Source organism: Aerococcus sp. 150760013-2 (genome assembly GCF_053627715.1).
The window spans coordinates 57,672-100,723 of record NZ_JBSEYI010000010.1 but is presented as its reverse complement, the minus strand read 5'-3'; the positions used below and the strand labels follow the sequence as shown (position 1 = coordinate 100,723).

At 39.8% G+C, this 43,052-nt stretch carries 41 protein-coding genes; 5 read left to right on the top strand and 36 right to left on the bottom strand.

The annotated features are described in order from the left end of the window. Positions 1 to 516 precede the first annotated feature (516 nt). From ACUW85_RS06885 to ACUW85_RS06875, 3 genes are all read right to left on the bottom strand, one after another. Positions 517 to 1,260: an O-methyltransferase gene (locus ACUW85_RS06885; RefSeq protein WP_149256643.1), complete on the bottom strand. Its 744-nt coding sequence runs from the start codon at positions 1,258 to 1,260 to the stop codon at positions 517 to 519. 51 nt (positions 1,261 to 1,311) lie between these two features. Next, complete coding sequence (locus tag ACUW85_RS06880; RefSeq protein WP_149256644.1) at positions 1,312 to 2,658, bottom strand: hemolysin family protein; 1,347 nt, start codon at positions 2,656 to 2,658, stop codon at positions 1,312 to 1,314. Positions 2,659 to 2,958: 300 nt separating this feature from the next. After that, a complete protein-coding gene (locus ACUW85_RS06875) occupies positions 2,959 to 3,171 on the bottom strand; it encodes a hypothetical protein (RefSeq protein ID WP_048728152.1) in 213 nt (70 codons plus the stop codon). 249 nt (positions 3,172 to 3,420) lie between these two features. Here ACUW85_RS06875 and cbpA point away from each other — a divergent pair, with 249 nt between their 5' ends. Next, positions 3,421 to 4,068, top strand: coding sequence for a cyclic di-AMP binding protein CbpA (cbpA, locus tag ACUW85_RS06870; protein ID WP_149256645.1), 648 nt, complete (start codon positions 3,421 to 3,423; stop codon positions 4,066 to 4,068). Positions 4,069 to 4,135: 67 nt separating this feature from the next. Here the strand turns inward: cbpA and ACUW85_RS06865 are convergent, their stop codons facing one another. The 12 genes from ACUW85_RS06865 to ACUW85_RS06810 form a co-directional block, all read right to left on the bottom strand. Beyond that, the gene (locus ACUW85_RS06865) at positions 4,136 to 4,741 is read right to left on the bottom strand and encodes an MBL fold metallo-hydrolase (protein ID WP_154837102.1); all 606 of its coding nucleotides are present in this window, start codon (positions 4,739 to 4,741) and stop codon (positions 4,136 to 4,138) included. 84 nt (positions 4,742 to 4,825) lie between these two features. Next, positions 4,826 to 5,320: a QueT transporter family protein gene (locus ACUW85_RS06860; protein WP_149256647.1), complete on the bottom strand. Its 495-nt coding sequence runs from the start codon at positions 5,318 to 5,320 to the stop codon at positions 4,826 to 4,828. A 205-nt stretch (positions 5,321 to 5,525) separates the two neighbouring features. Continuing rightward, positions 5,526 to 6,233, bottom strand: coding sequence for a DUF2179 domain-containing protein (locus ACUW85_RS06855; RefSeq protein WP_048728161.1), 708 nt, complete (start codon positions 6,231 to 6,233; stop codon positions 5,526 to 5,528). Positions 6,234 to 6,260: 27 nt separating this feature from the next. Continuing rightward, positions 6,261 to 6,926: an ABC transporter permease gene (locus tag ACUW85_RS06850; RefSeq protein WP_003142226.1), complete on the bottom strand. Its 666-nt coding sequence runs from the start codon at positions 6,924 to 6,926 to the stop codon at positions 6,261 to 6,263. Next, positions 6,926 to 7,909, bottom strand: a complete 984-nt coding sequence (locus ACUW85_RS06845; protein WP_149256648.1) for an osmoprotectant ABC transporter substrate-binding protein — start codon at positions 7,907 to 7,909, stop codon at positions 6,926 to 6,928. The genes ACUW85_RS06850 and ACUW85_RS06845 overlap by 1 nt, the downstream gene beginning before the upstream one ends. Beyond that, entirely contained in the window at positions 7,893 to 8,543 is a 651-nt protein-coding gene (locus ACUW85_RS06840; protein ID WP_149256649.1) for an ABC transporter permease, read from the bottom strand. Before ACUW85_RS06840 ends, ACUW85_RS06845 begins: the two co-directional genes overlap by 17 nt. Beyond that, positions 8,543 to 9,763 (bottom strand): ABC transporter ATP-binding protein, encoded by a 1,221-nt coding sequence (locus tag ACUW85_RS06835; RefSeq protein WP_149256650.1) that lies wholly within the window; start codon positions 9,761 to 9,763, stop codon positions 8,543 to 8,545. The genes ACUW85_RS06840 and ACUW85_RS06835 overlap by 1 nt, the downstream gene beginning before the upstream one ends. A 303-nt stretch (positions 9,764 to 10,066) precedes the next feature. After that, on the bottom strand, positions 10,067 to 10,423 hold the full coding sequence (gene acpS, locus ACUW85_RS06830) for a holo-ACP synthase (RefSeq protein WP_149358287.1): 357 nt from the start codon (positions 10,421 to 10,423) through the stop codon (positions 10,067 to 10,069). A 324-nt stretch (positions 10,424 to 10,747) separates the two neighbouring features. Beyond that, on the bottom strand, positions 10,748 to 12,289 hold the full coding sequence (locus ACUW85_RS06825; RefSeq protein ID WP_048728173.1) for a DEAD/DEAH box helicase: 1,542 nt from the start codon (positions 12,287 to 12,289) through the stop codon (positions 10,748 to 10,750). 277 nt (positions 12,290 to 12,566) lie between these two features. Continuing rightward, positions 12,567 to 13,961, bottom strand: coding sequence for a UDP-N-acetylmuramoyl-tripeptide--D-alanyl-D-alanine ligase (locus tag ACUW85_RS06820; RefSeq protein ID WP_149358286.1), 1,395 nt, complete (start codon positions 13,959 to 13,961; stop codon positions 12,567 to 12,569). A gap of 126 nt (positions 13,962 to 14,087) precedes the next feature. Then, on the bottom strand, positions 14,088 to 15,140 hold the full coding sequence (locus tag ACUW85_RS06815) for a D-alanine--D-alanine ligase (protein WP_149358285.1): 1,053 nt from the start codon (positions 15,138 to 15,140) through the stop codon (positions 14,088 to 14,090). Positions 15,141 to 15,187: 47 nt separating this feature from the next. Continuing rightward, positions 15,188 to 15,904, bottom strand: a complete 717-nt coding sequence (locus tag ACUW85_RS06810; RefSeq protein ID WP_225968936.1) for a hypothetical protein — start codon at positions 15,902 to 15,904, stop codon at positions 15,188 to 15,190. A gap of 187 nt (positions 15,905 to 16,091) precedes the next feature. Here ACUW85_RS06810 and ACUW85_RS06805 point away from each other — a divergent pair, with 187 nt between their 5' ends. Then, positions 16,092 to 16,796: an SMI1/KNR4 family protein gene (locus ACUW85_RS06805; RefSeq protein ID WP_069286488.1), complete on the top strand. Its 705-nt coding sequence runs from the start codon at positions 16,092 to 16,094 to the stop codon at positions 16,794 to 16,796. Positions 16,797 to 16,865: 69 nt separating this feature from the next. On the opposite strand, the gene ACUW85_RS06800 is transcribed toward ACUW85_RS06805, so the two are convergent. The 3 genes from ACUW85_RS06800 to cysK form a co-directional block, all read right to left on the bottom strand. Further along, complete coding sequence (locus ACUW85_RS06800) at positions 16,866 to 17,570, bottom strand: class A sortase (RefSeq protein ID WP_149358284.1); 705 nt, start codon at positions 17,568 to 17,570, stop codon at positions 16,866 to 16,868. Between the two features lie 451 nt (positions 17,571 to 18,021). After that, on the bottom strand, positions 18,022 to 18,585 hold the full coding sequence (gene epsC / locus ACUW85_RS06795) for a serine O-acetyltransferase EpsC (protein WP_048728194.1): 564 nt from the start codon (positions 18,583 to 18,585) through the stop codon (positions 18,022 to 18,024). Then, complete coding sequence (gene cysK / locus ACUW85_RS06790) at positions 18,575 to 19,495, bottom strand: cysteine synthase A (protein WP_149358283.1); 921 nt, start codon at positions 19,493 to 19,495, stop codon at positions 18,575 to 18,577. Before cysK ends, epsC begins: the two co-directional genes overlap by 11 nt. A gap of 276 nt (positions 19,496 to 19,771) precedes the next feature. Between cysK and ACUW85_RS06785 the strand changes: the two genes are divergently transcribed. Beyond that, positions 19,772 to 20,236, top strand: a complete 465-nt coding sequence (locus tag ACUW85_RS06785; protein WP_149358282.1) for a GNAT family N-acetyltransferase — start codon at positions 19,772 to 19,774, stop codon at positions 20,234 to 20,236. A 182-nt stretch (positions 20,237 to 20,418) separates the two neighbouring features. Here the strand turns inward: ACUW85_RS06785 and ACUW85_RS06780 are convergent, their stop codons facing one another. The 15 genes from ACUW85_RS06780 to ACUW85_RS06710 form a co-directional block, all read right to left on the bottom strand. After that, positions 20,419 to 20,802, bottom strand: coding sequence for a RidA family protein (locus ACUW85_RS06780; protein WP_069286483.1), 384 nt, complete (start codon positions 20,800 to 20,802; stop codon positions 20,419 to 20,421). A gap of 218 nt (positions 20,803 to 21,020) precedes the next feature. Then, positions 21,021 to 21,284, bottom strand: coding sequence for a type B 50S ribosomal protein L31 (locus ACUW85_RS06775; RefSeq protein ID WP_026465852.1), 264 nt, complete (start codon positions 21,282 to 21,284; stop codon positions 21,021 to 21,023). A 380-nt stretch (positions 21,285 to 21,664) separates the two neighbouring features. Next, complete coding sequence (rho, locus tag ACUW85_RS06770) at positions 21,665 to 22,954, bottom strand: transcription termination factor Rho (protein ID WP_149256335.1); 1,290 nt, start codon at positions 22,952 to 22,954, stop codon at positions 21,665 to 21,667. A 216-nt stretch (positions 22,955 to 23,170) separates the two neighbouring features. After that, a complete protein-coding gene (locus ACUW85_RS06765) occupies positions 23,171 to 24,451 on the bottom strand; it encodes a UDP-N-acetylglucosamine 1-carboxyvinyltransferase (RefSeq protein WP_182023476.1) in 1,281 nt (426 codons plus the stop codon). A gap of 444 nt (positions 24,452 to 24,895) precedes the next feature. Then, a complete protein-coding gene (gene fba / locus ACUW85_RS06760) occupies positions 24,896 to 25,750 on the bottom strand; it encodes a class II fructose-1,6-bisphosphate aldolase (RefSeq protein WP_083068176.1) in 855 nt (284 codons plus the stop codon). Positions 25,751 to 25,998: 248 nt separating this feature from the next. After that, entirely contained in the window at positions 25,999 to 27,279 is a 1,281-nt protein-coding gene (locus ACUW85_RS06755) for an NAD(P)H-dependent oxidoreductase (RefSeq protein ID WP_016897841.1), read from the bottom strand. Between the two features lie 19 nt (positions 27,280 to 27,298). Then, complete coding sequence (locus ACUW85_RS06750; protein ID WP_069286641.1) at positions 27,299 to 27,904, bottom strand: NADPH-dependent FMN reductase; 606 nt, start codon at positions 27,902 to 27,904, stop codon at positions 27,299 to 27,301. 36 nt (positions 27,905 to 27,940) lie between these two features. Continuing rightward, positions 27,941 to 28,885, bottom strand: coding sequence for an FAD:protein FMN transferase (locus ACUW85_RS06745; protein ID WP_149358280.1), 945 nt, complete (start codon positions 28,883 to 28,885; stop codon positions 27,941 to 27,943). Positions 28,886 to 28,904: 19 nt separating this feature from the next. After that, the gene (locus tag ACUW85_RS06740; RefSeq protein WP_149314881.1) at positions 28,905 to 29,279 is read right to left on the bottom strand and encodes a YbaN family protein; all 375 of its coding nucleotides are present in this window, start codon (positions 29,277 to 29,279) and stop codon (positions 28,905 to 28,907) included. A gap of 164 nt (positions 29,280 to 29,443) precedes the next feature. Further along, the gene (locus tag ACUW85_RS06735; protein ID WP_182023477.1) at positions 29,444 to 30,754 is read right to left on the bottom strand and encodes an MFS transporter; all 1,311 of its coding nucleotides are present in this window, start codon (positions 30,752 to 30,754) and stop codon (positions 29,444 to 29,446) included. Positions 30,755 to 30,884: 130 nt separating this feature from the next. Then, positions 30,885 to 31,526: an orotate phosphoribosyltransferase gene (gene pyrE, locus ACUW85_RS06730; RefSeq protein ID WP_182023478.1), complete on the bottom strand. Its 642-nt coding sequence runs from the start codon at positions 31,524 to 31,526 to the stop codon at positions 30,885 to 30,887. Between the two features lie 12 nt (positions 31,527 to 31,538). Then, positions 31,539 to 32,246 (bottom strand): orotidine-5'-phosphate decarboxylase, encoded by a 708-nt coding sequence (gene pyrF, locus ACUW85_RS06725; RefSeq protein WP_149256327.1) that lies wholly within the window; start codon positions 32,244 to 32,246, stop codon positions 31,539 to 31,541. Between the two features lie 395 nt (positions 32,247 to 32,641). Beyond that, the gene (locus ACUW85_RS06720; RefSeq protein ID WP_182023479.1) at positions 32,642 to 34,243 is read right to left on the bottom strand and encodes a CTP synthase; all 1,602 of its coding nucleotides are present in this window, start codon (positions 34,241 to 34,243) and stop codon (positions 32,642 to 32,644) included. A 232-nt stretch (positions 34,244 to 34,475) separates the two neighbouring features. Beyond that, a complete protein-coding gene (gene rpoE, locus ACUW85_RS06715; RefSeq protein ID WP_149358277.1) occupies positions 34,476 to 35,054 on the bottom strand; it encodes a DNA-directed RNA polymerase subunit delta in 579 nt (192 codons plus the stop codon). A gap of 71 nt (positions 35,055 to 35,125) precedes the next feature. Beyond that, the gene (locus ACUW85_RS06710) at positions 35,126 to 35,578 is read right to left on the bottom strand and encodes a DUF1934 domain-containing protein (RefSeq protein ID WP_182023480.1); all 453 of its coding nucleotides are present in this window, start codon (positions 35,576 to 35,578) and stop codon (positions 35,126 to 35,128) included. Positions 35,579 to 35,744: 166 nt separating this feature from the next. Between ACUW85_RS06710 and ACUW85_RS06705 the strand changes: the two genes are divergently transcribed. Both ACUW85_RS06705 and ACUW85_RS06700 read left to right on the top strand, forming a co-directional pair. Next, on the top strand, positions 35,745 to 36,620 hold the full coding sequence (locus ACUW85_RS06705) for a lipoate--protein ligase family protein (protein ID WP_259345404.1): 876 nt from the start codon (positions 35,745 to 35,747) through the stop codon (positions 36,618 to 36,620). Positions 36,621 to 36,682: 62 nt separating this feature from the next. Then, a complete protein-coding gene (locus ACUW85_RS06700; RefSeq protein WP_149256323.1) occupies positions 36,683 to 38,071 on the top strand; it encodes an HD domain-containing protein in 1,389 nt (462 codons plus the stop codon). A 587-nt stretch (positions 38,072 to 38,658) separates the two neighbouring features. Here the strand turns inward: ACUW85_RS06700 and ACUW85_RS06695 are convergent. From ACUW85_RS06695 to ACUW85_RS06685, 3 genes are all read right to left on the bottom strand, one after another. Continuing rightward, positions 38,659 to 39,900 carry an MFS transporter gene (locus tag ACUW85_RS06695; RefSeq protein WP_182023482.1) on the bottom strand — a complete coding sequence of 414 codons (1,242 nt, stop codon included), beginning with the start codon at positions 39,898 to 39,900 and terminating at the stop codon, positions 38,659 to 38,661. Positions 39,901 to 40,094: 194 nt separating this feature from the next. After that, complete coding sequence (locus ACUW85_RS06690; RefSeq protein WP_149256321.1) at positions 40,095 to 41,246, bottom strand: pyridoxal phosphate-dependent aminotransferase; 1,152 nt, start codon at positions 41,244 to 41,246, stop codon at positions 40,095 to 40,097. 147 nt (positions 41,247 to 41,393) lie between these two features. Next, positions 41,394 to 42,989: an ABC transporter ATP-binding protein gene (locus tag ACUW85_RS06685; protein WP_182023483.1), complete on the bottom strand. Its 1,596-nt coding sequence runs from the start codon at positions 42,987 to 42,989 to the stop codon at positions 41,394 to 41,396. Positions 42,990 to 43,052: the final 63 nt, after the last annotated feature.

Below are 43,052 nucleotides of genomic sequence, written 5' to 3'. Positions count from 1 at the left end.
TTTATAGTAGTTCTCACTACTTTTAATTGTTGGAATCAAATGATTCCATACACAATTTTTGGTTTGTCTTCTTTGTTCAGTTTTCAAAGGTCTATCTCGTTGCTTTGTTAGCAACTCATATATCATATCATCTTCATACGACGTTTGTCAACAAAATGTTTTAAAAAGTTTTTTGTTGTTTTATACAAACGATGTTGTTTTGACGACTTGAATATCTTATCACTTGGCTTGAGTTGTTGTCAACAAGAATTTAAAATTTCTTTTTATCTCGTTGTCGCCCTCAACAAGCAACTTATGTATATTAACTCAAGTTTAGAACTAAGTCAATAATTATTTCCCAATAGTATTTAACGCACGATGTCGTATCCGCTATTGGATATTTATACTATCACCCTATTCTATCAAAGTCAATGGTTTCGGATTAAAAACATTTGACTGATTTTACCTTCTCAAATTTCAAATTAAGAAAAAAGCCGTGAAGTTCTCTCCACGACTTGTTTTCTATCCATATTTCCCCTAGAAGTTTTTCTCTAACAAGTAGGAGAAATCTGTATCACCAATTTTCTCTACAAGTAAGACTCCATCACCTAGAGGTAGGACAGAGGTTTTTAAGTTTGGATGACCTACCACTTCTTCTAAAAGGAGATTTAATTTTTTATGGATTTTCCGCACACGTTTTGGAATGGTATCCAATTCATTAAAGACTGTACCGCCTTGGAAGATATCGTCAATCATCAAAATGCCGCCTACTTCTAGTCGGTCCATGATTAACGGGAAGAAGTCGAAGTATTTTGCTTTCGCTGAATCTAATAAGGCAAAGTCATATTTAGCTTCTAGAGTGGGCAATATATCTTTGGCGTCACCTTCATGGATAGTCACTTGGTCTGCTACACCTAATTTTTCAAAGTTGACTTTAGCAGCAGCAATCATTTTGTCATAACGATCAATGGTATCTAAGCTTCTTTCAGGGTGGTCATAAACCATTAGTGATCCGGAGAATCCGATGGCCATACCAATTTCTAGAATTTTCTTTGGTTGTTTAATACTTAATAGAAAATCTAAGAAAACTGCTGTTTCATGAGGAATTACTGGTACGCGGTTTTCATGGGCGTAATCTTCTAATTCTTTTAATGGTGCTGGAAAGTCGTTCTGTCCAGTACGCATGAAGTTCAATACGCCTGCTTCTACTACTGGGCGGTCCATCATTTCATTTTGTAATACTTTTTCTTTAGTCTCATTTACTTCGTTTGATTCAGTCATATTTACTCCTTTAGTTGAAAAAAGTCCGGAAAGATTCCGAACTTTTTAATGCTATTTATTTTCTTCTTCTACTTCTTCTTCAGCTAATTCATCGATATCCAACTTCTTAACTTGGATACCACGGATACGCCCGTTTTCAACTGCAGTGGTCATTAGCTTATAATTTTCGATTCGGATCACTTCTTCTGCTCGGTCTTCAGGGAAGTAACCTAGAATTTCAATCATGTAACCTGCAATGGTATCTGACTCATCGGATTCTACGCTTGTTTTAAATAATTGGTTGAACTTATCGATTGGCATGATCCCGTTAATGATGTAAGTAGTTTCATTGATGCGTTTGTAAAGATGTGAAATTTCATCATACTCATCTTCAATGTCACCGACGATTTCTTCGATTAAGTCTTCTAGGGTAACTAAGCCAACTACACCATTATATTCATCTTTGATGATGGCTAGATGTTGGTGGTTTTTCTTAAAGTCGAATAATAAATCATCAATAAAGCTTGTTTCCGGTGCAAAGAAAGCTGGTTTAACAACGTTGGTGATTTCGATGTTTTCAAAACCTACTTTACGCGCTTCACGTAAAATATCTTTTGTATGGATAATCCCAACAATGTCATCTTTATCATCTTTAAAGACTGGCACACGAGAATATTGTGAGCTTAAAATTTCGTTTACGATTTCTTGGCTGTCATCTTCTATATCTACCATAAAGGTATCTGTACGAGGTGTCATTACCTCTCTAGCCAATTTAGTGTCCAAAGATAATACACCTTGCATCATTTGGAACTCGTCACTATCAATTACACCTTCACGACGTGAGGAATTAATAATCCCTTGAATTTCTTCACGAGTAAATTGTTGGCTGTCTTCAGAAAACTCGAGTGGAGTGATTTTCTTCAATATATTTGTTGATGCTGTTAGCAACCATACGAAAGGTTTGAAGAATGTTTTTAACACAGAAATAATACCAGCTGATTGTCGTGCATACGATTCAGGTACTTGTAAGGCTAATTGTTTTGGATATAACTCACCTAATACCAATGTAAAGTATGACAAGATTATGGTTACAGCTGCTGTAGCAATTGTCTCACCTGCTGGAACACCAGATAGATACGGTTCTAAATAAGAAACGAAGGTAGTAGACGCCGCTGCAGACGAGAAGAAACCAGCGAAAGTAATCCCTACTTGAATCGTTGATAAGAAATCATCAGAGTTTTCAAGAAGTTTCAATACTTTTTGGGATTTTACGTCTCCTTCTTCTGCCATGGTTTCTAGTTTTGAATGGTTCACCGATACAAAGGCCATTTCAGCCCCTGCCAGGAAGGCATTCACCAATGTTAAAATAATAATTAGTAATATCTGTCCACCTACGTTTGAGGCCCCAGGATCTCCCATAATGTCGAATTCTCTCCTTTGTTATATGTATGTACAATAATCTGATTTTAGTATACAACCCCTAGGTTTAAAAGGCAAGATTCAACTTATAAGTATGGGTAAAGATTGCCGACCTCATCCTGTTTTTAAGCTTTTGAACTAACTCTTTTGCAAAAAGACCGAACCCAACAAACTAAAGAAGTTGTATAGAAAGCAAACATCCCTCACTTTTACAAATTCTAATTCTGTTCAATCAAAAAAGGCCCCTCACGCATGCAAGCCCTTAAACATTTTAAAGATTTATATGATTATTATTTAGTTTTAGACCGGGTTGATACGGTTAGCGTATACGTCAGCAGAAGAGTAACAAGTATCTTCAAAGTCAGTGAATGAATCAACTAGGTCACCACCAGCTCCAGTGTTCGCTGCAATTAATACTGGATATTTGGAGTGGCCTTGCAATACTTTGTTTTGTTCGTAAACAACATCTGCGTCTAAATTATAGGGCTGTTTAGTTAAATCTACTTTAGCCATGTGTGATATTCCCCTTTAAAAATAAGCAAACGCTTACTTGATGCTTATAAACGTCTACAGATGTTTATTAATAAAATTATCATAACAATAATTTCAATAAATATAACTCCTCTAAAGGATTTTTCCTACTTTATTTCATTTTTTAAACATTTTTTGCAATGTTCTAACCTTACTATAATCTTTAGCATGATTTTGCCATTTTTATGATATAATGAGTTATGAATACAATGAAAGAGCGAGGTCATACATATGAACATCCGCGAGTTAAGTATTAAGAGAGAGGACGTTAAATATGTCACTGAGGCTAATACTTTACAAGAAGCCTTAGACATTATGAAAGAAAATAATTTCCGGTCCTTACCCATCTTAAGTCAGTCCGGAACGATGTATCGCGGAAACATTTATCGACAGCACATTTATAAGCGACTATTAAATGGTGAGTCTTTAGATGTATCTGTTACCCATCACTTAAAAAATGCGACAAAATACATCTATACCAATTCAACCCTTTTCCAAATAATTTTTGCTATTCGAGATCTACCCTATATTAGCGTTTTGAATGAAGACCATACCTTCTATGGAATCCTAACCCACCGTGCGTTTGAACGTGGTTTATTCAAGGCATGGTCGCTAGATGAAGATGGTTTTGTTTTAACTATTCAGGCAAACCAGGAAGATCAAGGTGCACTAGCAGTAATATCGCGAATTATCGGTCGTTTTGCATCTATCAACACGGTTGTCACAACCGTTGATCCTAAAACCGATTTATCCAATATCATCATTTCATTAAAAGGTGACTGTTCACATCAGTCGCTTGAGAAAATTATTACAAGGATTGAACGAAAGAATTATAAGATCCTTTCAGTGGGCAATACTAAATCAATTGCCTTAAGCTAAATACGATTCTACAAAAAAACCTAGCCCTTTGCCTGTTTTTAAGCAGTCATTGGACTAGGTTTTTATTTTATTTATGTGTTTGTAAGAATGGGTTAGTCGCTTTTTCCTGACCAATCGTTGTAATGCCACCATGCCCTGGTAAAACTTGGGTTTCATCCGGCAGGGTCAATAAATGACGCTTGATACCAGTAATTAATGTATCTTGGTCCCCGTGGTCTAAGTCGGTTCGGCCAATGGTTCCTTTGAATAAGGTATCGCCCGCAACGACAAAGCCGTCTTCCTCAAAAATATATACAACGGATCCTGGGGAATGCCCTGGTACGTGTGCGGTTTTAAAAGTGAAGCCAGCCACGGAGTGTTGCCCCATTTTATCCCAATAATGGGTACGAGTTTTAGGAACTCTGGTTTGCTTGTCTTTCAGCCAGTCGGCTTCAATAATGTGCTGCCAAACGTCGATGTTGTAGCGCTCACGGATGTCTTCTACTGCACCGATGTGGTCGAAATGGGCGTGGGTCAAGAGAATCGCTACTGGATTTAACTGGTTTTCTGCGATTAGTTGTTCGATTGTTTCTACTTGGTCACCAGGATCAATAATCAGTGTGTCCTTGTTGTCTTTGACGATAAAGTAAGGATGTTCTTGGACAGGTCCTACTGTTAATTGATATACATGCATGCGTTATCCCTCCACCTTTACTAGACGGTTATAATGTGTCTTTTCTCACATATTTTAGCAATCAACCATCTAAAGGACAAGCAATTAACCTTCCATCAATTTGCGGAAGTTTAGGCGCTTGTCTAAGTAGTAGAATAGTGGTGCGGTGATTCCCATGATGATGAGTTCACTTAAGAATATAGTAAAGTAAGTCAACCAGAATGGGAGTTGGATGACCCAGAATAATTCTAGCGCGATGATGAATATCATGACTGAGAATACCAGACTGATGATAATCATGCGTTGTTTGATGTCTTTAGCGAATCTGAATAGGTACTCGGCCACTAAGAATGATAGCAATGTATGTAGTGTCCCAAATACGATATCGTAAATACCTAGAGATGCTGAGAACATCAGGTTAGATAGGAATACCCCCAGTACCACGCCCCATTTGTAGTCTTTGTGGAAAACGGCTAAGTGGTTCAAGCCCTCTGATACGCGGAATTGTATGGCGCCGAATCCTACAGGTTGGACGAAATACATTAAAACGATGTAAATCGCGGTGATCATAGCTGAGTTCACCAATTTTCTTGTTTTCATAAAAATGCCTCCTAGTTTTTTTCTGTTGGATGGTTGCGAACAACAGTTATAAAAATACAGTAACTTTGACAATAATACAAGATAAGATAGCAGGCATTTACGCCTATCGTTACAGATTTATCACACCTTACTGAAAACATTAGTTTAGGTATCAAAAAAAGCAGTGACTGATTTTTGGTCAGTCGCTGCTTTTTTGATATGCTACTTATTCTTTATCTGAGTTTTTATCTGATTCTTGATTTAACTCTTGTTCAAATGAAGTGTCTTGTGTTTCTTGGTTGACCTCTTCTTCGAATAAATAACCTGTTTCTTCCACGTACTCTTCTCTTGATTCTACTTCTTCAACCACAATATTATCAGTTTGTTGGTCTTTGGCTTTCGACCGTTTGATCAAACGCGGGTTTACCCGTTTAGACCAGAAACCGCCATGGATATATTTGGCATCATAGGATAGGTAGAACGCTTTGGGGTCAATTTCATCAATAGTCCGGTGTAGATAGATTTCATTTGACCGCGGTGTCAGGATAGTTAAGATCAACCGGTCACCGTCACGGCCGTAACCTACTTGAATAGTGACACCATATCCACGTTCACGCAAAGCATTAGCTAGGGTATGGTCGTCATTTTGCACATAAACTTCGACAACTGAATAACCCAATGCGAGTTTGTTTTCAATCATCATTCCACAATAAATCCCAACACCGAAACCTAAGGCATAGGCAATTAGGTAAATCGGATTAGATAAATATTGCATTACCATAGATAATCCTAAAGTGTAAATTGTCACCTCTACAACAGCTATTACCGGCGCAATTTTTTGGTAACCACGTATGGCTAATAGAGTGCGTATGGTATTCAACATGATATATATCAGGTTGATGAGAAAGATTTGCAGTAATAAGCTCCAATCCATAGTCTCATCCTTTCATTTGTTGCTAGATTATTTGGTTGATGAAGGATCTAGTCGTTTTTCAATTAGTCCTAACAACCAGTCAGCTAGGATTGACATAAGTGAGATTGGAATCACAGCTGCGATGATGATAGAAGTACCATCTGACGCATTTACACCGCGTTGCAACACGTCACCAAGTCCACCGGCACCAACGAATGTACCGATTGTGGAAATCCCGATACCTGTAATGAAGGCATTACGGATACCACCCATAATAACTGAAAGCGCTAGTGGTAATTCAACTTTATAAATCACTTGCCAAGGGGTCATCCCCATCCCTTTACCAACATCTACCATTGTATCATCTACACTGATAACACCGGTATAAGTATTTCGTAGAATTGGTAAGATTGAGTATAGGAAGATAGTAAATACTACCAAGTTAGGTCCTAGACCCATCACTAACATAACTACTGAAAGTAAGGCTAAGTTCGGCACAGTTTGAATAATGTTGGCTAAACCTAAGATAAAGCTAGATGTTTTACGCTTGTGGGCAATAAAGAAACCTAAGGGTACGGCCACAATAATCGCAAAGACTACCCCGTAAGAGGTCATCAATAGTTGGCGGAAGAATTGTGATAATAGATACATCCCATTTTGCTGGAAGTAATACACGATTTGCTCAAATAAGTCTAATTGTGTAACGTCAACCATTATTCTTCACCTCCTAAATTATCTTGCGACACTGGTTCAATAAAGGGTTCTGCATCTTCGAAATAGTTATTTTCCTCTAAAAAGCGTTCTGCAACGACTTGTGGTTCCAGTAAGTATTGGTCACTTTGGAAGTTCAACTCTTGCATTGTTTCATCCGACATTTTATTAGCTAATTTAGCAAAAACACCATCCAATTCAGGATATTCTGCTCTAACTTCATTAGTTACAACTGCTGCCCCATCATAAGGAGGGAAAAGTCGCTTATCATCTTCAAGTACAACCAAGTCCTCAGAAATGATCCGTCCATCTGTTGAATAACCTAGTACAACATCTACTTCACCAGATGATACGGCTGAATAAACCAAACCGATCGTCATTGGGTATAATTCAGGGAATTCAAAATCGTAAATTTCTTTGAAGGCATTGTAACCATCACCTTCACGATTTAACCAAGTATTATCTACACCAACTGAAAATTCGTCAGCGTATTCTTCTAAGTCAGATACTGTTTCTAAACCATATTCTTCTGCATCTTCACGGCGAACCATGAAGGCATAGGAATTTGCAAAGCCATAACCCGGTGTGTACCAATGCATATCATATTGCGAATCAAATTCTGAAATAACTGTTTCTAAGGCCACTTCTGGATTTGTTTCAGCTTCCATACCCAACTCACCTGTTAGTGAAGTCCCGGTATAGTTTACTGCTGATACGTTGGCATCCCCTGTTTCTAAGGCTTGGTGGTTCATGGTTGATGAACCCAAGTTTGGAATAATGTTGGTTGGGGCATCCGTATAGTGGTTGACCATACCTTCAACAATATGTCCTAAGATTAGTCGTTCAGTTGTGGATCCGGAAACAATTGAAATACCATTTTCAGATGAACCCCCTAACCCAGGCAGTGAACAAGCTGTTAAAATAATCGTCGATAAGACAGCAACAACCGATGTCTTAAGATATTTCATCTTACGCAAGTGATTCATCTCCTTTCTTAGAAGAGGTTGTTGGTGTAACCCAATCCTCTACACGCGCCATCACCAAGTCAACAATGACCGCAAGGATGGTGACAGGAATCGTACCACCTAAAATTAAGTCTGGTCTAAATAGGTTCAATCCGTTAAAGATCATATCCCCTAGGCCACCACCACCGATATATGAGGCAAGTGTTGTCCAGGCGATAACATAGACTGTTGAAAGACGAATACCCGCCATAATAACTGGTACTGCAAGTGGTAGTTGTACTTGGCGAATAATTTGCATCCGTTTCAACCCCATCCCCTTAGCAGCATCAAGTAAATCTGGGTTTACGTTTGACATCCCTAAGTAAGTATTACGGAGAATCGGTAATAGCGAGTAGATAAATAAGGCGAAAATTGCTGGCACCTTCCCAACACCTAGGAAGGGAATCATTAAAGCTAATAGCGCTAGCGTTGGAATTGTTTGCAAAACTGACACAATAGAAATCACTACATTGGCTACTTTTGGTACTTGTGAAAGGAAGATACCTAAAGGTACAGCCACAATAACACCTAAACCTAAGGAAATCAGTGACATATAAATATGCTCCCAAAGTAGGCGAATGACTTCACTACCTTGGCTGGCAATAAACTCTTGCATTATTTATCAGCTCCTTCAGTAGTCGCATCAATTGGGTGAACTGCTGTCGTTTCTGCATTTTCAAATATGGGTTCATCAGTTAACTTATCGATTTCTTCCTCGTCACCCCAAATTGAGTTGTAAACAAGGTTTACTAATGCTGAACGGGTAACCAGACCAGTTAAACGACCTTCCCGGTCAACAACGGGCATGTTAGGAATACGCCCTTTTAAGATTTGAGTAGTTGTATCTTGCACTAAAGCATCCTCAAACACTGGGCGAATTCTTGTGTGCATGACGTCTGCAACAGATAAACTTGAGTTCGCTGTACGTGAAGCCAAATCATTTAAGGTCAATAGACCTTTTAGATGATGGTCATCATCGATTACAAATAGTGAATCGACGTGATTGTCACGCATGATTGTAATCGCCTTAGCTAAAGACATCCCTAAAGTAGCAGTTAATGGTGTAGTTAACATGATTTCTTTTACTGTAATGAAATCAGTTTGCGCTTGCATTAAGCGTTCTTCACCTAAGAAACCACGTACATGTTCGTTAGCTGGATTACGTAAGATTTCATCTGGCGTATCATATTGGATTAAGTCACCCTCATGCCATACTGCAATACGGTCAGCCAAGTTTAAAGCTTCATCCATATCGTGCGTTACAAACACAAATGTTGAACCAAATTCAACTTGTAGTTCTTTTACTAATTCTTGTAAAGCATCACGGGTAATTGGGTCTAAGGCACCAAAAGGCTCATCCATTAAAACGATTTTTGGATTGGCTGCTAAAGCACGGATAACCCCGATACGTTGTTGTTGTCCACCTGATAACTCGCTTGGATAGCGGTCTAAGTATTCTACAGGTAATTCAACCCGGTTCATTAAACGTTCTGCGATATCTCTGTTTTTCTTCTCATCCCATTTTAGTAAGCGAGGTACTGTTACGATGTTGTCGTATACAGTCATATGTGGCATTAATCCTGTTTGTTGGATTACATAACCAATTCCGCGGCGTAATTCTACTGGATCTTTTGAAGTTGTTGCTTCGCCGTCGATCAGAATTTCCCCACCAGATGGATCGTGCATACGGTTAATCATCCGTAGCGCTGTTGTTTTACCAGAACCTGAAGTCCCAATGAAACATACAAACTCACCATCATCAATTGTCAAAGAGGCGTCTTTAACAGCGGTTGTGCCCCCTGGATATACCTTTTCGACATTCTTGAACTCTATCATTACTTAATCCTCCTAATTTTTGCCTTTTATAGAAAAAGTCTCTTATAACTCTATCAAAATTTGAAAAAATGACCAAATTTATAACGGTTCATTTAGCTAAAAAGGCGACAAATCCGATTTTTAAAGAAATTAACTTAGCAATTAACATTGTATAAGTTATAAGGAGTTGGTCGCCTTTTTTTATGGCTAAAATTTGAATTTTTGAAGATACAATAATTGTACAATTTAAATGTAAAACTGTGAAAACTGATAGCTACAAGATTTATATTATCAAAACTAGACTAGTTACTCTTAATTAAACTACTAGTCCTCAATAATAACCGTTGCAGTAGCATAATGGTCAGTGTGACTGATGGTAATATGTATCGGCGTATCTACTTTGTCACAAATAACGAGGGGTTTACGCTGGTCATTATTCACAATTTCAATATCTTGAAAATGCAGCTGGCTCGAAATACCAGTACCATATGCCTTGGCGAACGCTTCTTTTGCCGCCCACCGACCTGCTACAAATTCCACTTGCCGTTTTTCGTTATCAATACTAGTGTATGTATTCAACTCATTTTTCGTGAGTAATTTACCAACAAATCGCGAATTGTTGGCAATCGCCTCCTTAATACGCACTGTTTCCACTAAATCTGTTCCTAAACCAATAATCATGGGGCCTCTTCCTATCATCAATTACGATATTATTTATATATATTTTAACGTATTTACTTCAAAACTGCACCTTTATGATAAGCAAAAAAACAGGCAAATGAAGTTATTAAACCTCACTTACCTGTTTGATTGGGTCGAAAGTCTATTAGGGTTTGGATGCTAGTCTTTAAAACTTTGCACTATAAACTCTTAAACTTTGCACTATAATAGGGCTTTAAAAGTCAGACTTGGCCGACACTTCCCGAAATACTTTCAACACTTAGAGTGTTTATTCGGCTTTTGTTCCAGCGCGATACAAGTCTAAACGACTTTTGTCACACCTTACTAACGAATTTTAAATTCTGCTGATTTACCATTAGATTGTTTGTTACCACCGTTTGATTTTTTACGGTCGTAGTTGTTACGGTTTTTGTCTTTAGCATTACCTTTGTAACCACCTTTGCGGTCACTACCACTACGGTCGCCACGGTTGTTGTTACGGTCACGGTTACCACCGCGATTACGGTTACCATTACGGTTGAAGTTACGTTTGTTACCGCCACCGCCACGGTTTGGTAATGGACGTTCTGGTGTGATATCTACTTTTACAGTAGAAGGATCTTTAACCAATGAACGGACTAAAGCTAGCGCAATTTCTTCTTCAGTATATGTTTCTGATAAGAATTTCACAGCATCTTGGTACATTTCTGTATCATCGATTTCAGTCAATTCTTTTACAACTTTTGCGATATTCGCAACTTGTCCATTAAACGCTTCTTGTGATGTAGGTGGACGAAGTGCTGTCATAGGTTTCTTGGTTAGGTTTTCAATCGTGTGTAGGTAAGACATTTCATTTCCTGTTACGAAAGTTACTGCCATACCTTCTTTACCAGCACGACCTGTACGACCAACACGGTGAACGTATGATTCAGGATCTTGTGGAATATCGAAGTTGTAAACATGTGTTACACCAGAGATATCTAATCCACGCGCCGCAACGTCTGTCGCAACTAAAATATCCAATTTGTTGTTCTTGAAGTTACGTAAAACGCCTAAACGTTTATCTTGACTCAAGTCACCATGGATACCCTCAGCAGAATAACCACGTTCAACTAAACCACGTGCCACTTCATCTACACGACGTTTTGTACGGGCGAAAACGATTGACAATTCAGGATTTTGTACGTCGATAAAACGTGTTAGTAAATCGAATTTTTCGTAATCTTTACAACGTGTATAGTATTGATCAATCAATTCAGCAGTCATTGCTTTCGCTTTGACATGTACTGTTGTAGGATTTTTCATGAAGTTATCTGCAATACGTTTAATCTCTTTAGGTACTGTCGCAGAGAATAATAACGTTTGACGCTCAGTCGGTAATTCACGAATGATTGATTCGATATCTTCAACGAAGCCCATTTTTAACATTTCATCAGCTTCATCTAACACTAATGTTTCAACGTCTTTTAATTTTAATACGCCACGTTTAATTAAATCTAAAATACGTCCTGGTGTACCGATAACAACTGGTGGGTTCTTTTTCAATAATTTGATTTGGTGTCCGATAGATGCTCCACCGTAAACAGTTGTTGTGTGGATGCCTTTCATTTTACCTAGTCGGTATAATTCTTCACCTGTTTGTACAGCTAACTCACGTGTTGGCTCTATAATTAAGGCTTGTACACGACTGTTGTCATGGATTTTTTCTAACAATGGTAAACCAAAGGCTGCTGTTTTACCAGTACCTGTTTGGGCTTGTCCAAAGATATCTTGTCCCTCAAGTGCCATCGGAATGGTTTCGGCTTGGATTGGTGTTGCTTCCTCAAAACCCATTTCTTCGACAGCGCGAAGCAGTGGCTTTGATAGATTCATTTCATTAAATTTCATCTAGTCTCTCCTTTTTCTACTTGAGTGAACTATTTATCCATGTGAAAAATCTTTCTCACATAACAAAAATAGCCGAGTATGCCAAATGCATCAGGCTCGACTACTTCCAACTGATATTGATTACTTTGGTAGCAGACAAATCTACTACTCCTCTAAACATACTCAAGCTAGAATAATATAGCACATCTAAAGACTTGATACAAATAAAACATGCATCTCTCACGAGAATTTAATTATAGCATCAGCCGTTTCGTTCGAAAAAAAGTGGCTATGAATCCTAGCTCGCTGACACTCTTAACGCTTCCACTACCTCAATTAATCCCATCCCATTACTTGCCTTCACTAAGACCTTGTCCTCTGGTTGCAAAATGGCTTTAACTTCTTCAATCAAGGCTTCTTTGTCTGACTCAATATAGGTAATTAAATCTGGATGCATCCCCTTTTCAACCAAAGCATCTTCTAGTGGTTGGATGCGCGGTCCATATAAAAAGACATGCTTGAAGGTATTCAAACCAATAACAGTAGCAATCTCTCTGTGCAATTCATCAGAGAAAGCACCCAACTCTAACATGTCTCCTAAGACTAAAATCTTTTGAGACATACCTTTTGAAGCAATGGCTGAGAAGTTTCGGATGACAGCTTTCATGGCTGAAGGGCTGGCATTGTACGTATCATTCAAGATTTGCGTATCTAAAATTCCACGTTCCCATGAACCACGATCAGCCGTAATTGAAAATTCAGCTAAATTAGGACGGACTTGCTCCATTGATAAACCAAATGAGTAGGCAACCCCTAAGGCATATAAGGCGTTCTGTACGTTATAGCCACCTGATAAAGGAATTTCCATTTTTAATTCAGGTGACAAATTGGTATAGAAGGTCGATTGGAATTGGTCCATCATCACGTCAAAGGCGAAGATATCTTGATCATCATTTAAGCCAATTGTTAAAGTCGATTGCGGTAAATCGGTTGGCATTTGGTCGACAATTAAAGGCTCATCCCCCGGGTAAATAAAGGTCCCTTCTTCTTTCAAGCCATCTAAAATTTCCAACTTAGCCTTGGCGATATTTTCCCGTGACCCTAGGAATTCAATGTGGTTTTCCCCAATCATGGTAATGACCACAACATCCGGCTCCGCCAATTTACTCAAGAAGGAAATCTCACCAGCACCTGACATTCCCATTTCTAGGACAATGACGTCTGTATCTTCTGGCATATCTAGGATGGTTTTAGGTAAACCAATATCATTGTTGTAGTTACCGTTTGTCTTGTGGACTTTTAGGGCCGTCGATAGGGCTGCTGCTGTCATATCTTTGGTGGTTGTTTTCCCAGAAGAACCGGTAATCCCAACCACTTTCGGCTTGATCCATCCTAGGTAAGCCTTGGCAAGCGCCTGCATGGCAACCAGGGTATCTTCTACTTGAATAATTGGAAAACCAACAGGCGCTTCATTGGGGTCGTTGGACCATAGGGCCGCAACAGCCCCGTTTTCAATGGCTTTATCAATATAAGAATGGCCATCTGTCGCACCTTTCAAAGGTACAAACAAAGCACCTGGGGTAATTAATCGTGAATCGAATTCGACTGAATCGATTTCTGTAAACCGAGCTGTTGATGTGAAATCAATTGCCTCAACAGCTTTTACAATATCTTTAATTTGTGTGGGTTTCATACTTGCCTCTCTAACTACTAAAGGTCGCTCATTCTTGCATCAAGCGCCTTAGCTGTAATCGCTTCTGTGATTTAGTGACTATTTAGACTACTTATTTAAGGTATTCTATCAGACTTGCTACAGTGACTAGAGTGACTGCTGAATACTTTGCTTCTTATTATAGCGACTTACCCCTAATTGAATCAATTCTTCTAATAAATCAGCGTAAGATTTACCGCTCGCTTCCCATAAAGCTGGGTACATAGAGAATTGTGTAAACCCTGGTAAGGTATTCACCTCGTTAATATAAATTTCTCCAGATTCAGTTAGGAAAAAGTCCGTTCGTGATAAACCCGAACCGTCTAGGGCTAGGTAAGCCTTACGTGCATAGTTTTGCAATTTCGCCACTGTTGGCTCGTCAATCGCTGCAGGAATGATCATCTCAGTGGTATTGTTCAAGTATTTCTCTTCATAGTTGTAGAAACCCTGCCCTTTTGCCAATTCACCAGGTAATGAAACGAAAACTTCGTCGTTCCCCAAGACTGCTAGTTCCACTTCACGCGGATTTTGCACGCTGGTTTCAACTAAAACACGGCGGTCGTATCGGAAGGCTAAGGTTAAGGCTGCTAATAATGAAGCATCATCAATTGCTTCAGATACCCCAACACTTGACCCCATATTGGCTGGTTTCACAAATACTGGGTAGGCCAGTTCATTGGTTACTTTTTCAATGGCCACTTCCTGGTCCTTCTCCCAATCATATGAAGTTAGAGCCACAAATGGCACTTGCGGTAAGCCCGCTTGGTCGAACAAGTGTTTCGAGACAATCTTATCCATACCAGCCGACGACGCTAAGACGCCTGCACCAACGTAAGCCACATTTAAACTTTCGAATAAACCTTGAATGGTCCCGTCTTCCCCGTTTGGTCCGTGTAGTGCTGGGAAAACGATTTGGTCAGTCCCTTCTCGCAAAACGTCAGTAGGCACTATCGCTTGGCCCACTTGGTCTAGCTGGAAGTTTGCTTGCGCATCTGGTTTTTCGGTCATGTTCGCACCTTTAAACCAGTGGCCTTGGCGGTCAATATATACCGGTGTTACGCTATGGCGATCGTATTGAATTTTTTGCATGATGGCTGTTGCGGTTAAGATAGAAATATCATGCTCCGCACTTTTTCCACCGAATAAAACGATAATTTCCATGAAAATTCCTCCGTCGATTGTCTGTCGTATTTAAAATCTATCAGTTTTTAAGCTTGGAAGTCCCAAGTTTCGCTTGTTAAATCATAGGTGAGTCGGCCGAATAATAAATGCGAAGCCTTGTCTGTTTCAACAAAACGCGGGTTATCTTCAGCGAGGTATACGCGAAATTCCCGTTTGTTGGTGCCAACATGATCAGCACCTTCAAAGGTAATGAGGATACCGTCGTGACTTAACCGTGCCAGATGACCCAAAATTGGCTTGGCCGGTATGGGGACTGACTTGACTGTTTTCACTACCGGCTTCTTGCGGAATAAAAACATGGGCTTTTGCTCCTGTAAGTCTTCAGTCACCTTGGCCGCTAGGACGTGGCCTAGTTGCTTGAAGAAGTCGTGAATGTCTCGGTAGTACATTTTAGTTGTTGGGTATGAATTGGGATAGGTTGAACCAAAAAAGGTAAATCGGTTGCCCAATTTATAGAAAGTCGGCTGGTTCAACGGTGCATCCGTATGGCCTAAAAATAAAAGCTCCGCAATTTCCTGGTCAGATAGCTGTTGGAATAGGGATTCATATTTAAAATCAATCCATTTGGTTTGGGATTGGACTTCATTAGCTTGGCCATCAATAAATTCTCTCACAGCCTCGTGTCCGCTCACTATATGGAAACGGGTAAATTCATCAAAACGGCCTAAATGGTTTGGGTTCTTGATGAGTAACAAGTTATTTGGTACTTTATTTACCGCACTTGTAAAATATTTCAAACCCACTCCTAATGATTGTACCTGATTCGAGATAGGGTTTGTAAAAATGTATATATAGTCATTTGTCACAGCTGTGCACCTCTTATTCCAGTAAATATTTTATCAAATTACGTTTCAAAACACTATCTTTCGTTAGATAAAAGCTTTAAAATACCAATGATTGATAGTCAAATCTTTAAGGAGGCTTTTCAACATGCACTTGATTGCATCTCCACTGCAAAAACAATTTTACACTTATTTACCTAAATCACCAATATATAAACGGTATTCTGTCGCAGATTTACCAATTTCTTATCATAATCTGGTCAACCAACAAAATGGTGGTTATACCTCACACAGTTACGTGGCGAGCAAACGCCCAAGTCGAGACGCTCTTACCGCCGTCTACATCCCTTATATCGCCGGCATGTACGAACAAAAACCAGGCGCCGATTACCACATCCCGTCCATCACTAGGCAAAAGGACTTCGTCCACCGACCTAACATTCCAGATACAGGGATTATCTTTTACGAAGACCACGACCGCGTCGCCTATTTCGACTTTAGTCAAGTAAGCGATAAAGGCGAACCAGCCGTAGCCTATATGGATGTTGGCTTAGGCCAAGTCAGCATTTTAGCGCCCGACTTTGCTAGCTTTTTAGACCTATTCGAACACCGCTTTTTAGGACTACCAGCACCAACATTAGTCTCCTATCACCGGGTGAATGTGGCCATCTTACAAGCCAATTCTTTCCAAGAAATCGCTGACCTACTTGCGGACTACGGCCCACTTTTAGGGCAAGGATGGCAAAATGACTGGCAAGACTTGCTGGCTCATTTCGATACAAAACCCTTCGACCAATTCCAAGCAGCCTTGAACACTTACAGCCAAGGCCACAAATCAATTTTATCCTTATAGGATGTTATTCAAAAACGGCTAACCCTTTCAAATGGGCTAGCCGTTTTTTGTCTATATTATTTTGATACACTACTGAAATAATGCTTGCACTTCAGCAGGCGCCTCACCGAAAGCCACTGTTTCGGTTAAATTCCCTTGCACAATCCACCGTTGGGTCAAATCAGCTGTACACGTCATCAAGGTAATAATAGGATTACCCGTCACTTCTTGCGAAATATACTGCACTTGATCAGGATTCACTGCTTCAACGAAGAAAGTTTCATATACGTAAACGTTGGTCAAATCTGTCAGGTAAATTTTATCCCCAACCGTCACTGAATCCGAAATGTTGTTCAGTAAGATATCCGTCCCGTAGCCGATATGGTGGCTAGCTAAAGTATAATTCCCTTGGCCCATGACTTGGTCTGGGAACATAGTCCCTGCACCCGACACCATGGCTACATCAGACATGCCTTTAATGACTGCGGTATTTAAATTGGCATCCGGAATAGCTACTGCCCCCAGGACATCCAAGTCTGCTTCGCCCGATTCAATGTCCGTCCGCACTTGGTTGACTTCTGTTGCCGACACATTGCGAACCTCATTGAAATCAAACTGGCCATTTGACTGGTCCGACACATTTTCTTGTAGCTCTTCAGCCGTATAATTTGCTACCGCCACATCTTGCTGGTTTAAATACACCTGTACCACTGGCCAAGCCTGGTTGATCATAATGACTATCCCAATCACCAATAATATCAGTCCTAAAAACCGACGAAAGCCCAATCTTCTCATCACTAGACACCTACTTCCAATTCGCATTATTTTCCAGGCTCATTATGACACATTTTTCAACCATCCGCTATCTAGACCTTTGTCACAAATTCAATCCACAGACAGTTTTTTGACTTTCCACCAACTTATTCACATTATTTGAAAAATAACAGCCTTATTTATCAAGTTTTCAACCGTTTTTACACAAGTTTCCCACAACCTGTTGATAAGTATCCAGATATTTACACAGATTTTACACAAAAATACCCCCATTTACCCACACACTTATCCACAAATCCACAGACTCATACACAAAACGCAGACAAAAAAGGACACTTTTGCCTTAAAAAGTGTCCTTTTCCCTATTTTACTGTGGATGAAGGCGGTTTTAGCCACACATATCCACTGAATGATGAAACTTATCCCCATTTTCAAGATTACGGTATTAAATAAAGGGCAATACTCCCCTATTTTAAATACTGTATTCACCAATCCGGTTCCAATTCTTGTCATGTAAAATAATGCGAGCAGGTACCCCAACGGCCGTCGCATAGGGCGGCACATCATGAATCACAACAGCATTGGCTCCAACTTTGGCATGGTGGCCAACTGTGACATTACCTAAAACGGTAGCGTTTGCCCCCACCTCAACGTCATGTTGGATGGTCGGATGGCGCTTTGCCCCCTTGTCATTACCAGTCCCGCCTAAAGTGACCCCGTGGTACAACTTGACCCGGTCGCCAACAATAGCCGTTTCCCCAATGACAACGCCCATGCCGTGGTCGATAAAGACATCATTCCCAATTTGGGCACCAGGATGGATTTCAATGCCTGTATCCTTGCGGGTCGCTTCTGCCATTTTCCGGGCACCATAATAGTCTTCTTGTAAATAGAGTTCTCGCTCAGCGATATGACGGACCACTGCTTGAAAACCTGGATATAGAAAGACTTCTTCTATGGAATGGGGCGCTGGATCGTGGTCATAGATATATTGGGCGAAGTCGCGGTGGGCTTCATTTAATTCATCACTCAGCATGCCCATCACCGAATTGGCCGGTTGATAGGTAACGTTCACCTGAATCTGGGAATACGGTCACAACCACCTTGCCTTTACCTAACTCTTTAGCGAGTTCTTTAGCCGCTACGTAGTTGGCACCTGAAGAGAAACCAGCGAAAATTCCTTGAGAAGTCGCCAATTCTTTGGCTGCTGCAATAGCATCTTCATTTGAAACAGTCGCCACTTTATCTAAAGCAGATTGGTCTAAGACTTTAGGAATAAAGTTGGCACCTAACCCTTGAATCTTATGAGGACCTGCTTTACCTTCAGTTAATAGCGGTGAATCACTTGGTTCACCACCCCAAATAACAGTAGCTGGATTCTTCTCTTTTAAGACATGACCAACACCTGAAATCGTACCACCAGTACCGATACCAGCCACAAAGCCGTCAACATTCGGTAAGTCAGCAAAGATTTCTTTGGCAGTTGTTTCCTCGTGGGCAATCACATTGGCTCCGTTTGTAAATTGACCAAATACCACACCATTACGTTCAGCCGCAATCTTCTCAGCCGTTTCACCAGCCAATGACATACCACCTGATTTATCTGTCAAAATCAGTTCCGCACCGTAAGCTTGGATCAATTGACGACGCTCGATACTCATTGATTCTGGCATCACGATCACGACATTGATGCCTAAGGCAGCCCCAACCATAGCTAACCCAACACCCGTATTACCAGAAGTCGACTCAACAATCGTTCCACCAATGGCTACTTTACCTGAATCCAACAAGTCTTTAACAATGTATTTTACGGGACGGTCTTTTACCGAACCTGATGGATTATTTTTCTCTAACTTGACATAGATATCCGCAGAATCTTCATCCAAACCATTAATTTTGACCAAAGGTGTATAACCAATCGCGTCTACAATATTTTCAAATAACATAAAATCCCTCCATATATAAGCTATCATCATTTTTTGACTACTTGCTTTCACGCTATACTTTTCTGAATTTCTCAAGAGTTTTCTAACTGAAAGACAAGTGAACTATCTACCCGAATAGTACCTTTTTCATTGCACATAAGCAATTGCTTTGCTCAGTTTTTGATGATGAATAATTGAAGGGTTTTGATTGTTTTTACCTATCAAAAATATGCATATTCATTTTGAAGACAACCTACAAAACGTATGATAAAATTACAAAATACATTGGAGGTATATATGGACATTCGATTCGCACAAAACCAAGATATTACAGACATTTTAAACTTACTAGAACAAGTTAACTTAATCCACCACCAAGCTCGGCCGGACATTCTAAAAGAAGGCACTAAATATACCCATGATGAAGTTGCAACAATCATCGAAAACCCACAACGACCGATTTTAGTCGCTGTAGAAAATAACCACGTACTTGGATACATGTTTGGGGTTTTAAAAGAAACAGAAGAAGGCAATATTTTAGTTGCTGAAAAATCGTTATATATTGATGATATCTGTGTTGATCAAAACGCCCGCGGTAAACACGTCGGCCAAAAACTTTACCAAGCCACAAAGGAACTAGCCGCTGACACCGGATGCCGCCGTATTACCTTAAACGTTTGGGCCTTCAACGATTCAGCCAAATCTTTCTATGAAAAAATGGGTATGCAAACATTTAAAACAACACTCGAAGATATTTTATAAACAAGATTCACGACCCGTCTATTCAAAAAGGCAGGTCGTTTTCTATTAGAATACTAACAAAATAAAAAAACGCGTTGATAATATTATTCATCAACACGCATAAAAGCTATTCAATATTTTCTTTTTTTATACTTCCGCTTGGAAAGCTACTCTTTCAAATCTTATATTTTATTTTTCAGACATTAACCTTCTACGGCAACTGCTTCAATTTCTACTAGTGCTCCTTTAGGAATTGCCGCAACTTCAAAAGCAGCACGAGCAGGCGTTACACCTGTAAAGAATTCAGCATAGACTTCATTCATAGCCGCAAAATCATCAATATTATCCAATAAAACGGTTGTCTTTACTACATTAGACATATCCAATCCCGCTTCCGCTAAAATAGCTTGAATATTAGTTAATGATTGACGGGTTTGCCCTTGAATATCAGTAGTCGCAAATTCACCCGTTGCTGGATCAATTGGTAATTGTCCAGACACATAAACAGTACCATTCACACTAATGGCTTGAGAATATGGCCCTAGAGCTGCTGGTGCCTTTTCAGTTGCAATTGCTTTTTTTGTCATAGATAACATCTCCTCTAATTATTTTTTAATCTTATATATCTATTATTTACTAAATTAGGAGAATTGTCGATGGTTAAATTAACATAAAGAATTCCCTATCCACCTTTTAGGGTTATCGTCATTATAAACATTAGATATATGAAGCCCTAGATTTAAATACATAAAAAAAGGATATCCAACATGGATACCCTTGAAAACTGATAAATTCAGTCTTTTTATTATTCTGCAGCGTTTTCGTCTTTGAGACCGTATTTTTTGTTGAAACGGTCCACACGTCCATCTGCTTGTGTGAATTTTTGACGTCCAGTGTAGAATGGATGTGAGTCTGAAGAAGTCTCAACACGGATTAATGGGTAAGTGTTGCCATCTTCCCACTCAACTGTTTCAGCAGAATTAACTGTTGAACCAGATAAGAATTTGTATCCTGTACTTGTATCCATAAATACTACTGGATGGTAATCTGGATGAATTTCTTGTTTCATTTGTACATACTCTCCTTTTCGCCCTGAACTTCTGCAGCCCAGAGATTATTTTTAACATAACACGAGTAGTCTATCATAATGAACTATCACTTTCAAGTAGAATTTTATCACTTCCCTTAAAATTCCAGCAAGTGATAAGGCCATTATTGAGATACGGCAAAAGTCGTTTAGAGAGGAACGTTGGAACAAAAGTCGATCAATATCTACCAGGTACTGTAGCATTTTATGAAACGCAGTCACTTCTGACTTTTGGAGGCAGATATCATAACCAACCTTAACCAGTCCCTCCGCAAGTCGAGCTCTGCAAGGCAGACAGGTATAGTGAAGGCCGAATGCCTTTTATCTAAGACTTTAATTTCTAAAGGCTATTAGAAATCAGCCTATTTACCCTTTTTCCCCTTATCTAAAAAGGTACCAAGTCGGTCAATGAACTGGTCATTAGTTTCAGTTTTCTTCATTTCCTTCAGCATTTCATTGGTATAAACCAACATATCGCCCTTCATCGTCTGGCGCAATTTCCATAAAACTTTCAAGGTCGACTCATCATGCAACAACTCTTCCTTACGTGTAGACGAACGACGAATATCAATCGCTGGGAAGACACGAGACTCTGCCAAGTCACGAGATAAGTGAATCTCAGCATTACCCGTTCCCTTGAACTCCTCATAAATCATATCATCCATACGAGAACCCGTATCTACTAAAGCTGTCGCCAGAATAGTTAAGGAACCCCCATCTTCAATATTTCGGGCTGATCCAAAGAATTTCTTCGGCTTATAGAAAGCCGCTGGATCAATACCACCAGATAGCGTCCGGCCACTCGGCTTCTCAACCAAGTTGTAAGCACGGGCTAAACGCGTAATTGAATCCATCAAAATAACCACATCACGCTTATCTTCCACCAAACGGCGAGCGCGTTCTAAAACCAATTCCGCAATCCGCACATGGTTTTCAGGTCGTTGATCGAAAGTAGAAGAAACCACTTCCCCATCAATTGACCGCTCCAAATCCGTCACCTCTTCAGGACGCTCATCAATTAACAGCATAATCAACTCAACATCCGGATTATTAGCTGTAATCCCGTTGGCGATTTCCTTCATCAAGACCGTCTTACCAGCCTTAGGAGGTGCCACAATCAAACCACGTTGACCGTAACCAACAGGCGAAATCAAATCAATCATCCGCGCAGACAAACGTCCAGGCGTCGACTCCAACCGTAATTGCTCATCCGGATAAACAGGGGTCAAGGCTGGGAAATGCGCCCGTTCCTTCGCCTCATCAGGGTCCTTACCATTCACCGCGTACACATGCATCAGGCCCAAATACCGCTCAGAAGCCTTAGGCGGACGAGCTGTGCCCGACACCAAATCCCCATTCCGCAAACCAAACCGGCGAATCTGAGAATTAGAAATATAAATATCTTCCTGACTAGGCGAATAATTAATCGACCGCAAGAAACCAAAATCAGACCCCGTAATATCAAGCACACCCTCGACATTCATAAAGCCCTGACTCACCTCTTGCGCCCGCAAGACAGCCATAATCAGCTCTTTCTTATTCATTTGACTATAATAAGGGACCTTATAAGCCTTCGCATACTGGTAAATTTCCTTCAAAGTCATAGCTTGCAAACTATGCAACTTCACGTGTTCTTGCTCATTATCTGACATAAAAAAACCTTCATTTCTATCAATATTTAGTTACTTTCTGGAAAAGGACGACCGCCTAGAAGCTGAGTGCATAAAGATGTCGCTAGCTATTACCAAGCCAGCAGCTCCTTGGATCTAAGAAGTGTTAAGAGAGGACTTGCTTGTTGTTTGGGTAAAAATGTAAAAGACTGCGACACCCTTGCCGCAGTCCTAACATGCATCACTACAGCGACAACATTAGTTTACTGTAGAATAATCGTATTGTACCAATTGAATATCAGCACCTAAAGCTGACAATTTTTCATCGATATGGTCATAACCACGTAAAATATTACCGGCACCATATAATTCAGTTTCACCTTCAGCCATTAACGCAGCAATCACTAGACCAGCACCAGCACGTAAGTCTGAAGCCGTCACAGTTGCACCTGTTAATTGGTTAGGACCATTGTAAGTAATTTGGTCATTGTGTTCTTCAATTTTTGCACCCATACGCGCTAACTCAGGCACATGTTTCACACGTTTTGGATAAATAGTATCCACTAATTTACCGTTACCATTCGCTGTTAATAATAATGGCGTAATGGGTTGTTGTAAGTCAGTTGCAAAACCTGGGTATGGTGCTGTTTTAATATCTACAGCTTTTAATTGACCGTCATTTGGATGAATGTAGATAGCATCATCGCTGATGTCCATTTTGACTCCCATCTCACGTAATTTCGCTAGGAAGCTTTCAATATGTTCAGCAATTACATTGTTGACAGTAACCCCTTGGCCAACTGCCGCAGCAGCTGCAATATAAGTACCGGCTTCGATACGGTCAGGAATTTGTTGGTGAGAAGCACCGTGCATCTCGTCCACACCTTCGATACGGATAGTAGAAGTACCCACACCTTTAATCTTAGCACCCATTTTGTTTAAAAGCATTGCAATATCAATGATTTCAGGTTCGCGGGCTGCATTTTCAATGACAGTTGTCCCTTTAGCGCGAGAAGCTGCCAACATAATGTTGATTGTTGCACCAACGCTGACAACATCTAGGTAAATTTCAGTACCAGTTAGGCCGTTACCGTTAGTTGTTAAATGCATAGCACCTAATTCATTGCTTACTTCAGCACCTAAAGCTTCAAAACCTTTTAAGTGTAAATCCATTGGACGAGGACCCAAGTTACAACCACCTGGTAAACCAACAACACCCTCACCGTATTTACCTAATAAGGCACCCATGAAGTAGTAAGATGCGCGCAAGCTTTGGATCTTACCATCAGGCATTGGGATATTTTCCATGTTCGTTGGGTCAATACGCATCACGTGCTCATTGAAATCAACGTCTACATTAAAGTCTTTCAAAATATCAATTAAAGCGAACACGTCGTCAATTTCCGGTACGCCCTCAATTACCACCGGTGAATCCGCCATAATCGCTGCAGGAATTAGCGCTACTGCACTATTCTTCGCTCCAGAAACTGTAATCTCACCCTTTAACGGATTACCACCCTTGATGATAAATTTTTCCATTATAAAACCCCTCACTCATCGTTTTCATTTTCGTTTTATTTACGCTATTTTTCATTCTGTTAATTTCATAGACTAACTCTTGTTTGTTCATTAATTACCTATACTCGTCACACATGCTATTTTTGCACACTTTTTCCGATTCTATGATAGATAATGCAAGATTGATTATACCTAATTCTCTATGATATAACTACCGTCCCCGCCAATTTTAATTGTTTTTTTAACTTCTATGTAAAATTTGACATATATACAATCAGTTATGGGAGCCATTTAATTTATTATAACCCATGAATCAACCATTATTCATTCGAAAGGTTTAAACATCTTGCAAAAAGGGCAATTTCACGTAAATCTGAGGATTTCAAGTACAAAAAAAGAGCAACAACCAAAAGGTCATTGCTCGAAAAAGGATATATAAAGCGGAAATTCACTGGCTAAAATGAATTATGCTTTGTTTGATGAACCAAACATACGTAATGTTTCACGTGCTGTTTTAACGATCGCAGCTTTACCTGGTGCTAAAACTTTACGTGGGTCGTATACTTTGTCATCGTTGTTTAAGTTTTCACGAACTGCAGCAGTAAATACGACTTGTAATTCAGTATTTACGTTGATTTTCGCATGACCGCGTTCGATTGCTTTTTTAACTTGCTCTTCTGGAATACCTGAACCACCGTGTAATACTAATGGTGTGTTTGTGTATTCAGAAATTTCTTTCATTTCATCGAAACCTAAAACAGGTTCGCCAGAGTATGGACCATGAACTGAACCTAAGGCTGCAGCTAATGCATCGATACCAGCTTCTTCAACGATACGTTTACATTCTTCTTTATCTGCGTAGTTGATACCAGCAGTAACGCCGTCTTCAGTACCACCAACAGTACCGATTTCACCTTCAACAGAAGCGCCACGTTCGTGTGCGTATTCTACAACTTGTTTAGTCATAGCGATGTTGTCATCAATTGGGTGATGAGAACCATCGATCATTACTGAAGTGTATCCAGCGTCGATTGCACGTTTACAAGTTTCAAAAGATGAACCGTGGTCTAAATGTAATGCAACAGGAACAGTGATTTCCATTGTTTCAATTAAAGCTTTAACCATAGCGGCAACAACTTCTGGGCCACCCATGTATTTACCAGCACCCTCAGAAACACCTAAAATTACTGGTGAGTTTTCTGCTTGGGCTGCTTCTAAAACAGCTTGAGTCCATTCCAAGTTGTTAATGTTTAATTGTGCTACTGCATATTGACCGTCTTTCGCTTTTGTCAGCATGTCGACCATGTTTTCTAATGGCATAAATAGATCCCCCTGATTTTTAATTTTGATGTGCTCGTGCTTATTGTAACCCTTATCAATTGCATTTTACAAGAGTTTTGCCTCATAAAAAATTAAATGTTAATTGATGCCATAAAATAACAATTAGCAAACGCATACATCGTTTTTATTATTCTGTTCATACAATTTTTGCAATAATAATCCTAATCGTTTATAGGCTTTTTTGACTGAAAATAATCATTTTCCCCTAAACCAGGCTATTACACTGACTAAGACTGGCTAGCACTCGAATCTTCATCAGTAGCAATAGCTGCAGTGGTTGTATCTGCTACTTCTGCATCACTTGCACCACTTTTAGCATCAGCTTCCACAGCGTTTTTGTCATCGTGACTCCATGCACCATTCATTGAAGCGCTAGTTGAAGCATCAGTTGTATCTTCCTCAATTTTCACTAACTTTTGTCCTGTTTGTTCTAGATACCACTCAATTACAGGTTGCAAGTCTAAAACATGCTCATTGATTCCACGATACTTACCATCTTCATCATGAATAGCCACATAATTATGGACAACATAATTTTCTTTATGGATTGGTACGTGTACATGAACACCTTCCATGTTTCCTGACCGCAATTGAGAGATTACCCAAGAAACGTTCTTCACAGCACGTGGTGGGTGAACAGCACCAAGTGGGCTACCAACATCTTTTTCGTAACGAGAAGCAAACATGTCTTGACCAGGTTTCACGCGATTATAATAGATGTATTGGTTATTTTCATCTGCATAAGTCAATTCAAGAGGAATTGTCTTTAGGAACCAGTTTAATTGGTCTACTGTTAACAACCCTCTATCCAGTTTCACATAGGTATCACCTTCGACAGCACCCACTTTTGCTGCAGCTTGCTCAACCCAATCCGGTGCGGTCATGTCTACACCTTCAATGGTTGTGTCACAATGCTTAGTTGCAGTTAAATCTTCCTCAGGGAATACGGGGTTATCTTTAAGTGGTTGAACAGATTCAACGTATTTCATAAACTTCTCTAAGCTACCTTTCAAGAAACTTACAGTGCTAGGTTCAACTAAATCACCATTAGCATTGATTGCCTCTTTACAATTTCCTAATAGGAACTCTTGCCCTGGCATGACTAAAGCATCAATTCCTGGTGCCTCAAGAATTTGACGTAAGTGTAATTGTGATCGTGATGTTCCTTGATCTAGATAAGAAGCACCAATGATTTTTACAGGTTTGTTTTTCAATGGATGAATTGTGAAGGATAACCATTCCAATGCACTCTTCAATGGCCCTGGCGTTGTATGGTTGTGCTCCGCTGTAGCAATAATCACACCATCTGCTTGGCGGATTTTCCGATTCAATGTATGAACAGGCCCCTCCGTCGCTAACTCTGGGTTATCTTGGTTGAATAAAGGTATTTGGTCAATTTCAAGAATCTCTAGATCAAATAAATCAGTGAATTCTCTTTGAATATATTGTAACAATAAACGGTTATATGATTTTTCAGCAGTTGAGCCAACAATTCCAACAATTTTCATTTTGTCACCCTAGTCCTTTCTACTTGGTCCACTCGTAGTTTTCGGCAGCTGCTTTTGTTTCAGTTCTTAGCTGCGTAAATTCTTGTGTATGATTGATATATTGTATAAATTCGGTAAAAATAGCTTCTAATTGTTCAACAGATTTTTGGTCACTTAAATCACCATCATCATCAAAAGCTTGTAAAGAATTTCCTAATAAAAATTCTGAATTTGGTATCACACGTGCTCTAATATCTGGTGAGTCTAGAATTTGACGCAAGTGCATTTGTGCTCTAGAAGATCCTAAACGACCGTTAGAAGCACCAGTAATCATAATTGGTTTATCTGCTAAGGGATAAATATAATAGCTTAACCAATGTAAGGCATTAGTTAGTGAAGAAGTAATGGAATGATTATATTCTGCAGCACTAATAATGACCGCATCTGCTTGCTCGATTTTTTTCGCGTCCTCTTCAACAATATTTGGAAGTGTCTTATCTTCTGGTTTAGTAAATATTGGATAATCACGGATTTCCAATAATTCAATTTCAGCTTGATCTGCAAAATGTTTCTGAATATATTTAAGAAGTTTTCTATTAGTAGATTTCTTAGAATTTGTACCTACGATTCCGATAATATGCTTCATGATTTTCTGTCCTTTCTATAGTAGAAATATAACCTGCTAACAAATAAGTTCAACTTTGCCCTCTAAACCAGATGTATAGGTGATTTGTCCCTGTCGGTCAACAACCAACACTTCAATCTGGTCTATTTGTGCTGCTTGATTGATAATTGCTTCCTTAGATAAGGGAAACAATCGCGTAGTCCAAATCTCACCATCTAACGAAGATTCACTTACCACAGTGACACTGCGAACGTCCGCTTGAAAGGGCTTACCATTTGTGGAATCTAAAATATGGTGGTAAAGATGTCCATCCTGTTCGAATACACGTACGTAATCCCCAGACGTTACAACTGATTGGTTACTTAAATCGACAATAGCCTTGTTATAACCACGCGTTTGGTCGGGATCTTGGATACCTATACGCCATTGTGTACTTTCTGTATGATTGGGTCGATGGCCATAGAATCTAAGGTTACCGCCAAGATTAATAGATGCCCTGGTTACGCCTTGATCTTTGAAATAAGCGATAATTTGATCTGCCGCATACCCTTTTGCAAGCGCACCTAGATCAATCGACATCTCTGGCTTAGCAAGGTAAACTGTTTTTTCTATTTCATCCAGATGAATGTCATTCGGGTCTACTAAAGTCAGCCGGTCATCAATCTCTTGCTGGCTAGGTTTACGATAATCCGCAAAACCAATCCGCCACAAGTTAACTAAAGGCCCAATAGCTATATTTAACTTTCGTCCCGATGCAATACTCTCTTTTTTACCGATTTGAATGAGATGAAATAGCTCCGGATGAACGCGTACAGCCTTTAATCCTGCCATTCGATTAACCGCCATTAATTCAGAAGATGGGTCATTCGCTGAAAAACGCGCTTCCAATTGAAACAAACGCTGGACTGCAGCAAGTAATAAAGAATTGCTATTTGGATGGTCAACCATTAGGTCAATCGTCGTACCCATCAAATTTATAGAATGCCGTTGCTCAAAGTCCAAATCACTAGCCTCCAACTTCTTAAACCTCTTCCACCCTAAATAGTAGACAGTAACCAAAAACTAAACCGCAAACGCCTACAAAAATTTGTACACCTCTTAATGGCATAAGTAACATTGATAAACCCATCACAAGATAAGTTGTCATTAGGATATGAATTTTTTTGCGCCTGCTGATACCACCTTGTCGTTTAAATTCGCCAACATACCGTTCATATAAACGAGTAGATTCTAACCAGTTTTTAAATCGCGGTGAACTTCGCGTAAAAAACCAGCCAGCAAGCAACAAGAAAGGGGTTGTCGGTAGAACGGGCAATATGACTCCTACACTCCCTAGGACCACACTTAACAAACCCAAAATTAGAAAAACCTTTTCTTTAATAGTCCTCATTTCCATCCCTCACCTCTTGAGAAAACATTCACATGATAGGTCTACCTCAAATTACCAAATTATATTTATTCCGTCAATGAAATATCCAAATACTAAAAAGAGGGTGCAACATTTGTGTTACACCCTCTAAAATATGTCTTATTTTATTATCAATCTTGAACCAAATTGTATTACTTATCTAGCGCCTTATGACGAATATTTAATTGATGTTGTTCATAGTTCGCTTGTTTTAGTTGTGGCAAGCTCATCATGGCGATAAAGCTGACTAGATAAAGGCTTGCTAAGAAAAGCATTACCATACCTACACCTGAAGCATCTAAGATAAAACCAATGATAACTGATGAAAAACCACCCACTGCACGTCCAACATTCAAAATAGTATTATTGGCGATGGCATTCACTTTAAATGGATACAAACGAGAAATCATTGCACCATAGCCTGCGAACATGCCGTTTACGAAGAAACCTACGATAGCGCCTCCGATTAAGATGGTCATAGCTGAATTAGTAAAAGTGAACAGATACACTGAAACTGCTGATGCAATTAAATACATACCATAAGACAATCTTGGACCTAATCTATCTAAAATTTGCCCAAATGTCAGCATTCCCAAGCACATACCCAAGATTGTCGTTACCATCCAAGTAGATGACCCAGAAACCGTCACACCAACTTGTTCTTGCATGATTGTTGGTAACCAGTTCATCATGCCAAAGTAGCCAGCGATTTGAACAGTTGTCATCACCATTAAGATGATTGTTTGATAGGTTTGCCCTGGTGTCTTAAATAATTCGCTAATAGAAGGTTTTTCATTTTTATTAATACCTACTAAGTCTTCTGTGACTTCATCTGTATTAATCCCTAATTCATCTTCCTTAATAGTTAATTTCGCCCATACCACCACTAGGATTGGTAAGATACCGAATAGGAACAAGCCTCTCCAACCAAGCGTTGGCACGATAAAACCTGCGAGTAAAGCTGATGAAATTGAGCCGATTTGGCCGACAATCCCGTTCAAGGATGAAATCCGGCCTAATTGTTTAGCAGGAACAAGTCCGGCCATAATCGAGATGGCTACCCCGTACTCACCACCAACCCCGATACCCGCGATAAAGCGTAATAGGTATAGGTATTGAATATTTGGCGTGAAGAAGATTAAAGCTGTTGCGATAGAGAAAGTTAGAATCGTTAAGTAGAAAACCTTCATTTTGTCCCAACGGTCAGCTAAGACACCGAATAGTAAACCTCCAGCTAACATCCCTAAGTTGGTAATTGTCGCGATCCAGCCGGCAGCTACACTCGAAATCCCTAGTTGGCTGATGATAGATGACATTGAAAATGATAAGAACATCACGTTTAAATCATCTGTCCCTGACGCAACAATAGCAGCAATCAAGGCATTACGTTGCGATTTGTTTAATTTGTGATCTTCCGCTTGTAATGCCTCTTCTCTTGTATTTTTTTCGATTGTTTTTTCCATTTTTGTGCTCCATTTTGGTAAAACTGGTGTAATTCCCTCATTTAATCACCTTAAAAATAAAATTGGGCAAAAAAAAAAATAAGGACATAAATCTGGTAAAGCTGTTATTTGTATAGTAGGTTAGGTCAACTTAACCGTGTTTTTCAGACCAAGCTTTAGGGTCTTTGTACCATTCCATCAACTTGTCATAATGTGGTGATAATTTAGGTTCTTTCGCTGCGTAATCCAAAATCTTCACGTAATTCGTTAGTGTCATCAAAGGATAACCCTCTTTTTCAAAGGCTTCTTTACTTGCTGCTAATAAGTAGTCAAAAATAGCTACTGCTGCAATAACTTCTCCGCCTGCTTCTTGAACTTTATCTGCTGCTGTAATGACGCTTCCACCTGTTGAAATCAAGTCTTCAATGATCACTACTTTTGCGCCCGCTTCTAAAGCACCTTCAATGGCATTTTGTTTACCGTGGTCTTTGGCAGAAGAGCGCACATAAATCATTGGTAAATCTAAGCGTTCACTTACAAAGGCAGCATGTGGGATACCAGCAGTTGCTGTCCCTGCAATCACATCTACGTCAGGGAAGTTTTCTTTGATTAATTCAGCCAAAGCATCTTCCACTATTGAACGCACACTCGGGTATGACATGATTAGTCGGTTATCTGTATAAATCGGGGCTTTAAGTCCGCTTGCCCAAGTATATGGTGCCTCAGGGCTAAAGTTTACTGCCTTAATCTCTAGTAATTTTTGTGCTACTAAATCCGCTTTTTCTACTGTCATCTTGCACCCTCCTTATTGTCCAGACCAATCAGCTGTGATTTGGTCATAAGTGACTTTTGAATTATCCGCTTGTGTAATTGGTCGTCCCACCACGATGTAGTCAGAACCGCCTTGAGCTGCTTGGCTTGGCGTCATGATTCGTTTTTGGTCATCCGCAACAGAAGTAGCTAAACGGATACCCGGTGTAATCGTTTGGAAGTCTTCCCCACAAGCCTCTTTAATAGCTGCTGCTTCAAGTGGTGAACAAACCACACCATCAAGGCCCGCTGCTTTCGTTAATTTAGCGTAGCGCAATACTGAATCCAATACTTCACCTGGAATACCTTGTTCTTCATTCATTTGTTCAGTAGAAGTGGACGTTAATTGAGTAACACTAATTAACATAGGGCGTTTACCTGTCGAACCTGCCTCTAAACCACGAAGGGCTGCTTGCATCATCTCTTTCCCACCTGCCGCATGTACATTGACCATTGCAACACCAGTACTGGCTAAAACGGCCATTGCGCGCTCAACAGTATTTGGAATATCATGTAATTTCAAATCTAAGAAAATGTCGTGGCCTTTTGCTTGTAACTCTTTTAAGAAAGCTGTCCCACCAGCATAAAACAATTCCATACCTACTTTTACATTTAATTGTTGACCTTGGAACTGATCAAGGAACGCAAATACCTCTTCTTGATTAGGAAAATCTAAGGCAATAATTGGTTTCTTTGGATCCACATGGCACTTCCTCTCATATTTTTCTGTTATCTTTTCATTTTTTCTCATTTATCTAAAAATGGGCAAAAAAAATAACCAACAACGAAACAAGGTTGCTGATTATATACTAGCGGATGCTGGTTTTAAAATTTGTTCACTGACAAAATAAAATGGTTATTCTTGTGAGCGAACAGCTCTTATGTGCAGGGCATCCTTACGCTAGTGCAGTTTCCCCTGTTTTTACTCTGTTGGCTATTGTACCGACTTAGAAAGTTAGAGTCAACACATATTTTAATAAAATATTTACAATTATTATTAAAGACTGTCATATCAACTATCGTACCAATAAAAAATCCGCTCCTTTATACGAAACGTACAAAAAGAACGGATAATTTTCATTTTTATCTTATTATTACTTATGCTTCTAAGGCAGCGCCAATAAAGCCATTAAAGATTGCTTGCGGACGGTCTGGACGTGAAATAAATTCTGGGTGGAATTGAGATGCCACAAAGAATGGGTGTTCTGGAATTTCTACGATTTCAACTAAATTACCATCTGGAGATGTTCCAGAGAAGACCATACCAGCTGCTTCGAATTCTTCGCGGTAAGCATTGTTAAATTCCCAACGGTGACGGTGGCGTTCTTCAACTAAGGCTTCATCGTTGTATAATTCACGTGCTTTAGAACCTTCTTTAAGGGCACATGGGTATAAACCTAAACGTTGTGTCCCACCTAAGTTTTCTAGTCCTGATTGTGTTGTCATCAAGTCGATTACTGGGTGTTCAGTGTTTGGATTGATTTCTGTAGAGTTGGCATCTGTGTAACCTAATACGTTACGGGCAAACTCAATAGAAGCCACTTGTAGTCCTAAACAAATCCCTTGGAATGGTACATTGTTTTCACGTGCGTATTTGATGGCTTGGATTTTACCTTCGATACCGCGGTTACCAAATCCACCTGGTACTAAGATACCGTCAGCATCGCCAAGGATCTCTTGTACGTTTTCCGCAGTAATTGTTTCAGAGTCAATCCAGTCGATATCAACTTCAGCGTCGTGAGCATATCCAGCGTGGCGTAATGATTCAGCTACTGAAAGGTAAGCGTCTTGAAGAGATACGTATTTACCTACTAAAGCAATTTTCACTTTCTTAGATAGGTTTAGTACACGGTTTTCAAGGTTACGCCATTCGCGCATGTCTGCTTCCGGTGTTTCGTCTAGACCTAATACTTCACATACTTTATCGTCTAAACCTTCTTGTTGTAGACGCAATGGTAGTGTGTAGATTGTTTCTACATCACGGTTTTCGATAACGGCATCTTCTTCAACGTCACAGAATTGTGCGATTTTTGCAGTCATACCGTCTGGTAGTGGGTGCTCTGAACGTACAACTAAGATATTAGGTTGAATCCCCATACCACGTAATTCTTTCACAGAGTGTTGCGTAGGTTTTGTTTTCAACTCACCAGCCGCTGCGACATATGGTAGTAAAGTTGTGTGGATGTAGCAAACGTTGTCAGCACCAACTTGTGAACGCATTTGACGTAATGCTTCAACGAATGGTGTTGATTCAATATCCCCAACAGTCCCACCAACCTCAGTGATTACGACGTCAGCGCCTGTTGTATCACCTGCACGTAAGATTTTATCTTTGATTGAGTCAGTGATGTGTGGAATGACTTGGACAGTTGCCCCTAAGTAGTCCCCACGACGTTCTTTGTTGATAACTTCTGAGTAAATTTTACCAGTTGTTACGTTTGAGTATTGATTTAAGTTGATATCAATAAAACGTTCGTAGTGACCTAAGTCTAAGTCAGTTTCAGTTCCATCGTTTAATACAAATACTTCCCCGTGTTGATAAGGGCTCATAGTACCTGGGTCAACGTTAATGTATGGATCAAATTTTTGGATGGTTACTTTTAAACCTCTATTTTTTAATAAACGTCCTAAAGATGCTGCTACTAAACCTTTACCGATTGAAGAAACTACCCCACCGGTTACAAAAATATACTTTGTCATGATATCCTTCCTTTTCTAAAAATTTTTATGCTTACAATAAGAAGGGAGATGCGGATAACTATTTTCCTTAGAAAAAATAAAAAAATCCCCATCTTTCCTAGGAAAGACAGGGAGTAACGTGTTCATCTCACTTTAGTAACGAAACTAAAGTGCCCAAAAAGAATAATAATTCATTTACTTATTCGAGTCAAGGAAAAACAACATGTTTTTTATAGAGGTTTAGAAATCTTTGTTAGAAGTCATCTTCGTCTTCCTCATCATCATCTTCGTCAACTAAGCTAAGGTCGCCTTCAAGACCATCTTCAAGATCTTCTTCTTCCTCGTCGTCGCCTAATTCACCTAAATCAGAAGAGTAAGCTGAAATTTCGTCTTCTTCATCTTCTTCTTCGTCATCGTAATCTTCTTCGTCTTCAACGTAGTCCACATCTTCTGGGTCGTCAGACGCGTAGTCAATTAAGTCATCATCTTCAACAGAAGCCAATAGACTCTTGCTACCTTTGTGTTTAGCTTTGATATCGTCATCATCAATTGACGAAACAATTTCTTCATCGATTGAATCAACTGCGTACCACTCACGTAAGCCCCAACGGTTGTCTCCTAAAGAGATAAAGCTACCGTCATAGTTCATTTCTGTATAGAAAGTCGCCATTTTGCTTTCTAATTCATCTTGTGGCATATTCAAGAAGTCTTGAATTTCAGCTAATAAATCATTGAACTCGAATACATTATTCGTTTCTACTAAAATTTGGTATGCGACTTCAACCATTGATAACTGTTCTTTGTTTTGACCAGCAAATCCTTTTAATTCCACTACTAGTTCATCCTTTCGCCTTATAACCAACGCACTTGTGATTAATCGTCTAGTATATCCATTATATATTACTACACATGGACCCTTGTTTGCAATTCGATTTGATATTGACCAATCATTTCTTCAGATTGGTATAAGTTGTATGCCATCCGGGCATTAAAGGTATCCGCATCGTTTTGGTCTACATTAAGTAAATTTAATTGTCCTTGGAAAGTAATTGCTTGTGCATCTGTCACATGGTAGAGGATATCGGTTTTTTTACCTTTGACTAAATTCATTGTCGTTTCTGTACCGTTCACTTGACGACGGATAGTCACTTTATCGTTAGCTTCAAATTTTAAACGAACCGCTACGATGTTTTCGGTGATTTTTTCTTCATATTCTACATAAATAGCCTCGCCTACTTCATAGAAGTAACCATTTGTTTTAGTGGTAAATTCCTCTTGCACTTGTTGGCCATCACGATCTTGTTGGATATAGTTTTTAACATTTAACTGGATTGCTTGTTTACCAGCATTTGCCATTTGGCAACCTCCTCTAATTACAATTTTTCTTGTATATTTAACCTCCCCTATTCTAACACGATTCGCTTATACTTCAAAGATTAGATACCTTTGAAACCGCCGTCAAATAGGGGAAACAGCTACTTTTATGGTACAATATAGACAAATTAGCGGGAAGGACTATCACATGATGTTTGACAACTTTAAAACAGGCGACAAACCGCTGACTATGGCGGTCTATAAAGATATTACTAAAAATAATCAAGCCTATAGTTTAGAAGAGGCAGATGTAGCCTTGCTACCCTTTGCGGTTGATGATGCCATCTTGAATGCCATCAACCAAGAAACTTTTGAAGCCCCATTAGCCATTCATTTCTGGCCAACCCGCCCAACTGTTATTCTTGGAGGATTGGACACTAGGCTACCAGACTTTAATCAGGCTGTGACTTGGCTGTATGAGGACCAAGCCATTTTGCCAATAGTACGTCCTGCTGGTGGTTTAGCGGTGGTATCTGACCCAAATGTCTTGAACTTAACCCTATTAATGGATACGCAAAATCACGCTTTCACTATTGACCAAGCCTATGAATTCATTGTTGCCCTTCTACAAGAAATGATGGATGAACATGGACTTACATTGGAAGTAGGGGAAGTAGCGACCTCGTACTGTCCGGGGAAATTTGACGTGTCGATTAACGGTCAAAAAGTAGCCGGCATCGCCCAACGTCGGATTGGACATGCGGTAGGTATTTACCTTTACATGTCGATTACTGGTGATCAAACCAGTCGCGGCCAATTAGTAGCTGATATGTACGAATCCGGTCAAGCAGCTAAAGATGAAAGAGGCCGGTATCCAAACGTGAACCCTAGTATTATGGCCAACTTGTCCGACTTTGCGCCTATCGATACGGTCGAAAAATTTGTCGATGACCTGTTAACGGTGATTGCGGATGCTGGGGTTGAATTAGACAAACGAAGTCAAGAGGCTTTAGATACGGCGACTTATATCGAACGAATGCAGAAACGAAACCAAGTCCTTTACGATATATTAGCAAATCAATAGATAGAAACCGCCCGCCTTCACGTATAAATATAGAAAGACAGATTTTGACAAAGGAGACTGTTATGAGTATTGCAGAAGCGAGTAAACGCATACCCGAAAAGGTGTTTCGGGACCCCGTGCACGACTACATTCACGTCCAACACCAGGTAATTATGGACCTGATTAATTCTAAAGAAATGCAACGCCTACGCCGAATCAAACAAATGGGGACGGCTTCTTATACCTTCCACGGTGCGGAACATTCACGGTTTAGCCATTCATTGGGTGTTTATGAAATTGCTCGAAAGATTTGTGATAAATTTGTACGAAATTATGCCGTTGAAGATGGTGGCGCTTGGGACGATAGTGAGCGATTGGTCGTCTTATGTGCTGCACTCTTACACGACATTGGGCACGGACCTTTCTCCCATACCTTTGAGAATATTTTCAATACTGACCACGAAACCATGACAAGAGAAATCATTTTGTCAGAAGCCACTGAGGTCAACCAGATTTTACGAGGGGTATCAGCTAATTTCCCAAGACAAGTAGCGTCTGTCATTGATAAAACATATCCAAATCCGCAAGTTGTTCAGTTGATTTCTAGTCAAATAGACGCTGACCGAATGGATTATCTACTCCGTGACTCTTACTTCTCTGGCACTAATTACGGGAACTTTGATTTGAGCCGGATTCTACGAGTGATGCACCCTTATAAAGATGGTATTCGTTTTGACTACAACGGTATGCATGCAGTGGAGGACTATATCACTAGTCGTTATCAAATGTACATGCAAGTCTACTTCCACCCTGTTTCAAGAGGGATGGAAACGCTACTCCACCATCTGTTAAAAAGAGCTCAAGAAATATTTCTGACAAAAAATGAATTTACCAGTCGTGATACCCACGCTTCATTCTTAGAACCATTTTTTACTCAGGACTGGACATTAGAAGACTACCTGCGCCTAGATGATGGGGTCTTACAAACCTATTTCCAACACTGGATTTTTTATGCAGAAGACCCAGTCTTGCGGGACTTAGCTGACCGCTTTGTTAACCGTAAACCATTTAAGTCAGTCACTTATAACGAGGTTGAAAACCAAGAAGACGTGAAAGTATTGATCGACTTAGTGGGCAAATTAGGCTACGACATCCAATACTATGTTGCTATGAACTCGCGCTTTGATTTACCGTATGATTTCTACCGACCAAGTGCCGAGAAACCACGTACGCAAATTGAATTAGTTGAGAAAAATGGCCACATGGTCGAATTGTCAAAAGCTTCAAGTTTAATTGCAGCCTTTACTGGTCAACAACGCGGAGATGAACGATTATTCTTACCAAATGAATTATTCTATGGGAAAAACCGTGACAACATTACCTTGTTTGAACCTATCCTGAGGCAAATCCACGCCATGACCAAAACAGGTAAAATCACACCACTAGACGAAAACTTGGTAGATGAATTTTAGTGGATACATTTATCTAGCCTTCAGATAGAATAAGATGTTGTTATTTACTTAATATAATGAACTGAAAGGCTTGGATACTGGACAATCAAACCAAGTACCACATTGGGATCCAGAAAGAGTCAAAGCTATTTTGAATAAATAGTTTTAAGTAACTAGTCTTAAGCAAATAAGCTTAAAATTAAGGAGGAATTTTTTATCAAGGATTCGAAGTTGACTATCACGCTTGTAGTAGTTGTTGCGGTGAGCCAGTATATCATTTCCCTCTTTGGCTTGATTACGTCACCCTTTGTCAATGTGCTTGTTTTAGCATTTCTAGTGATTGCCACGAATGACCTATACAAGCTATTTCAGCGTAAAAACCACTAAGTCATTTTTCAAATAAAAAAGAGCAGCAAATCGCTACTCTTGTATACGTGGAGGTCGTAACAATCGTTTCGACCTCTTTTACTTATGAAACCTCGCTTATAATTGGGTTTCAAAAAGTCAAACTCTTCCGACACTTCCCAAAATACGCCAATTACTTAGCAGTAATGGTTTAGCTTTTGGTCCATCGCGTCTAGTCTAAATAACTTTTGTCACACCTTGCTTTATTTCACTTTAGCTATTGGTTTCCCTGCTTCTAACAAAGCTTTATTCCGCAAAAAGCCAAATGACAGGATGACTAAGGCAAATCCTGCGAATAATAGGATATAAGAAATGGGCATAAAATCAGCTAAGGGGCCAAACAAGGCCATTCCTAAAGGCATCATGGCGGTGTTGATCATAGACATGACCCCAAACACCCGACCTAGATAGGCTTCTTCCACATGGTCTTGAATCAAAACCATAGATGGGGTATTGAATAAAGGGACGGCAATCCCTGTAATGACCATCAGGACGACATACAACCAGAAGTTGCTGGTCGAACCTAATCCCAAGGTGCAGGCCGCCAAGATAAAGGAACCCAAGGCCATGGTCTTGATTCGGTTGGGAAATCCTTGCCACCAAGAAATCAAACCGCCACCTAAGACGAACCCAACTGAGAAAGCAATTTCAATAGCTGACAACCGCCACACTTCGTCTCCGTATGTCCTTGTCACAACTAAAGTCGGTAACATGGAGGCTGGCGCGATTAGTAACATGAAGATTCCGAAGAAGATGAATAGGTTTCTTAGGAAGTCATGGTTTTTGACGTAGCGGACACCCAACATAAAGTCAGCAGTATAGGACGCCGACTGGTTTCTACTAGCCTTGTCATGGGTCCGCACTTTCAAAAATAACATGGTGACAATCGCTAATCCCGCTGTAACCACATCGACCAGGAAGATGTAAGATAGTGGCCAGGCTGCTAGCAAACCCGCTGATATCAAGGGCGACCCGAAGTTTAGAATCCCTTGAATTGAGGAATTGAGGCCGTTAATCCGAGTTAATTCTGATTTAGGGACGATTTGTGGCAAAATAGCACCCACTGCCGGTGTTTGGACGGCTGCGCCAAAGGCACGAATAGCTGCTACAATCAGTAACATCCAAATCTCTTGGTAACCCTGCATATACAACAAGGCTAAAATAAGCGTTGCTACCGCAATCCCACCATCAGCCCACATGATTAATTGCTTTCGGTTAAACCGGTCAGCCCAGACCCCTGTTACTGGTGACAGTAAAAAGGTTGGTAAAAAGGCGCAGATGATATACAAAGTCATCATAACACCGGACCCGGTTTCAATCGTAATATACCACATGATGGCATATTGTACGATGGATGAGCCGAATAAGGAAATCCCCTGACTGGTTAGGAATAAAGCGACATCCCTTACCCAGTTTCTATTTGCTTGTTCATTGATTTCATTCATGGAAATCTCCCCCATATTTCAAACTTTCTTCGTCTTCCATCTTACTCGACCAAGCCTTCCCTGTCGATATTTAAGCCGTTCAAATGGGCATGTACAGGCAACTTATATTCATTTTCCAAACAAATTGGAACCCACTTTGACGAAACAAAAAATCGAGACCAGTGGCCCCGACTTTATTTGATCTATTTATTTTTCTATAATACTTCCATAAAGGCTGCTATCCGGTCCATGGCTACGGCAATATCCTCGTAGGCCGCGGCATAAGAGAAACGGAAGTAACCTTGGCCGCCAGGTCCAAAGGCTGAGCCAGGAATGACACCGACTTTCGCTTTTTCAGCTAGATCTAGAGCAAAGGCTTGGTCATCATCACCGTATTTGGCTGGAATGCGGGGGAATACATAAAATGCGCCAGCTGGATGCGGGATATCAAATCCCATAGCTGTCATCCGGTCCACAATCATCTTCCTTCGGTCGTTGTATTCACCCTTCATGTCATCAATGGCTTGGTCGCCGTCATTATAAGCAGCTACTCCGGCCCACTGGTCAGGTGTTGATACACAGGTTACCATGGTCTGGAAAATCTTGAACAACTCTTCGTATAGGTCAGCTGGAATATGTAAGAAACCTAGTCTAAATCCAGTCATCGCATACGACTTTGATGCCCCTGCAAGTAAAATCGTTCGTTCTGGTAACTCTTGCACCATTGAATAGTGGTCACCTTCATAAACCAAATCCCCGTAAATTTCATCCGACAAGACATAAACATCCGGATACTTCCGCAAGACCTCCGCCAATCCCTTGACCTGATCCTTAGAATAAGTGGTCCCAGTTGGATTGTTTGGATAATTCAGCATCAACAACTTGATCTCAGGATGACCTTGTAGCTGGTGGTCCAAAGCTTCAGGCGTTAAGACAAAACCATCAGCAGACGTATCCACAAAAACCGAATCCCCACCAGATAAAATAGAAGAATAGCCATATAGTGGGAAATACGGCGAAGGAATTAGGACCTTATCGCCAGGATTCAACAAGGCCATCATGGTAATCATAAAACCTTGACTAGCCCCCACCGTCACCATAATTTGTTGCCAGTTTAGGTCTAGTTGATGACGACGTTGGTAGAAATTAGCAATCGCCTGACGCAACTCCTGCAAACCATCCGAAGCCGCATAATGGGTGAAATTCTTATCCAAAGCTTCTTTCATCGCATCCTTAATAAATTCAGGCACATCAAAATTTGGCTCCCCAATCGTAAAATTCAACAAACCAGGAATCGTCGACACCTGCGCATCAAAAGCCCGAATCTCAGACGGCGTAATCTGCTTCAACCGCTCATTAATCGTCATACCACAAAAATCCTCTCATTAACCGGCCAGTCCCCCAACCGTATATTCCCTATATTGTAGCACTTATCCCCAAAAATCGTGATGCGTTTTCTAAACCTTTTTGTAAAAGGGCAAAAGCCCGTCAAGATAACCTTAGTTATAAATTAGTCATGTGCCTAAGTGCAAAATACCATCTAGTGATGCTTCAATCTCGCTGTGTAGATGATGTGTAATCATAATCACGGTCAGACTTGGATCTTTCATTAAATCTTTTTCAATTTTCAAGGCCGTCTCCTGGTCAAGTGAGGATGTCCCTTCATCAAGTAAAATAATGCTTTTACCATGAGCCAACCCTCTCGCTAAGGCTAATCGTTGCTTTTGTCCGCCCGATAATAAACGTCCACTTTCGCCGATATTTCCATCTAACTGTCCATTCAAATCTTGTACAGTTGCTTCTAAACCAGCCTTTTTGAGCGCAGCCCAAATAGTTTCATCAGAAAAATCATTATTCAAACTCACATTATCACGAATTGTTCCTTCAAATATATAAGGTGTTTGATCTAAATACATCACTTCTTGTCGAATATCAAAGCCATCAACTGCTTTCAACTCATTACCCATCAAACGAGCTGATCCAGTATAATTAGTTAATTTACCATTCAAGATGTTCAGTAAGGTGGTTTTGCCTGACCCACTTGGCCCAATAATGGCGTATTTATGCCCAAAATTAAAATGATAATCTAACTCTTCAAAAACAAACTGATTATCATAAGCATAGGATAAATTTTTCAAATCAATACCAGTTTCATCTACAACAAATTTATCATATATAGGTTGGTCCACTTGTTCAATAGACGCAAATTTTTCAAAGATTGGATATACCATTCGAACTTGTGTCCAGTAATTCGTTATATTCCCCACACTATTAAAAATTTGAAAACTTAATCCTTCTGTTGCAGAAATCGACCCAATTGAAATAACTTGTCGAAAAGCCAGTACAGCACTCAAGACCCAAACACCAATTTGTCCAATTAGATTCCCAGATGCACCAAGAATAGCTGAATAAGTGACTTGTGTATGTTGGTTAACGGTTGATTGAGCTACCTTTTTAGAGCCCTCTTCAATGCGACGCGTAATACGAGATAAGAGATTATAAGAAAATAGTGTATCAAATCCTTGCAGTGTATCAGTAACAATCTGCATAAATTTTTCTTCTTCATGGGTTACTTCAAGTGTAGCCTCTTGAACCCTTTTAGTCACTAATTGAGGCAACCATAAGGTAAAGATGGCAGAAATCAATGAAAATAACAGGATTGACCAATGGAAGTATAATAAGGCAATAATGGCACCAATACCTGTAATTGTTAAGGTAATAATTTCATATATTCCAGCAAAGCCATTTTCTTCAATAGTATTTATATCATTTGTCAACCATGAGGCGAACGATGATGAATGTTTGTCATGAAAGGCTTGATAAGACAATTTTTCAATAGATTGGGTGATATCCTTGCGAATCGCTGTCACCATTAGCTGGGTAACTTTAGCTTGATAGGGTATTTTCATTAGTAAAGTTACAATATAAGCAATCTGCAAAAGGGTCACCCATATTATTGACACTATCATGGTTCGCCAATCAAAGGCAATTAAGGCATTCAAGACATTTGCATTTAAGACACTAGCCACAATTTGCGCTACTGCCCCTAATAAAATAATGAAAATTAATAAAGTATTTTCTTTCCAATATAATTTAAAATACTTCTTCATAGACCCCCCTTTGCCAAAACAAACCCCAAACGAAACATTGCGCCCAAAAAGATTGGAAGATTA

What these genes read in the sequence shown, in the direction of transcription:
- ACUW85_RS06820 (WP_149358286.1), bottom strand. Translation starts at nt 13,961, where the DNA reads ATGAAACCCACACAAATTAAAGATATTGTAAAAGCTGTTGAGGCAATT.
- ACUW85_RS06835 (WP_149256650.1), bottom strand. Translation starts at nt 9,763, where the DNA reads ATGATAGAGTTCAAGAATGTCGAAAAGGTATATCCAGGGGGCACAACC.
- epsC (WP_048728194.1), bottom strand. Translation starts at nt 18,585, where the DNA reads ATGCTGAGTGATGAATTAAATGAAGCCCACCGCGACTTCGCCCAATAT.
- ACUW85_RS06800 (WP_149358284.1), bottom strand. Translation starts at nt 17,570, where the DNA reads ATGAGAAGATTGGGCTTTCGTCGGTTTTTAGGACTGATATTATTGGTG.
- cbpA (WP_149256645.1), top strand. Translation starts at nt 3,421, where the DNA reads ATGAACATCCGCGAGTTAAGTATTAAGAGAGAGGACGTTAAATATGTC.
- ACUW85_RS06705 (WP_259345404.1), top strand. Translation starts at nt 35,745, where the DNA reads ATGATGTTTGACAACTTTAAAACAGGCGACAAACCGCTGACTATGGCG.
- ACUW85_RS06700 (WP_149256323.1), top strand. Translation starts at nt 36,683, where the DNA reads ATGAGTATTGCAGAAGCGAGTAAACGCATACCCGAAAAGGTGTTTCGG.
- ACUW85_RS06720 (WP_182023479.1), bottom strand. Translation starts at nt 34,243, where the DNA reads ATGACAAAGTATATTTTTGTAACCGGTGGGGTAGTTTCTTCAATCGGT.
- fba (WP_083068176.1), bottom strand. Translation starts at nt 25,750, where the DNA reads ATGCCATTAGAAAACATGGTCGACATGCTGACAAAAGCGAAAGACGGT.
- ACUW85_RS06840 (WP_149256649.1), bottom strand. Translation starts at nt 8,543, where the DNA reads ATGCAAGAGTTTATTGCCAGCCAAGGTAGTGAAGTCATTCGCCTACTT.
- ACUW85_RS06880 (WP_149256644.1), bottom strand. Translation starts at nt 2,658, where the DNA reads ATGGGAGATCCTGGGGCCTCAAACGTAGGTGGACAGATATTACTAATT.
- ACUW85_RS06750 (WP_069286641.1), bottom strand. Translation starts at nt 27,904, where the DNA reads ATGAAGCATATTATCGGAATCGTAGGTACAAATTCTAAGAAATCTACT.
- ACUW85_RS06865 (WP_154837102.1), bottom strand. Translation starts at nt 4,741, where the DNA reads ATGCATGTATATCAATTAACAGTAGGACCTGTCCAAGAACATCCTTAC.
- ACUW85_RS06785 (WP_149358282.1), top strand. Translation starts at nt 19,772, where the DNA reads ATGGACATTCGATTCGCACAAAACCAAGATATTACAGACATTTTAAAC.
- ACUW85_RS06825 (WP_048728173.1), bottom strand. Translation starts at nt 12,289, where the DNA reads ATGAAATTTAATGAAATGAATCTATCAAAGCCACTGCTTCGCGCTGTC.
- ACUW85_RS06710 (WP_182023480.1), bottom strand. Translation starts at nt 35,578, where the DNA reads ATGGCAAATGCTGGTAAACAAGCAATCCAGTTAAATGTTAAAAACTAT.
- rho (WP_149256335.1), bottom strand. Translation starts at nt 22,954, where the DNA reads ATGTCAGATAATGAGCAAGAACACGTGAAGTTGCATAGTTTGCAAGCT.
- ACUW85_RS06695 (WP_182023482.1), bottom strand. Translation starts at nt 39,900, where the DNA reads ATGAATGAAATCAATGAACAAGCAAATAGAAACTGGGTAAGGGATGTC.
- ACUW85_RS06850 (WP_003142226.1), bottom strand. Translation starts at nt 6,926, where the DNA reads ATGGTTGACGTTACACAATTAGACTTATTTGAGCAAATCGTGTATTAC.
- ACUW85_RS06755 (WP_016897841.1), bottom strand. Translation starts at nt 27,279, where the DNA reads ATGAAAATTGTTGGAATTGTTGGCTCAACTGCTGAAAAATCATATAAC.
- ACUW85_RS06765 (WP_182023476.1), bottom strand. Translation starts at nt 24,451, where the DNA reads ATGGAAAAATTTATCATCAAGGGTGGTAATCCGTTAAAGGGTGAGATT.
- ACUW85_RS06780 (WP_069286483.1), bottom strand. Translation starts at nt 20,802, where the DNA reads ATGACAAAAAAAGCAATTGCAACTGAAAAGGCACCAGCAGCTCTAGGG.
- cysK (WP_149358283.1), bottom strand. Translation starts at nt 19,495, where the DNA reads ATGTTATTTGAAAATATTGTAGACGCGATTGGTTATACACCTTTGGTC.
- ACUW85_RS06740 (WP_149314881.1), bottom strand. Translation starts at nt 29,279, where the DNA reads ATGGAAATGAGGACTATTAAAGAAAAGGTTTTTCTAATTTTGGGTTTG.
- acpS (WP_149358287.1), bottom strand. Translation starts at nt 10,423, where the DNA reads ATGATTATTGGTTTAGGAACAGATTTAGTGGAAACAGTGCGTATTAAG.
- ACUW85_RS06875 (WP_048728152.1), bottom strand. Translation starts at nt 3,171, where the DNA reads ATGGCTAAAGTAGATTTAACTAAACAGCCCTATAATTTAGACGCAGAT.
- ACUW85_RS06815 (WP_149358285.1), bottom strand. Translation starts at nt 15,140, where the DNA reads ATGGAAATTATCGTTTTATTCGGTGGAAAAAGTGCGGAGCATGATATT.
- ACUW85_RS06775 (WP_026465852.1), bottom strand. Translation starts at nt 21,284, where the DNA reads ATGAAACAAGAAATTCATCCAGATTACCATCCAGTAGTATTTATGGAT.
- ACUW85_RS06855 (WP_048728161.1), bottom strand. Translation starts at nt 6,233, where the DNA reads ATGGATTGGAGCTTATTACTGCAAATCTTTCTCATCAACCTGATATAT.
- ACUW85_RS06885 (WP_149256643.1), bottom strand. Translation starts at nt 1,260, where the DNA reads ATGACTGAATCAAACGAAGTAAATGAGACTAAAGAAAAAGTATTACAA.
- ACUW85_RS06735 (WP_182023477.1), bottom strand. Translation starts at nt 30,754, where the DNA reads ATGGAAAAAACAATCGAAAAAAATACAAGAGAAGAGGCATTACAAGCG.
- ACUW85_RS06805 (WP_069286488.1), top strand. Translation starts at nt 16,092, where the DNA reads ATGCACTTGATTGCATCTCCACTGCAAAAACAATTTTACACTTATTTA.
- ACUW85_RS06685 (WP_182023483.1), bottom strand. Translation starts at nt 42,989, where the DNA reads ATGAAGAAGTATTTTAAATTATATTGGAAAGAAAATACTTTATTAATT.
- ACUW85_RS06845 (WP_149256648.1), bottom strand. Translation starts at nt 7,909, where the DNA reads ATGAATCACTTGCGTAAGATGAAATATCTTAAGACATCGGTTGTTGCT.
- ACUW85_RS06860 (WP_149256647.1), bottom strand. Translation starts at nt 5,320, where the DNA reads ATGAAAACAAGAAAATTGGTGAACTCAGCTATGATCACCGCGATTTAC.
- ACUW85_RS06690 (WP_149256321.1), bottom strand. Translation starts at nt 41,246, where the DNA reads ATGACGATTAATGAGCGGTTGAAGCAGATTACGCCGTCTGAGATTCGG.
- pyrE (WP_182023478.1), bottom strand. Translation starts at nt 31,526, where the DNA reads ATGACAGTAGAAAAAGCGGATTTAGTAGCACAAAAATTACTAGAGATT.